This window comes from Leisingera aquaemixtae (genome assembly GCF_001458395.1).
GTDB lineage: Bacteria > Pseudomonadota > Alphaproteobacteria > Rhodobacterales > Rhodobacteraceae > Leisingera > Leisingera aquaemixtae.
In genome coordinates, this window is the sequence record NZ_CYSR01000009.1 from 1 (window position 1) to 55,942 (window position 55,942).

Here is a 55,942-nt window from a genome sequence, read left to right on the forward strand (position 1 = left end):
AGCCCGGTGGGGAAGGCGAGGTAGCCGCTGGCCGCAAAGCCCGACGCAAGCAGCGCCACCGCCGCCGAGCTTTGCAGCACGATCGCGAGGGTCAGCCCCATCATGCCGGCCTGCAGATGGCTCTGCCGCCCGGTCAGCAGCCGCTGGAACGAGGCGCCATAGCTGCGCTCGATCCCGGTGCGCACCATCCGCACCGCGTAAAGCAGCAGCATCGTCGCGCCCGCGAGGCTGATCAGAAAGGTCAGGATCGCCATTACGTTACTCTTTGACCTGCGCCAGCAGTGCGGGCGGCGTTTCCGGCGGCCCGCGGGGCGCGCTCAGTGTGGTGCGGGGACATCGGCATCGTTTTTGGCGCCCTTCTTTTGTTTTTCTGCCCGGTGAACCGCAGGGGGGAGGGCTGGCCTGCCTGCGGCGGCAAGGGTACCGGAGGCGGTGCTTGCACCGGGTTAATCCGCCGCCAGACCGCAGCAGCCCGGCGGGCGCTGGCCTTTCCTGCTTATCGGGCAGATTTCGCGAATCTGTGGGTTTGGTCAACAGGAAAATTGGAAACTGACCGGATGTGTGCTGATGGTTCCGCTAACCCGCACAGATTCCCGTCAAAACGTCAGGTTCCTGACCGGCTTTGAATGAATGTATTGAAGCGTGCAACGCACCGTCTGCGGCCGCCGGCACAGCGCCCCTTCCAAGGGCGCTACCCTGCCGCCAGATGCCGGGTCGCCATCGAAAACAGTTCAGCCTGCGAGGAGATCCCCAGCTTGGAGTAGGCATGATGGCGGTGGACCTTGACCGTCCCCTCGGCGATGCCCAGATAGGCCGCAGCCGAAGGGGTCGAGTGCCCTTGCAGGATCAGCTGCACAACCTCCTGCTCGCGCGGGCTGAGGACGCCGGCGCCAAAGGTCTGCATCCGGTCTTCCCAGCCGTCCTGCGCCCCCCCCTGCACCGCGGTCTCCGCCTGCCCCCACTGCCGCCGGACCGCGGCGGTGATCACCTTGAACACCGCGTTCAGCCGGTCCGTGTCCGCGGCCTCGAACCGCTGCTGGCGGGCAAAACGGGCCAGCGAGACGATGAACCAGCGCTCCGGCCCGTCCTGCACGAGAACGCCGATTTCGTCGCTGATATTTATCTTGCGGTAAAAGGCGCGGTAGTATTCCGAGCGGTAAAAGGCCTCGGGCGCCAGATCCAACAGCCGGTAGGCGCCCGGCGCGCAGCCATTGCGGCAGGCCTGATACAGCGGGTCCAGCAGGTAGGGGCCGCTGGCGTAGAATTCCACCGTGATCGCCGCCTGCAGCTCATCCAGATCCTGATACAGCGACACCGGCGGCCGCGCGCCGTCATACCGCGAGACGATCATCGAGTCGAAATTGCAGCATTGGCCAAGGATCTGCCGCAGCGCGCCGGGAAAACGCTCGGTGCCGGCCGTCCCGGCCAGGGCTGCCATCGCATCCGCCCATGCGGCGGGTAGCGGCGGGTATCTGGTTTCTGTGCTCATCTATACCTAAGGATATACATCTATTGCTGAGTTTACCGGCATAAGCGCACAATTCAAACTGGGCTCACTCAGATTTTCAATGTGACGGAGCCTTAGATGTCCAATACCTCCAGCGTGAACCCCGTGCAGGGCGACCTGGCCTTTACCCGCGAGAGCGACCGCGGGGTGGTTGCCGAGGCCAGCTATGCCGGTGCGCTCAGCTTCATGCGCCGCCGCTATACCCGCGACCTCAGCGGCGCGGATGTTGCGGTGATGGGCGTGCCGTTTGACCTGTCGGTGTCCAGCCGCTCCGGCACCCGGCTGGGACCGCGGGCGTTGCGCTCCGGGTCCAGCCATATCGCCTGGTCGAAACCCTGGCCGTGGGAGGCCGACCCCTATGAGGCGCTGCGGGTGGTCGATTACGGCGATTGCGAGTTCGACTATGGCTATCCGCACAAGGTGCCTGCGCAGATCGCCCAGGCGGCGCGGGATGTGCTGGCCACGGATACCGCGCTGCTGTCGATCGGCGGCGACCACTTCATCACCTATCCGCTGCTCAAGGCGCACGCGGAGAAGCACGGGCCGCTGAGCCTGATCCAGTTCGACGCCCATTCCGACACCTGGGCGGACGAGGCAGGCCGCATCGACCACGGCACCATGCTGTGGCACGCCATCCGCGAGGGGCTGGTGGACCCGGCCCGGTCTGTTCAGGTCGGCATCCGCACCCACAACCCCGATCCGATGGGGATGAACATCATCGACGCCATCGAGGTGCAGAAGACAGGGCCGGAAGCGGTGGCGCAGAAGATCCGCGGCATTGTTGGCGCTCACAAGACCTATGTCACCTTCGACATCGACGCGCTGGAACCGGCCTCTGCCCCCGGCACCGGCACGCCTGTTATCGGCGGCCTCAGCCCCTTTCAGGCGCAGGAGATCCTCCGCGGCCTGGCGGGCATTGATGTGGCGGGCATGGACGTGGTGGAGGTCGCCCCGGCCTATGACATCTCCGAAATCACCGCCATCGCGGCGGCCACCATCGCCAACGACATGCTCTGCCTCTACGCTGCCGGACCTTCCGGCCAGCGCTGAGGCAGCGCACGACAGGGAGGAAACAATGATCAATAACACCATCATGACCGCAACCTTGCTGGCCGCCGCCCTGGCGGCGCCAGCCTCTGCCGGCGATCTGGCGATCTACAACTGGGCGGACTATTTCGGTGAAACCACCATTTCCGGGTATGAGGCCGCCACCGGCGCCAAGGTGACGCTGGATTACTTCGACAGCAATGAGGTGCTGGAGACCAAGATGCTGGCAGGCGGCTCAGGTTATGACGTGGTCTTCCCTGCCGCCTCCAACGCCGAACGGCAGCTGCAGGCGGGGGCGCTGCATCCGATCGACCCCTCGCGGCTGGCAAACTATGGCAACCTGCGCCCGGAAATCCTGGCCTCGCTGGATCAGGTGCCTGGCGGGCGCGAACTGGGCGTGCCGTACACCTGGGGCACCATCGGCATTGGCTACAACCCGGCACAGATCGCTGAACGGCTGGGGGATTTGCCCGCCGCCAGCTGGGATCTGCTGTTCAACCCGGACTATGCCTCCAAGCTCAAGGACTGCGGCATCGCCGTGCTGGATTCGCCGGTTGAGATGCTGGCGGTCACCCTGAACTATCTCGGCGCCGACCCCTATACCGAAGACAAGGCAGAGATTGCCCGGGCGCAGGACCTGCTTGCCGCGGCGGCGCAGAACATCAGCTACTTCAGCAACCAGAAGCCCTCCACCGATCTGCCGGCCGGCAACCTGTGCCTGGCGGTGATGTATTCCGGCGACGCCGGGCTTGCCCAGGCCCGCGCGATGGAGGCCGGAAACGGCGTCGAAATCCGCTACGCGATCCCCAAGGAGGGCACGCTGATGTGGATCGACCTGATGGCGATCCCGAAAGATGCCGCCAATCCGGATGCGGCCTATGCGTTCATCGACTACATGCTGCGGCCCGAGGTGATAGCCGAGGTGTCCAACACCGTTTTCTTTGCCAATGCCAATTCCGCAGCGGACGCGCATGTGCTGCCGGAGATTCTGTCCGATCCGGGGATCTACCCCGACGCGGCCACCCTGGCCCGCCTGTTCCCGGACAAAAGCCTGGGCGGCAAGGCTCTGCGCCAGCGCACCCGCGCCTGGACCAAGGTGAAATCCGGGATCTGAACCAGGCGGGGGCCGCCCGGCGGCCCTCCCTGTCCCGGTCCGGGCGCCGCGTGCAGCGGGACATGCGCCGCGCTTACGGAACCACCGGTTCCTGCGCCAGCTCCAGATGCAGCTTGCTGCCGGTATAGGGGCTGGCGGCGATAGCTGCATCGTCCAGCTCCACCCCCAGGCCCGGTTCGCGGGAGGGGATCACATAGCCGTCCTCCCAGGTGATCGCGGATTTGAGGCAGGACATATAGGGGCCTTCGAAGGTGCCGATGCTTTCGAGGATCAGGAAATTCGGGCTGCAGGTTGCGATCTGGATGTTCGCCGCCGCCACCACCGCACCGCAGTAAAGATGCGGCGCAATCTGGGCCTGCCGCGTCTCGGCCATGGAGGCGATCTTCTTGGCTTCCAGCAGACCGCCGACCCGCCCCAGATCCATCTGCAGGATCGAGGCTGCGCCGGCCTCCAGCACACGGGCAAATTCATGCTTGGTGCAAAGCCGCTCGCCGGTGGAGACCGGAATAGAAGTGAACCGCGCGACCTCCGCCATATCGGCGGGGTTCTCCGGCGGCACCGGTTCCTCGAACCACAACGGCTCATAGGGTTCCAGCCGGCGCGCCAGCCGCTTGGCGCCGGAAACGGTGAACTGCCCGTGGGTGCCGAACAGCAAATCCGCGCGGGTGCCGACCGCCTCGCGGATGCGTTTGACGAACATCTCGCTGCGCTCCAGATCCTCCAGCCGCGGCTGGTGGCCGTCATAGATGGTATAGGGGCCTGCGGGATCGAACTTCACCGCGGTGAAACCTTTCTCCACCTGTATCAGGGCCGCCTCCGCCGCCAGATCCGGGTCGTTGTAGACGTTGGGCGTGTCCGGGTCCGGGTAGACGTCGCCCTCAGCCGGGTACAAATAGGTGTAGCTGCGCAGCCGGTCATGCACCTGGCCGCCCATCAGCTCATAGACCGGTTTGCCCGCGGCCTTGCCGATGATGTCCCAGCAGGCCATTTCCAGACCGCTTAAGACCCCCATCACCGTCACATCGGGCCGCATGGTATAGCCCGCGCCATAGGATTTGCGCCACAGCTTCTCGATATGATGCGGATCGCAGCCTTCGAACTGGCGGGCAAACATCTCCTGCGCCATCGCGCAGCACAAATCTGGGCCGAAGGTCGCGTTATAAATCTCTCCCACGCCGGTGATGCCGCAGGCGGTGGTCAGGCGCACAAAGATGAAATAACGCCCGCCGTGGCGCGGCGGCGGGTTGCCGAACACAAAGGTTTCGATGGTTTCGAGCTTCATCTGTGCATCCCTGTCATTCAGCCGCCAAGGGCCTGTTTTCGTTGTCGTCCAGCACCATCTGCGCCCCGCGCGCGGCCAGCATCATGGTGGGCGCGTTGGTGTTGCCGGAGGTCACATTCGGAAAGGCCGAGGCATCAATCACCCTCAGCCCCGCCATCCCATGCACCCTGAGGCGCGCATCCAGCACCGAGTCTGCCGCAGTATGCCCCATCCGGCAGGTGCAGGAGGCATGAAACACGCTGCCTGCGCGCTCGCGGAAGTTTTCCAGCAGCGCCGCATCATCCATGTGCAGGATATCCGGATCGCGCCGCTCCCGCGTCACCCGTTTGAGGGCGGGGGTCGCGGCCAGCGCCTGCAGCAGGCGGCTGGCGCGCACCGCCGTAACCTTGTCCTCCTCCGCCGACAGCGAATTCGGCTCGATCAGCGGCGCCTGCGCCGGATCGGCGGAGCGGATTGCGATCTGCCCGCGGCTGAGCGGGCGGCTGGGCTGCACACACAGGAGGAAGCCGTTGTCCCGGTCGATCTGCGGCTTGCCGCTGGCCTGCGTCGAATAAGACGCCGGGTTGCAGTAGACCTGCACATCCGGCAGCGCCGCGCCTTGCGTGCGGACAAATCCGCTGCACTGGTTGACCGGCACGCTCAGCGGGCCCTTGCGGGTCAGCACGTATTGCAGCCCGGCCTTCACCTGCCCGGCGACACTGCCCAGCCTGCTGTTCAGCGTCGCGGTATTGGCCCAGTAATAATGCGACACCGCCAGATGGTCCTGCAGCCCCTGCCCCACCTGCGGCAGATCATGCTTCACCAAGATCCCGTGCCGCTGCAGCAGCGCCGCCGGTCCGATCCCCGACAGCTGCAGCAGCTGCGGAGAGTTCACCGCGCCCGCGCTCAGGATCACCTCCCGCGCTGCCGCGGCCAGCTGGGTCTGGCCCTTCACCCGGTAGGCCACGCCAGTGGCGCGCCCGCCCGCGGTCAGCACCTTTTCCACCAGTGCGCCGCTGACCACCGTCAGGTTGCCGCGCCTCATCGCGGGCCGCAGGAACGCATCCGCCGAGGACCAGCGCCGCCCGGCCTTCACCGTGCTGCGGACATAGCCCAGGCCTTCGCCGGGCAGGGTGTTGGTCCCGGCCTCCGCCGCGGCGTTCATGTCCTGCAGAACCGGCCAGCCCATGTCCTGCCCGGCGGCGAGGAAGTTGCGGGCAAAGGGATGCATCCGCTCGCTGAGGTCGGTGACCCGCACCGGCCCCCTCCCGCGCAGCCGGCGACGGCCCTCGTGCCACTCGTCGGTGCTCTCCAGCGCGTCATAGCTGGCGCGCACAGCCTCCCAGCCCCAGCCCGCGGCGCCCGCAGCCTCCCAATCGTCGAAATCATGCGGCAGCCCGCGCACATAGGCCATCGCGTTGATGGAGCTGGAGCCGCCCAGCACCTTGCCCCGCGGCCAATACGCCGCGCGCCCGTTCAGCCCCGGATCCGCCGCTGCCGAATAGCGCCAGTTCACCTTGGGATCCGAGAAGGTAAATCCGTACCCCACAGGGATCCTGATCCAAACCCGCCGGTCGGTGCCGCCCGCCTCGATCAGCAGCACCTTGTGGCGGCCGCTGGCCGTCAGCCTGTCCGCCAGCACACAGCCTGCTGAGCCGGCCCCCACGATGATGAAGTCAAATGTCCGCGCCATGGCCAGCCCGCATTCTGTGTCGTGCAGTGACCTTGCACAGCGCCTTAGGCGCAAATCAAACAATGTGTTTTGCCCCTAAGGGGTAATTCTGCTTAAAGGTATGCATGACCACCCTGCCCCATGTCACCTGGCTCAAAGCCTTTGAGGCCGCCGCGCGGCTCAGCAGTTTTTCCGCCGCGGCGGCGGAGCTGGGGCTGACCCCCGCCGCCGTCAGCCAGCAGATCCGGCTCTTGGAACAGCACCTGAACACCCGGCTGTTCAAACGCCTGCCCCGCGGCGTCGCGCTGACCGACACCGGCCAGGCCTATGCCCAGCCGATCCGCAAGTCCTTTGACGATATGCAGCGCGCCACCACCGGCCTGTTCGGCAGCAAGCGCAAGCGCGTGGTGCGGCTGCGCGCAACGATCTCTTGCGCCGCCCTGGTGATCGCGCCGCAGCTGGCCCGGTTTCAGGCCGAACACCCGGACATTTTCGTGCAGCTGTCCACCACCGTCTGGGCCAGCCGCTTTGACGAGGAGGCGCTGGACATCGACATCCGGTATGGCTCCGGCGACTGGCAGGAGGCGCAGATCCTGCATCTGGGCCACGAAAGCGCCATTCCCGTTTGCAGCCCGGCCTATGCCGCGGCCCTTGGCGGCGCGCCGTCGATCGAGGATCTGGCCCGCGCCGACGTGGTGCAGATCATCGGCTCGGAAACCGACTGGGGCCGTCTGGCGGATCTGCACGGGCTGACCCTGCAGGTCACCACCGACTGGCTCAAGGCCGATTCCTGGCTGCTGGCGCTGCAGACGGTCGCGGCGGGCCATGGGGTGACGATGGTGCTGGAAAGCTTTGCCAAGCAGTATCTGGACCAGGGGCTGGTCATCGCCCCCACCGCCTGCAAGCTGCCGAAACGCCGCTCGCACTACCTGGTGATCAACGACCGCGCGGGCCAGCGGGAGGAGGTGAAGGCGGTCGCCAGCTGGCTGATGTCGCTGTATCAGGCGCTGACCTGATGCCGGTGCCCCGCCTGTCCCCGCAGGGACAGCGGCGGGAAACTCTGGCGGCCCTAGCCCTGCAGCGCGTCCAGCGAAGCTGCCATGGCGCTCCACAGCTCTTCCGCGGGTTCGGTGCCGATCGAAATCCGCACAAACCCCGGCGCCACGGCATCGCCCCAGCGGGCGCGGCGCTCCGCCGAGGTATGCACCCCGCCAAAGGAGGTCGCCGCGCGGATCAGCGGGCAGCTGTTGATGAAGGCATCGGCTTGGTCCGCGCTGTCCAGCGTGATTGAAATCAGGAAGCCGAACCGCGCCATCTGCTGTTTCGCCAGCGCGTGCGAAGGATCGGATTTCAGCCCCGGAAAGCGGCTCTTTTGCACCCGCGGATGCGCGGCCAGCCGTTCGGCCAGCAGCTCGGCGGTGCTGCACATCCGGTCGAACCGCACGTCCAGCGTCTCCAGCCCGCGGTGCGCCAGCCACGCCTCCTGCGGGCCGGGGATGCCGCCGCCGAACAGCCGCCACTCCCGCGCCGCCTGCAGCACATCCTGGTTGCGCGTCGCCAGATGGCCCATCAGCACATCCGAATGGCCGCCCGGCGCCTTGGTGTCGGAGGCCACCACCACATCCGCGCCCAGCTCCAGCGGGCGCTGGCCCAGCGGGGTCATGGTGGTGTTGTCCACAATCAGCAGCCCGCCCGCCGCATGAACCGCCTCCGAAACCGCGCGCAGATCGCAGAGGTCCAGCCCGGGGTTGGACGGGGTTTCCGCAAAAACAACGTCAAAACCCTCAAATCCGCCTTCGGCAAAGCTGGCCGTCGGGCGCTGCTCCACCGCAACCCCCAAAGGCTGCAGGAACCGTTCGCTGAGACGCCGGGTCACGTAATAGCCGTCCGACGGGATCAGGATCCGGGACCCGGCCTTGACCGTGGCAAACAGCGACGCCGAGATCGCCGCCATGCCGGAGGGGAAGGCCAGCGCCGACGCATCCTCCAGATACCCCAGCACGTGCTCCAGATGCTCCCAGGTGGCGTTGTCCGCGCGGCCATAGCTGGGGCCGCCGTTCCAGTCGCCCGGCAGGTGGTACATCGAGCTTTGCGTCAGCGGCAGCGCCACCGGATCGCCCTCGGACAGCGTATTGCCGCGCAGGTGCAGCATGGCACCGGGTTTGGGGGCGGTGGGGTTTTCCATGTGCGGGTGCCTTTCCTGATAGCGGGTTTCAGGATTGATAACCGGCCAGCAGGGAAAAGCAAATCGGGAGCAGCAGAACTGGGGAGTGAAACCTGGGTAAGAGGGCAGCGTCCGTCCGCGGGCGGAAGCGAAGCGCCCGCCCATGGGGGCGGACGGGCGCTGCCCGGCGGTGCCGCCGGGCGGCAGGCAGGGTCTTGCAGAGGATCAGCCCATCCAGCGGCGCACTGGCGCGGCGGCCTCTTCCAGCGCCTGGCAGGCCACGTCAATCAGGGTTGGGCCGTCATGGGCAAAGGCCTCCTGAACGGCTTGCTCCAGATCCTCCGGCGTCTCCACCCGCCAGGCTTTGACCCCGAAGGCCTCGGCCACCGCTGCGTGGCTGGTGCGGTTGAAGTCCACATTATAGTAACGCTTGCCGCAATCATCGCGCTGGCTGGCCTTGATCCAGCCAAAGCTGGCGTTGGAAAACACAACATAGGTGATCGGCGCGTTGCAGCGCACCACGGTTTCCAGCTCGCCGCAGGTGAAGTTGAAGGACCCGTCGCCCATCAGCCCCACGACCTTGCTGTCAGGCCGCCCGAACCAGGCGCCCAGAGACGCGGACAGCGCATACCCCAGCGCCCCATGGGCGCGGTTGGTGATATAGTGCCGGCCCGGGTGCTTTTGCTGCGAGTAGGCATTGTAATAGGGGCAGCTGGTGCCGGGGTCCGAGACCACGATGGCGTCATCGGGCAGGTTGCGGTTCAGCGCGTGGATGATCTGCTCCGGCAGAACCTGGCCGGTGTTGCTGCTGGCCAGCGCCTCGAACCTGGCGAACTTGCGCTGTTTGATGCCGGCGATCTTGGCAGCCGCGCCAAACGCCGGCAGATCACCCGGGCGCCCATCCAGGTAGGCATTCATCGCCGCCAGCGCCAGTTTCAGGTCGGCCGCCACGCCCACCTCGGTGCGGTAGTTGGCGCCGATCACCATCGGGTCGTTGTCGATATGCACAATGCGGCAGCCAGGCTTCGGCGCCTCCCAGCGCGATGTGGTGGTGGAGCCCGCCCGGCAGCCCAGAAACACCACCAGATCGGCAGCCTCCATCATCTCCCAGGTTTCATCGGTGCCGCCGTTGGAGCCGACAACCCCCAGCGATTGCGGGTGGGTGTCGGCCAGCGACCCCTTGCCGGAAATCGAGGTGCCCACTGCGATGTCGAGACGGGACGCGAGCCGGCCCAGTTCCGCCATCGCGCCCGAAATCACCACGCCGCCGCCGCAGACGATCAGCGGCGACTGGGCGGACAGGATCGCCTCGGCGGCGGCCTCAGCCGCGCCCGGTTCCGGCGCGGCACGGTAGGCGGGGTAGCTTTGGTGCCGGGGATCGCCCCAGATATCACCGGCCGGAACGTCGTCGTGCTGAATGTCATACGGCAGACCCAGATGCGCGGCGCCGGAGCGGCCGGTGGTCATCGCCCGGAACGCCTGGCGCACCATGCGCGGAATATGGTCGGCGCGCTTGATCACCGTGTTGAACTTGGTCAGCGGCGCCATCAGAGCCTCCTGGTTCACCTCGGTCAGCGGGTATTTCCCGTAGGAGCCGACGGAAATATCGGTGGTGATTGCCAGCACCGCGTAAGAGCTTTCGTTGGCCTCGATCAGCCCCGGCAGGATGTAGGTGGCGCCGCCGCCGGACGGCCCCTCGCAAACGCCCGCCCGCCCGGTCACGCGGGAAAACCCGTCGGCCATATAGGCCGCGCTGCGCTCATCACGGGTCAGCACGTGGGTGATGCCATGCTCCAGCCGGTTCATCGCATCGTAGAAAGGCAGCGTGGTGTCGCCGCACAGGCCAAAGATATGGGTGACGCCATGCGCCTCAAGCGAGCGCACCATCGCCTCGGCGCCAGTCATAGTGGTTGTCATGGGGGGGCCTCCCAAAGCCTGCATAAAACCTGCCCCGGGCCGCAGCCCAGGATTCGCACTCATAACTGTATACAATTCTGTAGATGGAAGTGAAGGCTAAACTTCTATTAGAAAATAAGCCTCTAAGTTTTGAGCATTAAGCGCCCGCCGTCATGACGCGTGCGGTTGGGACGGGAGCCCGGATGCCCCCAGAACTGGTCTACCTTGCGGAGGCCGCCAGGATTTCCGTCACATATTCGCGCCAGGCCGCGGCAAAGCTGGCGGCCAGCTGCGACAGCGGCCGCTCGCTGGGGGTCAGGATCGAATAGCCAAAGGGGATCTGCGGCTCAAACGGCAGGAAGCGGATCCGCGCTTCGCCCGCGTGGCTTCGGCGGTAGCTTTCGGCGCTGAGCACATCGACCACCGCACAGGCCTGCCCGGCGGCGATGAAGTGGAACAGCGGCAGGAAATACTGCGCATCATAGCGCAGGTTGAATTCGGCGCCCGCGGCCTGAAACGCCTGCGAGGTGGCCTGATAGGTGGTGTGGTCCGGCTGCAGCGCGCCCATCGGCTGGCCGCTGAGCTGGGCCGCGGTGATCACCTCCTGCTGCGCCAGCGGATGGCCGGCCGGCACCGCGCACAGGCAATTGCTGGGCAGTTCCTCCGCCGCATAGAGTTTGCGGTCGCCGCGGAACCGGGTCATGTCGCAGAACCCGATGTCAAAGCTGTTGGCGGCGACCAGGCTGCGCACCTGCGGCGAGGACCGGGTGGCCAGCGTCACCCGCACCTCGGGCTTGCCGGCCACGAACCGGCTGATGAATTCCGGCAGCAGATAGGTCGACGGCCCCGGCATCGCCACGATGCGGATCGACCCCTGCACCCGGTCGCGCATGTTGGCCAGGTTCTGCTGCGCGGTTTCCATCCGCGACAGGATCTCGGTTGCCTCCGCCATCAGATACTGTGCTTCGGGCACCGGCACCAGGCGGCGGCCTTCGCGCAGGAACAAGGGCAGCCCCAGCTCCTCCTCCAGCGTTTTGATGGCGGCGCTGATGGCGGGCTGGGTGCGGTGCAGGTTGCGCGCCGCCTGGCTGACCGAGCCGGTTTTCATGACCTCATGAAAGACCGCAAGCTGGTGTGAGTTCATCAATGGCCCCCTGGCGCAAACCCATCATAAATCTGATCTATACATACAGTATAATTTTAAATTTGTACTTATGCTTCTCCTTACTCATGATGCAAAAATCGGAGGAGTGAGCTGCCGGGCAACGCGGCAGCCAAAACCAAGGGAAGAGACAATGGGATTTATCAAGACACTGACCGGGGCCGCGCTGGCCTGCACCATGCTGACCGGAACTGCTGTGGCGCAGGACATGACCTTTTTCCGCATCGGCACCGGCGGCGCAGGTGGCACTTATTTCCCAATCGGCGGCATTATCGCCAACGCGATTTCCAACCCGCCCGGCTCGCGCGCCTGTGACGAGGGCGGCAACTGCGGCGTGCCGGGCCTAGTGGCGATGGCGCAGTCGACCAACGCCTCTGCCCATAACGTGAACGCCATTCAGGCGGGCCAGATGGAGGCGGGATTGTCCGGCGCCGCAACCCTGCATTTCGCCTACCACGGCAAGGGCAAGTTCGAAGGCAACGCCAAGCCCGACCTGCGGGTGATTGCCAACCTGTTCCCGGAGGACCTGCACCTGGTGCTGCCTGAGGGCCACAAGCTGGAGAGCCTCGCGGAGCTGAAGGGCAAGCGCGTGGGCATCGCGCAGGCGGGCTCCGGCACCCAGATCGCGGTGGAGCTGATCCTGAACGACCACGGCGTCAACCGCGATAACATCGACGAGGCTGAACTGAACAACGCCCAGTCCGCCGAGCGCATCGCCGACGGCCAGCTGGACGCCTATTTCTATGCGGCCGGCACACCCGTCGCGGCGATGATCCAGCTCGACAACACCAAGGGGATGGAGCTGCACAACTGGTCCGAGGAAGAGGTCAAGATGGCCAATACCACGGTGCCCTACTACATCCCCTCGACCATTCCGGCGGGCACCTATCCGGGTGTGGATTATGACGTGAACACAGTGGCGGTCTCCGGCATGCTGGTCACCAATGCCAGTATGGATGAAGAGCTGATCTATCAGATCACCAAGGCGATGTGGTCCGACACCGCCCGCAAGCTCTTGGACAACGGCCACCCCAAGGGCAAGGCGATCACGCTGGAAACCGCGCTGGACGGCGTTGAAGGCATCGGCGTGCCGCTGCATCCGGGGGCTGAGCGCTTCTACCGCGAAATCGGCATGCTGAAGTAACGTTTATCAGCAGCGAAACGGCACAAACAGGAACCGCCCGGCGGCACCGCCGGGCAGCGCCCGACCCTCCCCACGGGAGGGCGCTTCACACCCACCCAGGGTCGGGCGCTGCCCTCAGTGTCACAAAGCAACCTGGCCCTCTGTTTCAAAGAATTACCGGAAAGCTTAAGCACCTGCTGCAAGGAGATCCTCGCTGCTGCTTTACGTTTCCCGGCACCCTGCCGGTGAAGCCCCGGAACTGGAGACCCCCGATGTCCCTGGACACCCATCTCGACACCAAGGCGCTTGAGGAGCTGGAGAAGCAGTATGACTCCGCTCTGAACACGCGCGACAACGGACCCAAGCTGACGGGGTTCATCTATTGGGCCAGCATCGCCTTTGCCCTCTATCACCTGTGGACGGCCGGATTCGGCACGCCGGTGGACCATGTGCATATGGGCATTCACCTGGCGGGCCTGTTCCTGTTCATTTTCGTGGGCTTTCCCATGATCCGGACCGCGCGCAGCCTGGACTGGCGCGGACCCAATCCGCTGCGCCCCGGAAATGTGCCGCTCTATGACTGGGCGCTGACCGGCCTCAGCATGGCGGCGGCGCTGTTTCTCTGGGTCAGCTGGCGCGGCTTTGACATGTTCGGCTTTGACATTGCAGAACAGGCGCTGCGGCAGGGCAACCCGTCCGGCCTGGATGTGTTCTTCGGCTCGGTGCTGATCCTGACGGTGCTGGAGATCGCGCGCCGCACCATCGGCTTTGTGCTGCCGCTGATCATCCTGGTGTTCATGGCCTATGCGCTGTTCGGCCCCTACATGCCCGCGCAGATCCTCAAGCACCCCGGCGTCAACTGGCAGCAGTTCGTCAACAACATGTATTTCCCGTCCGAAGGCATCTTTGGTGTGACGCTGTGGGTGGTGTCCACCGTGGTGTTCCACTTCGTGCTGTTCGGCGTGGTGGCGCAGCGGATGGGGCTGGGGCAGTTCTTTGTCGACAACGCCATGCTGCTTGCGGGCCGCTATACCGGCGGGCCGGCCAAGGTGTCGGTGGTGTCCTCGGCCTTCTTCGGCACCATCTCCGGCTCGTCCATTGCCAACACGGTCTCCACCGGCTCCCTGACCATCCCCAACATGAAGAAAATGGGCTACCCCGGCCATTTCGCAGGCGGGGTTGAGGCCGCGGCCTCGGCAGGCGGGCAGATCACACCACCGATCATGGGGGCGGCCTCCTTCCTGATGGCTGAATATCTTGAGGTGCCCTATACCACCATCGTGATTGCGGCGATCGTGCCGGCTCTGATGCACTATATCGGGGTGATCTCGATCGTGCATTTCACCGCCAAGAAACTGGGCCTCACTGCCTATCCCAAGGAGCAGCTGCCCAAGTTTCTGCAGGTCTGGAAGGACGGCTGGTACACCATTATTCCGCTGATCGCGCTCCTCCTGGTGCTGTTCTCGGGCTATTCGCCGAACATGGCGGCCTTCGTCGGCCTCAGCCTGTGCATCGTCGTCGGCTTCTGCGCCTTTGACAAACCGGCCACGCTGCTGGTGCCGCTGGCGCTGCTCGCCTTCATCTTCTGGAAGGCCTCGCCCTATTCCGGCGAGGGGTATACGCCGGTAATGGCCGGGATGCTGGCGGCGCTGACCGTCATCGGCTGCCTGCACCGCAATGAGCGGCAGACCTTCCGCAACCTGTTCGACAGCTTCCATGTCGGGGTGCAATACGCGCTGGCCGTGGGCGCTGCCTCTGCCGCGGTGGGCATTGTGGTCGGTGTGATCAACACCACCGGCGTCGGCTTCCGCCTCGGCTTCATGGTCACCGGCGGCGCGGCGGATATGGCGGCAGCGATTGCGCCGTTCCTGGACTGGACCTCGATCGAGGCGTTCAGCCAGCCCTCGATCCAGCAGTTCCTGTCGCTGGTGCTGATCGCCATGGCCTGTATCCTGATGGGGGCCGGCCTGCCGACCACCGCGCTTTACATCATGCTTGTGGCGGTTGCGGCGCCCGCCCCCAGCCAGCTGGGCGGGCCGCCGCCCGCCCCACATATGTTCGTGCTCTACTACGGTGTGTTTTCAGAGACCCCCCCGCCGGTCTGCGCCTCGGCCTATGCGGCGGCGGGGATTGCGGGCTCCAACCCATTCCGCACCGGGCTCAACGCCTTTACCCTGGGGCTGGGCAAGCTGATGGTGCCGATGGTGTTTGTCTACGCGCCCACCATGCTGATCGTGCTGCCGGAGCATTTCACGCTGCTGAGCTTCACCCAGGTCACCCTGACCTGCGCGGCGGGTGTCTTTGCCATCGCCACCGCTGTCTCGGCCTACTTCCTGGCGCCGCTCAGCGGTATCTGGCGGCTGCTGATGGCGATCGGAGGCCTGCTCTTGGTGGCGCCGTCCGGCGGCTCTGACATCGCGGCGCTTGCGGTGATGGCGCCGGTGCTGCTGCAGCAGCTGGGCCAGCAGCGCAAGCTTCAGGCGGGGGCGGCGCAATGAGCACCCCCGTCTCCCCCGATGTGACTGTCCTGGGCGCCGGGATCGTCGGCATCTGCTCGGCCTTGAGCCTGGCAGAAAGGGGCCTCCGTGTCCGCCTGATCGACCGGGACGCACCGGGCCAGGCGACGTCCTACGGCAATGCCGGCATCATCTCGCCCTGGTCGGTGGTGCCGCAATCCATGCCGGGCCTGTGGAAGAAGGTGCCGGGCTGGCTGCTGGACCCGCTGGGGCCGGTGACGGTAAAGCCAAGCTACCTGCCCAAGGTCGCGCCTTGGGGCCTGCGGTTCCTGTCGGAAGGGCGCGAAGGGCGGATCCAGCAAATCTCCGATGCGATGGACACGCTGAACCGCAATTGCGTCGAGCTGTACCGCCAGCATCTGGCGGGCACCGGGCATGAGGATCTGGTGCAGGACAGCTATTACGTCCACGCCTTCCGCAACGCGGAGGCCGCCGATCTGGATTCGGTGGATTACCGAATGCGCGGCGACCGCGGGGCCGATATGGAGCGGATCGGCGCGGCAGCACTGCGCGATCTGGAACCGGCGCTGACGCCGGAGTTTCAGGCCGCGATCCTGATCAAGGGCCAGGCGCGGGCGACCTCTCCGGGGCGCATCTGCACCGTCCTGGCCGGGAAACTCCTGTCGATGGGCGGGGAAATCCTGCAGCAAACCGTGCGGGGCATCCTGCCTGCCCAAAGCGGCGGCTGGACCTATACCACCGAGGCAGGGCAGGAATGGACGCCCAAGCTGGTGATGGCGATGGGCGTCTGGTCAGGCGAGCTGCTGAAACCCTTGGGCATCAGGATCCCGATGGAATCCGAGCGCGGCTACCACGTGTCTTTCAAAAACCCGGGCGTCGCGCTCAACAATTCGATCATGGATATGGACATGAAATTCGTGGCCTCCTCGATGGAGGACGGGCTGCGGGTGGCAGGCACCGCGGAATTTGCGGGCCTCGATCAGCCGCTGAACCGGAAACGGCTGGACGGGCTGGTGAAGCTGGCCCGCGCGCTGCTGCCGGACCTGCGGGCGGACGATATGGACACCTGGTCCGGCCAGCGCCCCAGCCTGCCCGACAGCCTGCCCTGCATAGGCGAGGTCGAAGGCTTCCCCGGTCTGATCGCCGCCTTCGGCCACAGCCACTATGGCCTGATGATGGCCCCGAAAACCGGGCGGCTGGTGGCGGATATCGTCAGCGGCACGTCTGTGAACGAAGACCTCTCGCCGTTCCGCGCGCGGCGCTATGAAAGGATCAAGGCATGACCATCCACCCCGGCGGTCAGAACATCTGCGGCGTCTCCATCGGCGTTCTGGCGCTGGAAAGCTATTTCCCCAAACCCCCCGGCCACATCAAGAACCCCTCCAGCCTGCCCTTCACCACGCTTTACGAGATGCTGGAGGGGATCACGGTGCCGAAACTGCTGGCCAACCCCACGGGCGAGATGAAGGACCGGCTGATCGCAGCTGCCAAGCGGCTGGAGGCCAAGGGCGTGCGGGCGATAACCGGCTCTTGCGGGTTTCTGGCGGTTTTCCAGAAGGAGATCGCCGCAGCGGTGAATGTGCCAGTGTTTGTCTCCTCGCTGATCCAGGTGCCGCTGGCGCATCAGATGACCGGACGCACGGTGGGGGTGATCACTGCATCGGCTGGCAGCCTGACTGCAGCGCATTTGCAAGGCGTCGGCGCCGAAAATACGCCGGTCGTGGTGCAGGGGCTGGATGATGCCGAGGAATTCTCCACCGTAATCCTGCGCAATGAGCGCACCGCGATGGATCTGGCCAAGGTCGAGGCAGAGCTGCTGGCCGCCGCCAAGGGCATGATCGCCCGCAACCCGCAGATCGGCCCGATCGTGCTGGAATGCACAGACCTGCCGCCCTATGCCCACGCGCTGCAGGCCGCGCTGAACCGGCCGGTGTTCGACATCATCACACTCTCGGAGATGGTCCACCGGGCCGCCCTGCGCATGCCGTTTCAGGGGTTTATCACCTGAAAACGTGCCAGGCTTGTTTCAGCCCGCTGAGGGCAGCGCCCTCCCGCGGGGAGGGTCGGGCGCTGCCCGGCGGTGCCGCCGGGCGGTTCATTCGTGGAATGCAAGATCAAACGGCAACCGCAGTGAAGACCGGGCCTCAGCCCCGGGTTTTTTCGGATGCCCCCGCCCGGCAACCGCCTTACTGTGCCGGCAAATCAAACGCCTTTCGGTTGGACTTGCCATGCCCCAGATCACTGACCCTCTCCTTGACCAAATCCGCGCCCGTTTCGCCCAGGTGGACGAATGCCCCCAGCAGGGCCCGCGCGTGTTCTTCGAAAACGCCGGCGGCGCGCTGACGCTGAATGCGGTGGTGGAGACCTCCGCCCGCTATGCCGCGATCCCCGACAACCAGGGCCGCGACAACCCCGGCAGCCATGAGCTGGTGCGGGTGATCGCCAAGGCCAAGGACGACATGCGCGTGATGATGAACGCGCCGGGCGGCCAGTTCTTCGCGGGCGAAAGCGGCACCGAGCTGTTGTTCCGCCTGATCATGAACGCTTGCCTCGGCACCGCCGCGGGCGGCACCGTGCTGGGCTCCACGCTGGAGCATCCCGCGACCCGCTCCGCCTGCGCCCGCTGGGCCGGGGTGGCGCGGCAGACACACGTGCTGATCCCGCATGACGGTGCCAGCGGCACGATCACGGCGGAGGCTTATGCCCGTGCGGTCACGCCGGACACGGTTGTGGCAACCATAGTGCACACCTCTCCGGTCACCGGCATGGGCGTCGATCTGGCCGCCTGCGCCGCTGCCATCCGAGAAACCGCGCCGGACTGCTTCATCATCGTTGACGGTATCCAGCACGCGGCCCACGGGCGTATCGACCTGACCGCCTATGGCGTCGATGGCTATGTGATCTCACCCTACAAGATGTTCTCGCGCCACGGCTATGGCCTCGCCTGGATCTCGGACCGGCTGACCGCCCTGCCGCATAACGCGCTGATCGACGGGCCGGAAGACAACTGGGAAATGGGCACCCGCGACACCGGCAGCTATGCGACGCTGTCGGATGTGGCAAATTACCTGGAGTGGCTCGGCGGCGAGGTGAGCGATGCCACGGACCGGCGCGCTAAATTCGTGGCAGCGGGGGAGGCGATCCATGCCCATGAAAAGGCGCTGACCGATGCGATGATCTTTGGCACCGGCAACCTGCCGGGGCTGGCCGAGATGGCGGGCGTCACCATTCTGGGCGGTGCGGACAATCCGGCGCGCGAGGGGCTGGTCTCCTTGACCGTGGACGGCGTGCCCTCGGTGGAAGTGGTGAAGCGGCTGAACGAACAGGGCATCCGCACCCATCTGCGCAAGGCGGATCATTATTCCGGCAACATCCTGACGCCGCTTGGCATGGAGGCTTGCGTGCGGGTCTCCATGTGCCACTACAACAGCGTCGGCGAAGTGGCGAAGTTCCTCGGCGTGATGAAAGAGATCACAGTTTAAGGTCGCTCAATCTGGCAGCAAGTTGGCGCTGAGGGCAGCGCCCGGCCCTGGGTGGGTGCGTAAAAGCCCTCCCGTGGGGAGGGTCGGGCGCTGCCCGGCCTGTCGGCCAGGCGGTACCTTTAGAAGCAGGGTGTTCCGTCCGCCTACCAATGACCCAACAAATCCGGGGCCATTGGGTCTGAATTCTTCACGGGTCATCCCGCGCCGCCGCCGCTAGGTTCGCCCGGAAGGATTTGGCGGCCCGCCCCGGCCTGCAGGGCGCGCTGTTACAGGCACGCAGGCAAGGGAAAACACGCATGAAAACCCATGCACAGGCAGTTGTCATCGGCGGCGGGCTGGTCGGCTGCTCGATCCTCTACCATCTGGCGAAACTCGGCTGGAACGACGTGGTGCTGCTGGAACGCGATGAGCTGACCGCAGGCTCCACCTGGCACGCGGCGGCCAACATCCACGGGCTGCACGACAACAACAACGTGACCCGCATCCAGCACTACACGATGAACCTGTATAAAGAGCTGGAGAAGGAAACCGGCCAGGGCTGCGGCGTGTTCCAGCCCGGCTCCCTGTATCTGGCCAAGACCGAGGAGCGCGAGCACCAGCTGCGCCTGCAGGAGGCCAAGGCGAAATACTACGGCCTGAACTTCCATGAAGTCAGCCGCGAGCAGGCCAAGGAGCTGCACCCGCTGGCGCAGTTCGACGACATCCGCTGCATCATGTTCGAACCCGACGGCGGCAATGTGGATCCTTCGGGCGTGACCATGGCCTATGCCGCCGGCGCCCGCGCCATGGGCGCCCAGATCGAACGCTTCTGCCCGGTCATTGGCACCGAACAGCAGCCCGACGGCTCTTGGATCGTGAGGACCGCAAAGGGCGACATCCATGCGCAATGGGTGGTGAACGCTGGCGGCCTCTGGGGCCGCGAGGTGGCGGCGATGGCGGGCCTCACCCTGCCCCTGCAGCCGACTGAGCACCAGTATTTCGTCACTGAATCCATCGACGAGGTCGCCAAGCTGGGCCGCCGCTTGCCCTCGATTGCCGACCGTGATGGCGAATACTACTTCCGTCAGGAGGGCAACGGCTTCCTGATCGGCGCTTATGAGAAGGACATGCGCTTCTGGGCCGAGGACGGCACCCCGCTGGACTTTGCGCACGAACTGTTCCCCGACGATCTGGACCGGATCATGGAAAACGTGATCCGCGCCACCGAGCGGGTGCCCTGCGCCGAGACCGCTGGCGTCAAACGCGTCATCAACGGCCCGATGATCTGGTCGCCCGACTCCAACGCCATCTGGGGCCCGGTGCCGGAACTGAAGAACTACTTCTGCTGCACCGGCATCATTCCCGGCTTCTCGCAGTCCGGCGGCCTGGGCCTGCTGGCGGCGCAATGGATGATCGAGGGCGAGCCGCAGTACGACATGTTCGCCTGGGATCTGGCGCGCTTTGGCGACTGGGCCGACAAGAAATTCACCAAGGCCCGGGTCGAGGACCAGTACGCGCACCGGTTCGCCATCCACTTCCCGAACGAGGAACGCAGCGCCGGCCGCCCGGCCCGGGTGCGCCCGGCCTATGAGATGCAAAAGGAAATGGGAGGCGTCTTTGGCCTCAATTGCGGCTGGGAGCATCCGCTGTGGTTCTCCGGCACCCCCGGCACCCAGGACACCAACAGCTTCACCCGCCAGAACTGGTGGGAGCCGGTGGGGCGCGAGGTCAACATGCTGCGCGAGAACGTCGGCGTGATCGACATCTCCAACTTCGCCAACTACGTGATCAAGGGTCCGGGCGCGTTTGAGTGGCTGGACATGCTGGTGGCCAACAAAGTACCGACCGAGGTGGGCCGTAGCTGCCTCACCCCGCTGATCTCGGTCCGCGGCGGCGTGGCTGGTGACTTCACCATCACCAAGGTGGCGAACGACGAATACATGATGGTCGGCTCCGGCATGGCGGAACGCTATCACCAGCGGTTCTTCAACATGGTCGAACTGCCGGAAGGCACCACCTTTGAGGTCGCCACCAACCGCATCGCCGGTTTCAACGTGGCCGGTCCGAAATCGCGCGATATGCTGCAGCGGCTGACCAATGCCGACTTGTCGAACGAAGCCTTCCGCTTCATGCGTTCGCGCACCATCGACGTGGCCGGCGTGGAATGCCTGGCGATCCGCGTCTCATTCACCGGCGATCTGGGCTGGGAGCTGCACTGCGCCGAAGGCGATCAGGTCAAGCTGTATTCGGCTCTGCTGGCAGCGGCGGCAGACTTCGGCGGCGGCCCGGTTGGCGGCCGTGCCCTCGGCTCCCTGCGGATCGAGAAGGGTTATGGCTCCTGGGGCCGCGAGTACAGCCAGGAATACTGGCCGCAGGAGGTTGGCCTTGCCGGTCTTATCAAGCTGGACAAGGATTTCCTCAACAAGGACGCCTATCTGAAGGTCAAGGACAACGTCCCGCGCGAAGTGCTCTCGGCCTTTGAAATTGACGCGGTGAACGACGCCGACGCCTCCGGCGGTGAACCCATCTTCACGCCCGAAGGCAAACCGGCCGGGCGGGTGACCTCCGGTGCCTACGGCTACTCCGCGGGCAAGTCGCTGGCGCTGGGGTATGCCAACCCGGCGGTCGCGGGGCCGGGGGATGCGGTTGAGGTGTTCATCCTCGGCAAGCCGCACAAGGCGCGCATTCTGGAAGCGGCAGCCTTTGATCCTTCGGGTTCACGGCTGCGGGCCTGAGGCACTGCGACAAGAAAACGGGCCGCTTGAGGTGGCGGCCCGAATAAATACGCAAAGGGCAGTGCCCGACCGCGGGCGGAAGCGAAGCGCCCGCCCATGGGGGCGGTCGGGCGCTGCCCGGCCTTCAGCCGGGCGGGTCATAACTGTTGGCAAGAGCTATACAGGCACCATCCCTGCCGTCAGCCACTCCGCAAATGCGGCCTCGTCCACATCACCGGTGGCGAGGTCTTCCATCATCCGCACGCCCTCCACCGGGTCCGGGCGGAACTGATAGCCATTGAGGCGCAGAAAGGTCACGGCGGTCACAAACGCCGTGCGCTTGTTGCCATCGACAAAGGCATGGGCCTTGGCGATGCCGAACGCATACGCCGCTGCAACCTCTGCCACCCCGGCATCCGAATAGGCCGCCAGGTTCATCGCCCGTGCGCAGCCCATCTCCAGCAGCGCCCTGTCACGCATCCCCGCCGCACCGCCGTGGCGGGCAATCTGCCGGTCATGAATGACAGTCACCGCCGCCAGCGGCACCCATTTATAGCTGCTCACGCAAGCGCCTGAAGCAGATCGCGGTTCTCATCCATCACGATCTCAGCCGCCGCCAGCGCCTCGGCCACGGACGGGTCATGCGCCATCACCTTGAGGCTGCCGTCATCGCCGCGCACCACAAACAGGGTGTCGCCCTCCTTGGCGTCCAGCATCGTCAGCATCTCCGTGGTCAGGGTGATGACAGCGGAGTTTCCGACTTTTCTGATCTTGGTCTCAATCATTGTCAGGCCCTTTGTATATATACCCGTATATACGCGAAGCGCCGCTGGAATTCAATGTCCGCGGCACACGGCGGTCAGGCGCTACAGCTCCATCTCCGCCGCAGCCTTCAAGAGCCAGGTCTTGAAATGCTTGGCCGAGGGTGTGGCCGCCTTGTCCTTGAAGGTGGCGAAATAGGTCCAGGGGCAGTCGAGGTCAAACGCGAACGGCTCCACCAGCCGCCCGCTGGCCACCTGCTGGCGCACCAGTGATTTGGGCAGCACGACGCATCCCAGCGCATTGGCCGCAAACTCCAGCCCCATGTTGGAGGAGTTGGTCTGCAACCCGCCCTTATGCTCAATCCCGGTCAGGCCGAAGTGCTTGGCGATCCTCTCCCAATAGACCGGGCGGCCCAGGATGTGGATCAGCTTGGCCTCCGCCAGCTGTTCGGGCCGGGTCAGAACCTCGCCGCCGGCCCGGTAATCCGGCGCGCACACCAGCGCCAGCTTCTCGTCCCACAGCTTCACCGCCGGGCCCATCACATCATCCACGTGGTTGATGGTGATCGAGATGTCGGAGACGTTGGTCTCCACATCCACCCAGATCGTGCTGTGAATGGTCAGGTCGATGTCCGGGTGCGCCTTGGTGAACCCGTCGACCACGCCGATCAGCCATTTCTCCGCCAGGCTGACCGGGCAGGAGATCACCACCTCCCGCTTGTGGCTTTGCGAAATCAGCAGCTGAGTGGCTGAATCAATCTCCTGCAGCGCATGGCGGACCGAGGGCAGATAGGCCTCGCCCACATCGGTCAGCGACAGCGAGCGCGGATGGCGCACGAACAGCGGCCGGCCGATGAATTCCTCCAGGCTGCGCACGTGGTTGGAGACAGCGGACTGGGTGCAGTTCAGCTCATCCGCCGCCGAGGTGAAGCTGAGGTAGCGCGCCGCAGCCTCGAAAGAGCGCAGGAAGGTCAGATGGGGGAGATTCTTCATCACGCAGTCCGCTGGCGGTTTCGGGGCCATGTTCACATGCTTTGGAATGCGCCGCAATTCCCAAGGGTTAGCGGCCCGCGATGGCCGGAAAGCGTCGTTTGGTGCGCATTTCACGAAATATCCCGGCCCTAAGACCCCGGTTTCTTTGCGGGTCAGCGGACCCCGGACAGCCTAGCCTGACGCGGGAAACGCCCTGCGAAAGATCCGCCATGACCGCCGCCTTCGACCGTGCCGCCGATTTCATCTTCGGGCTCACCCCCGCCGCCCTGCCGGATACCACCCGCCAGGCGGCGGCGCTGATGTTCTTGGACACCATTGGCATCACCATCGGCGCCACCCCGATGGAGGCCGGCCGCATCGCCCGCGACACCGCCGTGGCGCTTTACGGCTGCGGCGAGGAGGGGCTGGGCGCCCGCCTGATGTTCGACGGCCGCCGGGTCAGCGCCGCAGGCGCCGCCTATGCCGCCGCCACCGCCACCGACAATCTGGACGGCCATGACGGCTATGCTCCGACCAAGGGCCACATCGGCGTGGCGGTGATCCCGGCCATCGCGGCGCTGGCGGAAACCGTGCCGGACTTCTCCGGTCCTGAGGCACTGGCGATCACCACCGTCGGCTATGAGCTGTCAGGCCGCGCCGCGCTGTCGCTGCATGCCACCGTCAGCGATTACCACACCTCTGGCGCCTGGAACGCGCTGGGGGTGGCGACGGTGGCGGCGCGGATGCGCGGGCTGTCCCGCGCCCAGCTGCGCGAGGCGCTGGGAATTGCCGAATTCCACGGCCCCCGCAGCCAGATGATGCGCGAGATCGCCAGTCCCACGATGCTGCATGACGGCTCCGGCTGGGGCGCGCTGGCCGGGATGTCGGCGGCGGTTCTGGCCGGGAAAGGCTTTACCGGCGCCCCCGCGATCACCATCGAGGAAGACCGGGTGGCTGAGCACTGGCAGGACCTCGGCAGCTTCTGGCAGATGGAGCATCAGTATGTGAAGCCCTACCCGGTCTGCCGCTGGGCCCATGCCCCGATCGACGCGCTGCGGCAGGTGATGCTGGAGCACGGTCTGTCTCATGACCAGCTGGCCAGAATCCGCATCAGCACCTTCCACGAAAGCGCCTGCCTCTACCCCGGCATCCCCGTCACCACCAGCCAGGCGCAGTACTCGCTGGGCTTTGCCGTGGCGGTGCAGGCGGCATATGGCCGGATCGGGGTCGAGCATATCTCCGGCGCGGGCCTTTCCGACCCGCTGGTTGCTTCGATCCACGAGCGGATTTCGGTCGCGGAGGCCGCGCGCCATTCGGTCCGCTTCCCGGCCTGCCGGGTTGCGGATGTGGTGGTGACGCTGACTGACGGGCGGGTGATCGAGTCCGGCGATGTCCACGCCCGCGGCGGCCCCGAAGCACCGTTTTCCCGACAGGACGTTGAGCGCAAGTTCATGGAGTTCGCCGCCCCCGTGCTGGGCGCGGCCCGCGCCAGCGCAATCCGCGATGCGGTTCTGGGGTTCACCCGAGACGGCAGCAAGTTCTCGGATCTGAGCCGCCTGATCTATGGCGCGCCCGCCGTCTGAGCAAAAGGATAACGGCCTGGCAGGCGCAGGTGTGCGATGAGAGAGAGGGGGCGAGGGGCCGGCCCCTCGCGCTCCCCGGAGTATTTCGGGAAAGATGAAAGCCCTGAGGCGCGGCCTCAGCCGAAATGCAGGGTTTTCACTTCCTGATAATCTTCCAGCCCCATCATCCCGCCTTCGCGGCCATTGCCGGACTGCTTGTAGCCGCCGAAGGGCGAGCCGTAATTGAAGCCGCCGCCGTTGATATGCACAGCCCCCGCGCGCAGCCGGGCGGCCACCCGTTCGGCGCGGTCCGGATCGCCGGTCTGCAGATAGGCGGCCAGGCCGTAAGGCGTATCATTGGCGATGCGGATCGCGTCCTCCTCGTCCTCGAAGGGGATGATCACCAGCACCGGGCCGAAGATCTCCTGCCGGGCGATGGCCATGTCATTGGTCACATCGGCAAAGATGGTGGGGCGCACGTACCAGCCCGCGTCCAGCCCGCCGGGCCGGCCCAGGCCGCCGGCCAGCACGGTGGCGCCCTCGTCGATGCCGGTCTGGATCATGCTCTGCACCCGGTCGAACTGGATCTGATCGAACATCGGGCCGATGTGATCGCCCTCCTCCTCCGGATCGCCGACGGCCTGGCCCTGTGCTGCGGCCCTGGCGATGTCCAGCACTTCATCGTAGCAGCTTTGCTCCACCAGCATCCGGGTCGGCGCGTCGCAGCTTTGCCCCGTGTTGTAAAAGCACTCCAGCACCGAGGCGGTGACCCGTTCCTCCAGGTCGGCATCGGCAAACACCAGGTTCGGGGATTTGCCGCCCAGTTCCAGCGTCACCCGCTTGACGGTATCGGCGGCGTCCTTGGAAACCGCGATGCCCGCCTTGGTCGAGCCGGTGAAGGACATCATGTCGATACCGGGATGCCGCGACAGGCCTGCGCCAACGGTCGGGCCGTCGCCGTGGATCAGGTTGAACACCCCCGCCGGAAAGCCCGCGTCATGGATCATCTGGGCGTAAACGGCGGCTGACATCGGCGTATGCTCCGACGGTTTCAGCACGCAGGTGCAGCCCGTGGCCAGCGCCGGCAGCACCTTCAATGCGATCTGGTTCACCGGCCAGTTCCACGGCGTGATCAGGCCGCAGACCCCGATCGGCTCGCGCACCAGGATGTCGCCGTTGGGCAGCGTCTCGCGCAGCTCCTGGGCTTTCAGCGCGTCCAGGATGGCTTCCAGATGCCCGGTCCCCGAATCGGCCTGGGCCTCGCGCGCCATCGTGATCGGCGCGCCCATTTCGGCCCGCATCGCCTGCGCCAGCACTTCGCGCCGCTCCTTGCTGAGTTCCAGCAGCTTCTCCAGCAGCGCGATCCGCTCCTCCCGCGAGGTCCGGGAGTAGCTGGCGAACGCCTCCCTGGCGGCCGCGACAGCCGCGTCCACATCCATGTCATCTCCGAGGATGATCGTGCCGATCCGCTCCTCCGTTGCCGGGTTCATCACCGGGAATTCCCGGGTCGAATGCGGCGTCACCCAGGCGCCGCCGATATAGAATTTTTGCAGGTCCATCAGGTTGTTCTCACTTTCACGTCGCAATTGCGGTTCAGCTGTCCCAAGGGGCTGCCGACGGCGGCGCCGCGGCTGGGGTTCAGCCCGCGCGCCGGCAAACAGTGGACCCGCCCTGTGTATGCGTCAAGCGCAGGCGCGGGCGGGCGGGCCGTCTCCTGTCTGGCGCGGCGCGCTGCTGACTGGGCTGGCAGGATGACCCGTCCCGGCCGGGCCGGAGGGGGCAAAAACGCCAGACTGGCCCGAATTTGCGCACTCTCCAGCCTGTGGGCCGCACGCATCAGTTCCGGACAAAGCCGCGGCGGGCGGCAGGAAGAGCTTCGCGGCGCCGTCCGCTGCTGCCTATGATTCCGGGAACGCCCGCATCAGACAGGGCGCCCAGAGGCAAGCCATGAGCAGATCCAATTGGACAGCCCGTTCCGTGCTGCTGGCCGGAACTCTCCTGTGCAGCTGCACCGCCGCGGGCCGGGATTACCAGCGTCCCGCCTTCGCGGTGCCGGCCAGCTATTACCAGACCCGCTCCTTTGCCACCGTGCAGGGCGCGGCTGAAACCTGGTGGCAGGGGCTGAACGATGCCGCCCTGGACCGGCTGGTGGCGGCAGGGCTGGCGCAGAACCTGGATATCAAATCCGCCCGCCAGCGCCTTAAGGCGGCTGAGGCGGTGCGCCGTGCCAGCGGCCGCCCGGAACAGGTGCGCGGCGATCTGGAGGGCAGCTCGGTCTTTTCGCGCCGGAACTCGCAGGACGGCTCAACCAGCCTGGACTCCGCCGAAATCGGCGCCACCTATGTGTTCGACCTGTTCGGCGGCTTCCAGCGCCACTCCGAACGGGCCGTTGCCGACCGCGACGCGCAGTTCTACCAGATGGCCACCACCCGGCTGGCGATCATCGACGCGATCACCCGCACCTATATCGAGGCGCGGTTTTTCCAGCGCGGCGCCGCCGTTACCCGCAAGACGATCGGGCTGCGCCGGCAGATCCTGGCCACGGTGGAGGAGCTGGAGGCCGCCCGCGCCGTCCTCGCCCTGGATCTGGAGCGCACCAAGCTGCAGGTCGCCAGCGCCAAGGCGGATCTGCCGGGCTTCATCTCCGGTTATGAGGCGTCCGTTTTTGCCCTGGCCACGCTGCTGGACCGCGACGCATCCGAGGTGTTTGCGATGATGCAGAACAGTTCCGGCCAGCCCCATCCCTCAACCCAGCCCGAACTGGGCGTGCCTGCCAGCCTGTTGCGCAACCGTCCCGATGTGCTGCTGGCCGAAGCCCATCTGCGCAGCGCCACCGCCGGTATCGGCGTCACCGAGGCCGAGCTTTACCCGTCGCTCGAAGTCACCGGCTCCATCGAGGCGTTCCGCGGCCTGCCCGATCTCTACCAGATCGGGCCGTCGCTGCGGCTGCCGCTGTTCAACCGCCCGGTTCTGCGCGCCTTCCACGAGCGCGCCATCGCCGAGGCCAAAGCCACCGAATACGATTACCGCGCAGCGGTGCGCGGCGCGGTGGAAGAGGTGCAGGCGCAGCAAAGCGCGCTGAAGGCCGCCCGGGAGCGCACCGCAGCGCAGGCGCGGGCGGTCAGTCTGGGCGGCAAGGTTGCCGATCTTGCGCGCGAAACCTTCCGGGCCAATGAAATCACCCTGTTCGACCTTCTGAACACCGAGGAAGCCCTGCGCGACAACGAGCTGAGCCTGATCGCCGCCCGCCGCGACCTGGCGCTGTCCTGGGCCCGGCTGCAGATCGCCCTGGGCAAGGGCTGGGCACCCGATCGCCCCCCGGCCAGCGCGGTCGCGGCCTTGGAGGCGGCAGAGTCAGACCCTGAGACTGAGTAAGGTGAAACCGTGTTCCGCACGCCGCGGACCGGCCCGCCCCTTGGCGGCGCGGACGCTGCCCGCGCCGTGCCGCAGCCCTGGCCTTAGGCCTGTTCTTCCTGCATCTGCTCCACCATCCGGCGGGCGCGCTTGCACTGCAGCTTGTCGCGCAGCGGGCTGTCGGGGTCGATGTCCTTGGAGCAGACGACGCATTTGTCGGCACCGGAAATCGCGTTCAGCCCGCCGCAGCTGCCCTTGATCTTCTTGCCCATCAGCATCACCCCCAGCGACATGCCCAGGGTCACGATCAGAAGCAGGATAAAGGCCAAAAGAAAGGTGCTCATTGGGGTCCCTCGCGATGTCGCTCAGTACGCGGCTCAGTTTCCGGTCAGCGCCTCGAAAGCGCTGCTTGCAGAGGTCATATAGGCATCTTCGCCGGCTTGCACGTCCCGATCGATGAAAAACACGGCAAGTTTATGCTGCTCCGCCAGCTTCAGCCCGTCCGCGCTGCCCAGAACCAGCATCGCGGTCGCCCAGGCATCCGCCAGCATCGCGTTGTCCGCAATCACCGTGACCGAGGCGGTGCGGTGCGTCACCGGCCGCCCGGCAACCGGGTCCAGGATGTGGGAATAGCGCTGGCCCTCATGCTCGAAATAATTGCGGTAATCGCCGGAGGTCGCCAGGCCCAGGTTGCTGACCGGCACGATCAGCTGCACCGTCTGCGCCGCCGCATCCGGTTTCTCGATGCCGATGCGCCAGGCCTCGCCCTTGGCGTTTTGCCCCTTGGTCACCAGATCGCCGCCGATCTCCACCATGTAGTTCTCAACGCCAAAGCCCTGCAGCGTCTGCGCCACCGCGTCGACCCCGTATCCCTTGGCAATCGCCGACAGGTTGATGCCGGTCTGCGGCGCGGATTTCTTCAGGGTGCCGGCCCCTGCATCCAGCGTCAGCAGCCGGCCCTGCCCGACGCCCTCCAGCGCTTTGGCGATGGCCGCATCGGACGGCACCGGGTCCTCCGGCTTGCGCGGGCCGAAGCCCCACAGCTCGATCAGCGGGCCAAGCGTCACGTCGAACTTGCCGCCGGTCTTTTCATGCACGTCATTGGCTGCCGCCAGCACATGGGCAAATTCCGGCGACACCCGCACCGGCGCAGTGCTGCGCGCGGCGGAAAAGGTGGACACTTCCGAGGCCGGATCCCAGTTCGACATCTTGGCGTTGACCGCCGCCAGGGTGGCGTCCACCTCCGCGGCCAGCCGCTCCTGGTCCAGATCCGCACCGATGGCGGTCACGCTGTAGGTGGTGCCCATGGTCTGGCCCGACAGGCGGACCTCCTCCGGCTCGCTGCCAAACCAGCAGCCGGACGCCAGCAGCACCGCGGGCAGGATCAGGGCAAGCAGGAACCTTCTGGGCATCGGTCAACCTCCGGGGATAAAACTGGCGCTGCTATGCCCCTGCCCCGCGCCAGAGTCAAATGCCGCCTCAGAACTTCAGCGGCACAAAGGCCAGGGCCAGAAGGCCAACCGCGGCGGGCACCCCGAACAGCCAGGCCCTCAGCCGCGCATCGGGCGGCTGGGTCTTCCAGTTCTGCCGGTACAGATGGCCGCAGACCACCACCACGAACACGGTCAGCGCGCCGGTGACGGGGGTCAGATAGAGGGATTCGAACATGTTGTTTTCCGGCCTTTGTTAGCGCTCGCGTCATTTCGCCCCTTCCCGGATGGCAATCCGCCGTTAAGATGGGGGCATGACCTGATGCAGGATAGGAGGAGACCCGCGCATGGCACCGTTCTCATACCAGCCTCCGACCCGGGGCGACAAGGCCGGGCAGCAAAGCCACAGCCAGTCGCCCGAGTCGAATTTGTCGCACGGCCAGTCCACCGTTGCGAAGCTTCTGGAGGCCAAGGGCGACGCGATTTTCGCAATCCGCCCGAACGACACCGTCGGCCATGCGGTGGAGGCGCTGCGCGACAAGCGCATCGGCGCACTGGTGGTGACCGACCAGAACGGCGCGCTGCAGGGCATCCTGTCGGAGCGCGACATCGTGCGGCGGCTGGCAGAGACGCCGGGCCACACCCTGCCGCAGCTGGTCGAGGACATCATGACCCGCGAGGTCAAGACCTGCAAACCGGACGACCTGCTGATCGACGTCGCCAAGGTGATGAACGAGGGCCGCTTCCGCCACCTGCCGGTGGTCAAGGACGACCGTCTTTGCGGGATGATCACGGTGGGCGACGTGGTGAACTTCCGCCTGCAGGAGCTGGAGTATGAGGCCCTGCGCATGAAACAGATGATCGTCGGCTAGGGCGCTTGGCCTTTCCGGCACAGGCTCCGGCCCGGACACCCTGCGGTGCTCCGGGCTGGTTCCGCTGGCGGACAGCGGCAAAGCCGATGCCCGCAGAGGAAAGCCAAGGCGGCTTTTGTGCGGGACGGCTCCGTTGCACAAATCGGCTGAAAGCCGAGCTTCCCCTGTCCGCGGACAGACTTATCCCAGGATCTCTGTGACGGGTATGCCGAGCGCGGTGTAGCCATTCATGACGGCGATGCGGACATGGCGCTCCGCGACTTGGCGATCGAAGTCCCGTGCCATGAGGCGCTGATGCGCCGGGGCACACGAGCAAATTCGTTCTGGATCATGCCTGCTGAGACCCGGCAGAAATGAAACCTGCGGGAGCGTCTCCGCCCCCGCCCGTTCCGGTGCATGAGTATCCGCCGCCCCGGCCGCCCCGCTCCCTGCCGGACATGGGGCGCAAGCGGTCAGGTCAAGGCGCTTGCCCGCCCGGCGGCGGACGCGGCCCTGGCAAGGCACTGCCGCGCGTCCGTCATGAGGTTCGCCAGAATATCCCCCGCAGGCGGCGCCGAGCGGATCATGCCGATGCCTTCGCCCGTAATGGCGGTTGCGATGTCCGGATCCCCCGCCTCCTGAGCCGCCGCCCATTTGGCCGCTTCAGCGCCCGCTTGCAGCTGCAAGGCGTCCTCTGCCCCGTGCCACTTCTGGATAAAGGGATTGCGCAGAACGCGGACGTTGTAACGGCCGGGCCAGTCCAGACCGCGGACCACGTCCACCACCCGGGTGCGGATGGTGTCATCCCCCGTTGCCGCCAGCGCGCGGTTCAGAATGCGCGGATGCACCAGCGCCTCGCGCGAGGCCCAGAACCGGGTGCCGATCACCGCCCCGTCCGCGCCGAGCATCAGGGCCGCTGCAAGGCCGCGCCCGTCCGTGATGCCGCCTGCGGCGCACAGCAGCGCCTGGCTGTTCTGGCGCGCGATCTCGTCCGCGATCTCGGGCACCAGGGCAAAGGTGCCGCGGGCCTCTCCATGGCCGCCGGCATCCGCCCCTTGGGCGACGATGATGTCCGCTCCGCAGTCCAGCGCCTGCTGCGCATCGCGCAGGGTCTGGACCTGGCAGATCAGCGGCACGCCGGCCTGCCGGATCGCGGGCGCAAACGGCGCCGGGTCGCCGAAGGACAGGAAAACCGCCGCCGGGTCCTGCGCCAGCACCCGCTCCAGCAGGTGCGGCTGTTCCGCCAGCTTCCAGGTGATCAGCCCGCAGCCCGCGCGGGCGCCCGCGGCGATGGCGAACTGCTGTTCGATCCACCCGGCATCTCCGTAACCGCCCCCGATCATGCCCAGCCCGCCGGCATTGGAGACAGCGCTGGCCAGCGCGCCGCCCGCCGCAAAGGCCATCGGCGCCTGGATCACCGGACAGGTGATCCCCAGCGCCTCTGTCAGCCGCGTCTTCATTGCGCCTGCTTCCGGTACTCCTGCACCGGCAGGCCGCCAACGCCCCAATCTTCCAGCGGGACCTCATCGATCACCACAAATGTGGTCGCCGGGTTCTTGCCCAAAACATCCTGCAGCAGACCGGTCACCCCGGCGATCAGCTGCGCCTTCTGGTCTGCGCTGGGGCCGGTGCCATCGGGGCCGCCTTCGCGGGTCACTTTGATATTCACATAGGGCATCGTTCAGTCCTTTCGCGGAACATATGAGAACACTTTTGCAACGATGCGCCATTCGGCGTCGTGGCGGACAAGGGTCAGCAGGTCGTGGAAATCCCTGCCCATCATGGTCATCCGGGCGCTGACGCGGGCCAGCCGGCCGCTGGCAAAGGCGATCTCCAGGATCTCCTCCTCGCGCGCCTCACCACGTTTGGCCGGCGGCTCGCGGCAATCGACGCGGGCCATGTAGGTTTCAAGATCCAGATACAGCTCATCGCCTTCGGTGGCGCAGACATAGGCCAGCTGCGGGTGAAAAACCTTGCGCAGCAGGGCGCTGTCGGCTTGATGGAGGCCCTCGAAATAGGCCTCCATCAGTGCCCCGACCTCATTGTGGGCGGCAGGCGTCATTGGATCAGCCCCTCAGCGCGCATCGCCGCCTGGGCCGACGGGCGGGATGCGCTGCGGCTGACGAAGGCCGCCAGATTGGGCCAGCGGGCCAGGCCGATGCCGGTGAAGTTCGCCCAGTTCGAGACCACGAACAGATAGGCATCGGCCACCGAGAACCGGTTTTCGACCAGCCACTCGCGGCCATCCTCCAGCTGCGCCTCGATCAGGTCGAATTTGCCCGCAACCGCGCTGCGCGCGTCGTTTTTGCCGGCTTCGGACGTGCCCTCGCGGAACAGCGGGCCAAAGGCCTTGTGCAGTTCGGTCCCGATCCAGTTGAGCTGTTCCTGCATCCGGGCCCGGGCCAGGGTGCCCGCCGCCGGCGCCAGACCTGCCTCCGGATGGCTGTCCGCGATGTACTGGAGAACCGCCGCCCCTTCAGTCAGGATGCTGCCGTCGTCCAGGCCCAGGGCCGGAACATAGCCTTTGGGATTGATCGCACGGTAATCCGCGCCGCTTTCGGTCCGCCCGGCCGCTGTGTCGACCGCTTCGATGTCAAACGGGCGGCCGGTTTCATAGAGGGCGATGTGGCTGGCCAGCGGGCAGGCACCGGGTTTGTAGTAGAGTTTCATGACAGTCTCCTGTGGTGGCGATGCCCTCTGACTACCTCCCGATATGATTGATTGATAATATCGAGTTTTCAAGATAACGATTACAGAAATATATCATGTTGAATGCTGATGAAACACGGCCAGCTCCTTGCCCTTGAAGCGATCGTCTCGACCGGTACCTTCCGCGGCGCGGCGGAGCGCCTGAACAAGTCGCAGTCCGCCATCAGCCACACAATCCGCCAGCTGGAGGAGGAGCTGGAGCTGGAGCTGTTCAGCCGCGAGGCCTACCGCCCCGCGCTCACCCCGGCAGGCGAGATATTTTACCGCGAGGCGTCGCGGGTGCTGCGGCAGATGCAGGGGCTTCGATCCACCGCCGCCCGGCTGCGCGCCCGCGAAGAGCCGGAGCTGACACTTGCCGTCAGTGCCACCATGGACCTGGACCCTTTGCTGCCGGCGCTTGCGGACACCGGACGGCGCCACCCGGCGACCCACCTTCGGCTGCGCATGGAAATGATGGGCGGCCCGATTGCCCGGCTGATGGAGGGCAAGGCGGATATCGCGGTCGCCTCCCTCGACGGGGTGCCGCTGGACGATGTGGAGGCAGAGCCGGTTGCCGAGGTCACGATCCGGCCGGTGGCCAGTCCCGCCTTGAACCTGCCCGCCGGACCCCGCGCCTTGTCGGCATCCGAAATGCAAAGCCATGTGCAGGTGGTCGCCGCCGGCACTGGCGGCGCGGCGCATGAACAGAGCCGCGATCTGTTGCCCGGCGGCCTGAAATGGACGGTTTCCGATCTCGCGGCCAAGAAAAAGGTGATCCTCGCCGGTCTCGGCTGGGGCGGTCTGCCGGATCACATGACAGAGGAGGAACGGCGGACCGGGGCTTTGCTTCCCCTGAACCTGGAAGGGTTTCCGCTGCGCCGGACGATGATTTTCAAGATGCGGCGCAGGGATCAGGCAATAGGTGTCGTTGCCGATGAGCTCTGGAACAGGATCGGGACTGCCATGCCGGCCTAGAGCAGGACCTGCCCCAGGGCAGCCGGTCCGCCCCTGCTCCGCCCGCTCCAAACGGCAAAGCCCCGGATGTCTCCATCCGGGGCTTTTGATCTTCCGCTTCGGGGTCCGGCTCAGCCGCCGAAATCGTCGAGCATGATGTCCTCGCGGTCCACGCCCAGGTCCAGCAGCATGTTGATCACCGACTGGTTCATGATCGGCGGGCCGCACATGTAGAATTCGCAGTCTTCCGGCGCCGGGTGGTTCTTGAGGTATTCCTCATACAGAACGTTGTGGATAAAGCCGGTGTAGCCGTCCCAGTCATCGTCCGGCTGCGGGTCCGACAGGGCCACGTGCCATTCAAAGTTCGGGTTTTCCGCCGCCAACTGGTCGAAGTCCTCGACAAAGAACATCTCTTTCTTCGACCGCGCGCCGTACCAGAAGCTGATCTTGCGGTTGGTCTTCAGGCGTTTCATCTGGTCGAAGATGTGGCTGCGCATCGGCGCCATGCCGGCGCCGCCGCCGATGAACACCATCTCCTTTTCGGTGTCGCGGGCGAAAAACTCTCCGAACGGGCCGGAAATGGTGACCTCATCCCCCGGTTTCAGGTTGAAGATGTAGGACGACATCTTACCCGCCGGAATGTCGCTGCTGCCCGGCGGCGGCGAGGCGACGCGGACGTTCAGCATGATCATGCCCTTCTCGTCCGGGTAGTTCGCCATCGAATAGGCGCGCTCGACCGGCTCATCCACCACGGATTTGTACTGCCACAGATTGAAGCGGTCCCAATCCTCGCGGTACTCGTCCTGGATGTCGAAGTCGGTATAGGCCAGCTGGTGCTCCGGCGCTTCGATCTGGATGTAGCCGCCGGCGCGGAAATTCACGTCCTCGCCTTCGGGCAGCTCCAGCACCAGCGCCTTGATGAAGGTTGCCACATTCTCGTTGGAGCGCACCTTGCAGCGCCATTTCTTGACGCCGAAGACCTCTTCGGGGACTTCGATATCCATGTCCTGCTTGACCGCTACCTGGCAGGACAGGCGGTCGCCGCAGGCGGCTTCGCGCTTGGTGATGTGGCTTTCCTCGGTCGGCAGGATCGAGCCGCCGCCGGAATGCACCCGCACCCGGCACTGCGCACAGGTGCCACCGCCGCCGCAGGCGGAGGGGACGAACAGTTTCTCGGCCGCCAGCGTTTGCAGCAGCTTGCCGCCCGCGGGCACCGAGATGGTTTTTTCACCGTTGATGGTGATGTTGACGTTGCCGGTGGAGACCAGGCGGGAGCGGGCGGCCAGAATGACGGCCACCAGCGCCAGCACGATCACCGTGAACAGGACAACGCCGAGCGTGAAAGTTTCCATGTTTCCGCGCTCTCCTTACAGTTTGACGCCGCTGAAGGACATGAAGGCCATCGCCATCAGACCTGCGGTGATAAAGGTGATGCCCAGGCCCTGCAGGCCGTCCGGCACGTCGGAATACTTCAGCTTCTCGCGCACGCCCGCCATCGCGGTGATCGCCAGCGCCCAGCCGAAGCCGGAGGAGAGGCCGTAAGTGGTTGCCTCAGCAAAGTTGTAGTCGCGTTCCACCATGAACAGCGAGCCGCCCAGGATCGCGCAGTTCACCGTGATCAGCGGCAGGAAGATCCCCAGCGCGTTGTAGAGCGGCGGGAAATACTTATCGAGAATCATCTCCAGGATCTGCACCATCGCCGCGATCACCCCGATATAGGAGATCAGGCCGAGGAAGGTCAGGTCCACATCCGGGAACCCCGCCCAGGCCAGCGCACCGGGTTTCAGCAGGTAGGTCAGCAGCAGGTTGTTGGCAGGCACGGTGATGGCCTGCACCACCATCACCGAAATCCCCAGACCCAGCGCGGTGGAGATCTTCTTGGACACCGCGATGAAGGTGCACATGCCCAGGAAGAAAGACAGCGCGAGGTTTTCGACAAAGATGGCCTTGACGGCGAGTGAAATCAGCCCTTCCATCAGTGCGCCTCCACGGTTTGGATTTTGTATTCACGCTCTTCCACCTGGTTCGGCTTCCAGGTGCGGAAGGCCCAGATGATCAGGCCGATGATAAAGAACGCCGAGGGCGGCAGCAGCAGCATGCCGTTGGGCACATACCAGCCGCCGTTGTTCACGGTTTCCAGCAGGGTGATGCCGAACAGCGAGCCGGAGCCGAACAGCTCACGGATGAAACCGACCAGCATCAGGATCAGCCCGTATCCCAGGCCGTTGCCCACGCCGTCGATGAAGGACGCGACCGGCGGGTTCTTCATCGCAAACGCCTCGGCGCGGCCCATCACGATGCAGTTGGTGATGATCAGGCCGACGAAGACCGACAGGGTTTTCGAAATCTCAAAGGCATAGGCCTTCAGCACCTGGTCCACCAGGATCACCAGCGAGGCGATGATCACCATCTGCACGATGATCCGGATCGAGCCCGGGATCTGGTTCCTGAGGATCGAGATGAACATCGACGAGAACGCGGTCACGAAGGTCACCGCCAAGGTCATCACAAAGGCCACCTGCAAAGAGGAGGTCACCGCCAGCGCCGAGCAGATGCCCAGCACCTGCAGGGTGATCGGGTTGTTGTCGACCAGCGGGTCGATCAGCATGTCTTTCTTGCTCTGGGACATCAGAACTCTCCCGCTTGCAGTGACTTGAGGAACGGCCCGTAGCCTTCTTCGCCCATCCAGAACCGCACCAGGTTGTCGACCCCGGCAGAGGTCAGCGTCGCACCGGCGAGGGCGTCGATGTAATGCTCGCGGCCGGCGGCCGGCACGGTTTTGGACACGGTGATCTCCAGATCGCCGTCTTCATCGCGCAGCTTCTTGCCATGCCACAGCGCTTTCCAGCGCGGGTTGTCCACCTCGGCGCCAAGGCCCGGGGTTTCGCCGTGCTGATAGAACTGCAGGCCAAAGATGTCGTTGCCGTTCTCCTCCACCGCGATGAAGCCATAGAGGGTGGACCACAGGCCATAGCCGTGGATCGGCAGGATCACCTTGTCCAGATCGCCGTTTTCTTCGCGCAGCAGGTACACGGTCTTGTAGCGCGACTGGCGGCCGATGCCGGCCGGGTCGTTCTCCAGCTCGCGGCTCAGCTCCGGATCCTGCGCGGCAGCCAGCCCGTCAAAGGTGGCCGCGTCGAACTGGTCGGTGAAGCTGCTGGTTTCCAGATCCAGCACCTGCGGCTCGAACGCGGCAAAGGCTTCGGCCACATTCTGGCCCGGCTCATAAAGGCCGGCCACCTGCAGAACGTTCAGCTGCTTGTCGCGCTTCTTGTTGGTTTCCTGCACCGGGCGCAGGGACACGGCGGCGGTGGACACGATCATCGAGGCCACCAGGCAGACGGCGACGGCGATGAACACGGTCTTGCCAACCGAATCCGGCGATGCGGCGAGGAAGCGGCCAATCAGGCCCTTGCTTTGGGTATCAGCCATGGCGGCGCGCCCTCCGTTTGATGTTTGCCTGCACCACGAAGTAGTCGATCAGCGGCGCAAAGACGTTGCCGAACAGGATCGCCAGCATCATGCCTTCCGGGAAGGCCGGGTTCAGCACCCGGATCAGCACCACCATCACCCCGATAAGGGCACCGTAGATGTAGCGGCCAGCGTTGGTGTGCGACGCCGAAACCGGCTCTGTCACCATGAACACCAGGCCAAAGGCATAGCCGCCCAGCACCAGGTGCCAGTACCATGGCATCGCAAACATCGGGTTGGTGTCGGACCCGATCAGGTTCAGCAGCACCGAGAAGGCGATCATGCCGCCCAAACAGCCCGCGATCAGGCGCCAGTTGGCGATCTTGGTGGCCAGCAGGAAGGCCAGGCCGATGGCACAGGCCAGCGTCGAGGTCTCGCCGAAGCTGCCCTGAATGGTGCCGAAGAACGCATCCGACCATTCGATGCCCTTGGCGGCCAGCGCCTGCACGCCGTCGGCGGCCGTGACACCCAGCGCGGTGGCGCCGGAGAAGCCGTCAACCGGGGTCCAGACACTGTCGCCCGACATATTGGCGGGATAGGCGAAATACAGGAACGCACGGCCCGTCAGCGCCGGGTTCAGGAAGTTCTTGCCGGTGCCGCCAAAGACCTCCTTGCCGATCACCACGCCGAAGATGATGCCAAGCGCCACCTGCCACAGCGGCGTCGAGGCCGGCAGGATCAGCGTGTACAGCATCGAGGTCACCAGGAAGCCCTCGTTCACCTCATGGCCGCGCACGGTGGCAAAGATCACCTCGAAGATGCCGCCCGCAACCAGCGTCACGATATATAGCGGCAGGAAATACAGGAACCCATGCGCGATATTGGCCAGCGGGTTCGACGCATCCAGCGAAATCCCCAGCGCCTGCAGCACCGCAACGCGCCAGCCGGTGGCCGCATCCGCGCCCAGCATCGCAATCGCGGAGTTGGTCTGGAAGCCGGTGTTGTACATGCCCCACAGGATGCAGGGGATGGTGGCGATCACCACATAGGTCATGATCCGCTTCATATCGATATAGGAGCGGGCATGCGGCGCCACGGCGGTGACGGTTTTCGGGGTATAAAGGAAGGACTCCACCATCTCGTAGACGGGGAAGAGCTTTTCGTACTTGCCCCCCTTCTCGAAATGCGGCTCGATCCTGTCAAAGAAGCTGCGCAATCCCATCCGGCTCAGCCCTCCTTTTCAATCTTGGTCAGGCAGTCGCGCAGCGCCAGCCCGTATTCGTACTTGGCCGGGCAGGCAAAGCCGACGAGGCCCAGGTCCTCTTCGTCGAGCTCCAGCGCACCCAGCTCCTGAGCGGAGTCGGTGTCCATCACCAGCAGCGCGCGCAGCAGCTGCGTCGGAAGGTAGTCCTGCGGCATCAGCCGCTCGAAGGTGCCGGTGGGCACCATCGCCCGGCGGCCGCCATTCAGGTTGCTGGTCAGGTTGAACAGCTTGCGGCTGAGGGCAGAGCCCAGCACCGGCTGCACGGCGTATTTGCCGGGCATCGGGCGGATCCAGCCCATCGGGATCTGCGCGCGGTCTTCCTCGATGATGGCGACCTGGCGGGCAAAGCGGCCCAGATAGGCCAGCGGGCCTGCCGCGTGGCGGCCCGACAGGATCGAGCCGGAAATCACCCGCACCGGGCCGTCCGATGCGATCTCGCCGCGGGTCAGCTCCTCGGTGGAGGCGCCCGCCACGGTGCGGACCAGACGCGGCGCGCGCGCAGCGGGACCGGCCAGCGCAACCACGACAGAGGGGTCCAGATGACCGGTCATCAGCAGGCGGCCGATGGCGATCACGTCCTGATAGGACACGGTCCAGACCTGATCGTCCGCGCGCACCGGATGCAGGAAGTGGATGTGGGTGCCGGCCAGACCGGACGGGTGCGGCCCGTCGAAGGCCGCGGCTTCCACACCGGCGAGACCGGCGCCGGGAATGCTGTCGCCTGCCTTCTGGCACAGGAAGGTCGTGCCCTCGGTCAGCAGGGTCACGGCTTTCAGGCCCGCCTCGAACGCCTCGGCAGCGTCATTGATGATCACGGCGGCATCGGCGGCCAGCGGCTCGCTGTCCATCGCGGTCACGAAGATCGCCTCGGGCTTGGACCCCGGCACCGGCATCTTGGAGTAGGGACGGGTGCGGAACGCGGACCACAGGCCGGCCGCGCACAGCTTGGCGGTCAGCCCCTCGGCGGTGTCCGCATCGCCAACGGCGGAGAAATCGATGCCCTTGTCCGCGGCATCGGAAATCTCGATCACCACGCTTTGCAGCACCCGCCGCGCACCGCGGTTGACCGCAACGACCTTGCCGGACATCGGCGCCACCATCACGGCTTCCTCCGCGTCCTTGTGGCAGAACAGCGGCGTGCCGCGCTGGACGGCATCGCCTTCCTGCACCAGCATGCGGGGTTTCAGACCCAGATAGTCGGGGCCCAGCACGGCCACCGAGGTGATGGCGGGGCCTTGATGGATTGTCTGTTCCGGCGCGCCTGTCACCGGCAGATCCAGCCCCTTTCTCAAGTTAAATGTCTTCATATTTGCGCTACGTCCCTCCAAGGCCGAATCCCGAGGCGGTTCTTACCCCGTTCCGGCAGCGGCGGCAAAGAAAAGGCACAAAATGCCGTTTTCCGCACACCTGCACAGCCTGTCCTGATTTCCGCGCACTCGAATCAAATTCGGCACCGAATGGCAAGTCTGTCCCCCGGCCTGTTCCCCAATTTCCTGTGCATACCGCGCTTTTATCAGCCTGTTGGCGCTCACGGGCTTCGGGAAACCGTCAAAGCGGACAGGCGGAAACGGCAACACTGTCCCCGCAGGCATCGTCCGGACGGTCCTGCGGGCCTGCCAGTCTCAACAGGCTGTAGAAACTGATTCTACCAAATACTGCGTAGTCAGGCGTCCCAAACCGCCTGCGGTTGCCCCATCAGGTCCCGGTTGACGGTGATCCCCAGCCCCGGCGCATCCGGCACCAGCACGCCGCCGTCCTGAACAGGCGCATCGAACTCCGCCGTTTTCAGCGTTACCATATCGCGGCAGTCCAGAATACAGCGAAGCGCCCGCTCCGGCACCGTGGCGCCCAGATGGGCGATGGCAGAAAACGCCACCACAGACCCCACGGTGTCCTGCACGCTGACCGTAGCACCCGCAGCCAGGCACATGTCCCGGTGCCGCCGCCCATGGGTCAGCCCCCCGGCCTTGGAGATCTTGAGGCCGATCCCGTCCGCCGCATCCTCCGCCAGCATAAGGGCAACGTCCTCATCCTGCTGCACCAGCTCATCCAGGATGATCGGCACGGTGCAGCGCTTGCGCAGCGACAGGGTCTCGCGCCAGGTCTTGCAGGGGGCTTCCAGCACAAAGTCCAGCCCTTCCGGCAGCATCCGCAGCATCCTCAGCGCGGTTTCCGGTGTCAGCCCGCCGTTGGCATCAACCAGAAAGAACTCCCCCGGCTGCCGGTCGGCCAGCGACGCGCGGATGCGCTCGGCATCCAGCGCCGGTCCGCCCTCGCTGTCCAGCGCGCCGATCTTCACCGAGTGGCCCAGATAGCCCATCTCGCGGTGTTGCGCCACGCGGGCGCGCATGTCTTCGGGGCTGCCTGCATAGATCGAGGAGATCACCGGCAGGCGCTTGCCTGTCGAGCCGCCCAGCAGTTCGCAGACCGGCATATTCACCGATTTGCCGAACAGGTCCCAGCACGCAAGGTCAATCGCGGATTTGGCGTGGTTGTGGCCCAGCAGCGCCTCGTCCATTGCCTCATTGATACGGTCCATCTGCCGCGGGTCGCGGTCCAGAAGATAGGGCGCAATCTCGGCGATACCGGCGCGAGTACCCAAAGCGTGCGCCGCGATATAGGTGGAGCCGAACGGCGTGCTTTCGCCCCAGCCCTCCAGCCCGGTGTCGGTGGTGATCCGCACAAAGGACGCATCAAAGCTGCGGTACTCCCGCCCGCCCGACAGCCTGTAGACGCCGCCGGAATACGGCAGGTCCAGTTGATACAGCTCGATCTTCCTGATCTTCACGCTTTGACCTCCGGGATCATCAGCACCAGTTTGCCGGTATGCGTTTTGCTCAGGAAGTCCTCCTGTGCGGCGGCAATCTCGCTGAGGGGGTAGGTCTTGGCGACCAGCGGGCGGATGTCGCCTGCCTCGATGTACGAGATCAGATTGGCGAACACCTCATCCTCCTGGAAGGTGCATCCCATTAGGGTCAGGTCCTTGAGGTAGAGCGTGCGCACGTCGATCTCGCTGATCGGCCCGGCGATTGCGCCTGCGGTGGTGTAGCGCCCGCCCCGGCGCAGCACGTCCAGGAACGCGGGCCACTGCGGGCCGGCAACCAGATCAACCACCACGTCGATAGAACCCTCGCCCAGTTCGGCGCGCAAGTCGGCGTTGCGGTCCACCACCCGGTCCGCTCCCAGCGCCAGCACTTCATCCGCCTTGGCGGCAGAGGACAGCGCGATCACGGTAGCGCCCCGGCGTTTCGCCAGTTGCACGGCAGCAGAGCCGACACCGCCCGAGGCGCCGGAGATCAGCACGGTTTCTGCGCCCAGGCCCACCCGGTGCAGCATGTTTTCCGCCGTCGAATAGGCGCAGGGGATCGAGGCGAGTTCCGCATCGGACCAACCGCAATTCACCGCATGGGTCTCGCGCGCAGGCGCCACTGCAAACTGGGCAAATCCGCCGTCGCATTCGCTGCCAAAGGTCCAGCATTCATAGGGGCGGTAATCCACGTAAGACCGCAGCATGTTGCGCACCAGCACCCGCTCGCCGATGCGGGAGGTGTCAACCCCCTCCCCCACCGCTGCGATGCGGCCGCAGGCGTCGGCGCCCTGGATACGCGGAAACTCCAGCGGCGCGCCGGACCAGCTGGCGTCAACGTCGTTGACACTGTCGAACCCCGTGGCGCCGCCCGCATTTGTGCCGGCCTCCACCGCCTTGGAGTACCAGCCGATGCGGGTGTTGATGTCGGTGTTGTTGATGCCAGCCGCCGCCACCCGGATCAGCACCTCGCCGGGTCCGGGCTGCGGCACCGGCACGTCGATGCGGTACTGCAGCTTCTCAATGCCGCCGTGGCCGGTCAGAAGGACCGCCGCCATTTTGCTGGGGATCATGCCTTCACCTCCCTTGACCTGAGATTCTTTGGCCGGCCCTCCCCTGCCGGCCAAACAGACCGCTGCCCCCGCAGGCACAGCGGCCTGAAACCTGTCTTACAGCTCCAGCGGATGCGCCCGGTCCCGCGCCGCCAGGCGGCGGTTCAGCGCCTTCGCCTCCGGCATCCCGGCCTCCAGCGCAAAGACAAAGGCGTGCGTCAGGTAAAAGCAGGCGGCGTCGATATTACCCGCATCCTCCGCCTGATCACCGGCCAGCGTATAGAGCCGGACCAGCGCGGCGCTGTCCTTGTCCGCATGCGCCTGCAGCAGCGCGTGGTCGAGCTCTGCGCGCTCCATCCCTCAGCCCTTCAGCGAGATCGCGATGTTCTTGGTGCGCACATAGTTATAGAGTGCCTCCAAGCCCTTCTCGCGGCCGAAACCGGATTTGCCGACCCCGCCGAACGGGGTGGAGATGCCGCCCGCGAACCATTCGTTCACGAACACCTGCCCCGCCCGCAGACGGTTCGCCACCCGGTGCGCCCGCGCCAGATCGCGGGTGAAGACGCCCGCGACCAGCCCGAACTCGGTGCCGTTCGCCATGGCGATTGCCTCGGCTTCGGTGTCAAACGGGGTGAAGCAGGTGACGGGGCCAAAGATTTCCTCCTGCGCCACGCGGGCTGCCGGGTCCACATCCGCCAGGATGGTCGGCGCCATGAAATACCCCTCCCGCTCCAGCCGGGCACCGCCCGAGGCCGCGCGGGCGCCGCTTTGGCGGGCGGTGGCGGTCAGGGTTTCGATCCCGTCCAGCTGCCGCGCCGAGATCACCGGGGTGAGGCCCGGGTTTTCCAAGCCATGCCCGACGCTCAGGCCGTTTGCCAGCGCGGCGGCGCGCTCCACCGCCTCGCCGTAGATCGACCGGTGCACCAGCACCCGCGACATGGCAGAGCAGACCTGACCCGCGTTATAGAAGATGCCGCTTTGCAGGGAGGACATCAGCGTGTCCAGATTGGCATCCTCAAAGGCCACCGCGGCGGATTTGCCGCCCAGCTCCATCAGCGCGGGCGTTACCGGGTTGGCGGCGGCGCGCAGGATCGCTTGCCCAGTCGGGACCGAGCCGGTGAAGACAATCTGATCCACCGCCGGGCTTTCCACCAGCCGCGCGCCCAGCTCCGCACCGATGCCGTTCAGGATCGACACCGCCCCCGCCGGAACCTCGGCGCGCTCCAGCGCCACGCCCAGCATGGCCAGCGCCATCGGGTCCAGTTCCGGCGATTTGATGATCACCGAGTTGCCCGCCGCCATCGCAGGCGCCAGCGACCGCGCCGCAATCGACACCGGGAAGTTCCACGGCACGATCTGGGCAGAAACACCGTAAGGCTCATAAACCGTGTAGTCAGCGTAATCGGGGCCAAGCGGGATCGACTTGCCCTCGATCTTGTCGGCCATGCCGCCGTAATATTCGAAATACTGCGCGGCCTCTTCGAATTCATCATGCGCCGCGCTCTGGCTCTTGCCGCTTTCCCGGCACAAGAGCTCCGCGCCCTCATCCGCAATGCCCCGGATCTCCGCCGCAATGCGCTGCATCAGCTGGCCGCGTTTGGCGGGTTTCATCGCACTCAGGTCGCCGCGCTCGAAACTCGCCCGCGCCGCCTCCAGCGCTTTCGCCAGGGTTTCCTCCCCCGCCAGCGCGCAGTCGCCCACGTGCTGGCCGTTGCCGGGATCCTCAACGGCGATGCGCGCACCGCCGTCACCCTCGACCCAGGCACCGGCCAGGTAATTCCTGGCCAGCCCGTCTTTCAGAAAGGCACTCATGCCTCGCGGCCTTTGGTCACCTGATCCGCCACCCAGGCGTGGAAATTGTGGGTCGGCCCGTCCATCGCAGGCGAGAACCGGCCGCCGTCAAACAGCTCGCCGTGGCGGCCCTTCTGCATGCCCTCGACGACAAAGACGTCTTCCTCAAACACGGTCTTCCACAGCTTCGCATTCTCGGTGCGCAGGTCTTCCAGCTCTGGCGTGTCCTCGTTGGACTTCGCGTAATACAGCTCGATGTGCTCAACGGTGTTTTCGGTGTCGACCGGCTCCAGGATGATCGCAAAGGCATGATCGCGCTGCACACCCAGCAGGACGTTGGGATAAACCGCGGTATATTCGCCGCCCTCGTCCCATTTGCTGCTGAGACCCTCGAAATCCGGGAACACCTCGCCGTTCTCACCCTTCATCTGGCGGTAGACCAGGGTGCCCTGACCGGAATACTTGCCCGGCACCTCGATGTTGTAGTGGTCTTCCAAGCGGGAATAGCTGTTGAGACCCGGATGCACCCACGGCAGGTGATAGCTCTCGCAGTAGTTCTCCACCGCCAGCTTCCAATTGGTCTTCACCTCCAGCTTGAAGCCTGAGTCCGCGCCGCCGTGATGCACCGGGGTCTCGAATTCCTTCCAGCGCTCCAGCAGGTCGGCGTGGGCCTCCTCGAACTCCGGCGCGGATCCGTCGACGTTCACAAACACCACGTCGCGCCAGACATAAGAGCGGATGCGCACCAGGCCCAGCTCGTCCAGCTTGATGTCTTCATGCTTGTTGTTGCCGGGGCCGCCCACATGCGGGGTGGAGACCAGACGGCCATCGAGGCCATAGCACCAGCTGTGATAGGCGCAGCGGATGGCACCGCGGATCTTGCCGGGTTTCTCGACCAGGATCATGCCCCGGTGGCGGCAGGTGTTCTGGAACACGCCGACCTCGCCATCCTTGTCGCGCACGATCAGCAGCGGCATCCCAAGGAAATCCACCGGCTTGGCATAGCCCGGTTCCGGCACATCCTTGCCAAAGCCGATGCCCGACCAGTTCTTGAACAGCACCGAACGCTTCTCTTCGGCAAAGACGGCGGGGTCGATGTAATGAGCGTTCGGCAGGCCGTTTGCGACGTTGACCGGAGCCATCACCGGGGCAAGCGAGTCATGCTTGTTCATCTGGGTCTCTCCAAGGCAGGAAAAAGATGTGCGCGTTTTGCGCCATTGAAGGGAGAGAGCGGATTCACTCAATAGCAGGAATTTTCGCGCTGGGATTAGCTCAGCTCACCTGACCCCTGATGTATCTCGTCAATGACCCAATTGCGCAGCAAACGGGCGGATTCCGACAATTCCGCGTCGGGGCGGCCCACCAAATGGAACCCGTGCGGCGCCGCCAGCACATGCGGGCCGATCGGCACCAGCTGGCCAGTGGCCAGCAACGGGTTCAGCAGCCGCTGCCAGCCCAGCACCAGCCCCACCCCGTCCTGCGCCGCCTGCAGCGCCACAGCGTAGTTGTTCACCCGCACGCCGGGCGCAATGGGGCCGCTATAGCCCAGCTGCTGAAACCAGTCGGCCCAGGTGGTCCAGCTCTTGTCATCGGACTCCAGATGCAAGAGCCTCTGCTGCGCCAGCTCCTCCAGCGGGCAGCCGGTGAGTTTCTCCGCCAGCTCCGCATTGCCGACCGGCACCAGATGGTCGCGGTACAGCTCGGTCTGCTCCAGCCGCGTGTCCCGTTCGCGCCCGTAACGAATGTAGAAATCCACGTCCGGCATACCGCGCAGGGGCCGGTCGTTGACGATCTGGTTGACGTTCACATCCGGATGCACCCGCCAGAACCGCACCACCGAGGGCGACAGCCACAGCGACGCCACGGCGGAGGTAGAGCCGATGGTCACGGTATCCCCGTTCTGGCGGTCGCGGATGGTCTTGAGGCTCAGCGAGATCTTGGAAAACGACGAGGCCAAGGTTTCAAACAGCGCCTCCCCCTCCTCCGTCAGCTCCACGCCCCGGTGCTTGCGCTGAAACAGCGGTGCTTGCAGCTCCGCTTCCAGCGCCTTCACCTGATGGCTGACCGCGCCGGGGGTCACCGACAACTCCTGCGCCGCGTTCTTGAAGCTCAGATGCCGGGCGGCGGCCTCGAACGCGGCCAGCGTGGTGAGCGGCGGCAGGTTGTAATGGCGGCGCGACATCTGCGGCTCCTGGCAAGTGGCTCGGATGAGCGGTCCTCATTTCAATATGAGGAAAACACCTTTGAATGCCAGACCGGATCTCGCTCGCGCGCGCCAGCTTGGCCGCACACCCAAAACTCCCGCACCGCACCGGCGCCATGATGGACAAGGCATTTCTGGACCCTATCGGCCACAGCCCCGGTTTCTGCGCCATCAAGGAATATCCGGCGGCGCGCCCCAGGCGCGCCACCGCTGGGTCAGCTCGCCAGCACGTTCCGGAACAGCCAGGGATCGCTTTCGTCAATATCCTCCGGGAACTGCGCCCAGCGGTCCTGCAACGGTGTCCAGCTGGTGTAATGCGCCTCCACCGGGCCCAGATACGGGCGCTGCACCTCAAGACAGCGGGCGTGGTCCATCTCATCTGTCTCGACGATCCCCGCTTCGGGGTTTTCCAGCGCCCAGACCATGCCTGCCAGCACCGCCGAGGTGACCTGCAGCCCGGTCGCGTTCTGATAGGGCGCCAGGTCGCGGGCTTCCTCGTTCGACAGCCGGGAGCCGAACCAGAGCGCGTTCTTTTCATGGCCGTAGAGCAGCACGCCCAGCTCGTCGATGCCCTCGATGATCTCATCCTCCGTCAGGATGTGGTGCCGCTCCTGCTGCTGGCCGGAGCCGAACAGCTCATGCAGGCTCAGCACCGCATCGTCGCAGGGGTGATAGGCATAGTGGCAGGTCGGGCGGTACTCCGGATCGGCGCCTGCGCCGACGGTATAATAGTCCGAAATCGAGATCGCCTCGTTATGGGTGACCAGAAAGCCGAACTGCGGCCCCGGCGTCGGGCACCAGGTATGCACCCGGGTGATCGCGCCCGGACGCTCCAGCCAGATGGCGGCCTGGCAGCCGCTGTTCTGGCGGTGGCCGTTCTCCGGGAACCAGGTTTCATGGGTGCCCCAGCCCAGCTCGGCAGGCTGGAAGCCCTCGGCGATGAAGCCCTCGACCGACCAGGTGTTGACGAAGGTGCCGCGGGCGCGCGGCACCCGGCGGGCCTGGGTATCCCGTTCGGCGATGTGAACGCCCTTGACGCCCAGCGACTGCATCAGCCGCGCCCAGCCCTCGCGGCTGGCGGGGGTCTCAACCTCGCGGCCGGTGTCGCGGGCCAGCGTCAGCAGCGCCTCCTTGACGAACCAGCTGACCATGCCGGGATTGGCGCCGCAGCAGCTGACCGCGGTGGTGCCGCCGGGGTTGCGCGCCTTTTCATCCCGGACCGCCTGGCGCAGCGCGTAATTGGTGCGGGCAGCATTGTCGGTTGTGCCGAAATAATAGCCCGCCCAGGGCTCCACCACCGTGTCGATATACAGCACGCCCAGCTCCCGCATGAAGGTCATAAGCTCAAGCGAGGAGGTGTCCACCGACAGGTTCACGCAAAACCCCCTGCCCTCGGCAAACAGGCCGCCCAGCACTTCCCTGTAGTTGTCCGGCGTCAGCGCGACCTGCAGGTGGTTGATGCTGTGCTGGCGCAGGAAATTCGCCTTGGCGGCATCGGGCTCGATCACCGTCAGCTTGGCGGCATCGAATTCGAAGTGGCGTTCGATCAGCGGCAGCGTGCCCTTGCCGATCGAGCCGAAACCGATGATCACGATGGGGCCGTCGATCCGGCCGTAAATGGGATGCTCCTGAGCCATAGGCTTCTCCATGCAGATTCGTTCGCCCCGGCCAGTATGAGCCAGCGAAAGAACTTTGGTGCGCAAATGTTGAGCCCGGTCAAGGGGTATGGCGGGAAACGGCCGGATCTTAGTGCAGTGCAGCCCCCCGGGGGGGCGCCGGCCCGGCCCCGGCGCGGCCTAGTTCAGACGCCCCTTGCGCAGGTCGATAAGCCCGCGCAGCGCCCGCAGAAACACCCCGCGGTCGCGGTGGCCGACCTGGGACAGCATGGCAAGCACCTCGCGCTGGTCCTGCGCCAGCGTGTCCGGCACGGCAGAGCCGTCCGGCGAAACCATATGGGCCCGCGACACCAGCAGGGCAATCGACCTCTGGTCCAGCCCTTCGGTCAGATCGGACCAGAAGCCAAGGCTTCTCCCCGACGCCTCGCTTGCCTTTCTCAGCAGCTCAAGCTCGCGCCGGGACACGTCCCGTCCGCGTCCCCCGGCCTGATGCGCTTTTTCGTTCGTCCACTCCACAGGTAACTCGCCCGATGATAACCCCTATACACGCATTGATTGTTGATGCTTTGGCTGATAGGTGTCAACTATTGGTTTAATAATTCACATATGTAAACTTTTGAGGTGCATATGATTGCCGACCGCATTGATGCCGCCTGCAAGATCGCAGGCGTAAGACTGAAGACAGCCTGCACAATCTCCGGGGTCAACTACGGCACTCTGCGAAGCCAGATGCGGAACAACCGCGAAATTCCGGCGTCCTCGCTGGCGCTTCTGTCGGCCGGCCTGTGCATCCCCATTCAGTTCTTCTTCGACCTGCCCGGCGGCAGCCAGGCCTCCGCAGCCCGGCTCAACCGCTGGCGCGCGGCCGAGGCCGCCAATACGGAACTTGCAGCGTGCTCCAGGGCGGGATTCAACGTGACCACGGACCACATTCTGGACTGGTTCCACCAGGAGGCAGGGCAGCTGCGGAATTGGGAATGGTTCGAGGATCAGGTCGATCTTTACGAGCCTCTTGAAGCCACCGACCGGATCATGCACCCGATCCAGATCGGCAAGCGCAGCGCCGCCGCCGAGCGGCTGATGCTGGCCGGCAACCGGGATTTTTACCGCATCGTCGGATCCTTCGAGGAAACCATCATCGCGCGCGCGATGCAGTCGCACAGGATGCTGAGCGAAGTTCCGTATATCGTCACCGACGAGGAGCTGGACGTGATCATCAAGGGGCTGCGGGTGCGCGGCGGCTACCGCAAGGTGACAATGCGGGTGACCGGCCCCCAGGGGGAGCCGGTCACGGCCGTTTTCTCAAAGATTACCTGGCTCGACACTGCTGACAATATGCGAGAAGTGGACTGCGTTGAGGCCTAGGATCATCTGATCGTTCGCCAGGCCTTCGGGCACCGGATCCGCCCAGGAAATCGCGTTGCGGTATTTGCCGTTAAAGCCGTAATCATCGGCCAGGCGGCGGTGCTTGTAGGCAATGATCGTGTACATCCAATCGAAATCCCACCGCGTGGCGGCCAGCAGTTTCACATACTGGGCGAAATCGCCAAGCCGCCGGATGCCGCCCCGTTCGTCCGGCGCAACCTCGATCCCGCCGAAATAGATCAGCCGGCCCCGCAGCTCATCGACCAGCGGCTGCGAAACGCGCTCCACCACCCCGTCGCGGCCGCTGTAGCGGGAGGCCGCAAGTCCGCGGAAGTAATTCCCGAAGTCCTTGCTGCCAAGATCCACGCTTTTGGCCGAGATGCAGGTGATGCACCGGTCCTGCCGCTTCAGGAACAGCCAGAACGCCCGGCCCGACCGCAGGTCCTCATCGCTGACTTCGGACATCGGGTGAACCCGCTCCTTTCCCACATCCGCCAAAAGGGCCGGCAGCTCTTCGGGGTTTGTGCACACGTAAAGCGTCAGGCCCTCGGCATTGAACCTGCCTTCAATGGCCTGCATATGTGTGAAGATGCTGTCACGTTCCATTTTCTTCTCCTTCAACTCATGGAATTCTGCACGCGCATGGCGAGTGCAGATCAAGAATTCCCTTATTTTTAGTTGTGGAAAACGCCTTTCACGCGAAACCGGCTGCGGTTTTCAGCCAGACAGCGGATTTCAGGCCAGCAGCAGAACGGTCAGGCGCGGCGGCGCGCCGAAATGGAGCGCCATCCGCGGAAAACAGACCCTAATCACAGCCGTTTGCCGCAGACTCAGCCGGGCGCCTTGTCCGGGGCGACTCGGCCCGGGCAGGCGTTTCGGATTCTGCACAGTGCCGCAGGGACCGCCCGCCCTCCCCTGCCCCGGCGCGGCGGCAGGCGGTCTTTTTATTTATTTTCAGGGCATTAAGCCGAAACTTGCCGCGGGTTTCGCACTCCGGCAGAAATCCGGAAAACACGTCTGCAACCTGTAAATGAAGGAATCTATTGCAAAACGCTGTTCGCATTGCGTATAGAAACGATAAATAAGGCGCTGACGCAAAACAGCGTTACTACCGAGAGGGCAGCAGTTGGCAGTAGCACTCCACATCAATCAGCGAATCCGCGAAAACGCGGAGAACCTCAGTGCGGCCCTCAACAGCCACATGCTGGCGAGTTTTGCACCGGATGCAAGGAAGGAACTGCGGCTGTTCAGCGCCGGGGAAGCGGCGGAGATGCTGGGCATTTCCTCCAGTTTCCTGCGCAAGCTGCATTTTGACGGAAAACTTCCCGAGGTTCACACCACACCGGGCGGGCGGCGCCATTATTCCGCCGCCGATCTGCTGGAGATGCGTAAGATCCTGGATGCCTCGGCCAAGACGCCGGGCACCTACCTGCGCGGCCGCCGCGCGGGCGACAAGGTGCAGGTTCTGTCCTTCCTGAACTTCAAGGGCGGCTCGGGCAAGACCACCTCGTCCATTCACACCGCGCAGCGGCTGGCGCTCAAGGGCTACCGGGTGCTGGCGGTGGATATCGACCCGCAGGCGTCGCTGACGACGCTTTTCGGCTACCGGCCAGAGGTCGATTTCCTTGAAACAGGGACGATTTACGACGCAATCCGCTATGATGACCCCCTGCCCCTGCGCCAGATCATCCAGCAAACCTATTTCACCGGCCTGGACCTGGCGCCGGGCGGGCTGATCCTGCAGGAATTCGAGCATGAGACGCCGCAGGCGCTGATCCACAACGTGCAGCCTGCGTTCTTTTCGCGCATGGCCGCAGCGCTGGAGGAGGTCGAGGCCGATTACGACGTGATCATCTTCGACTGCCCGCCGCAGCTCGGCTATCTCACCATGTCGGCGCTCTGCGCCTCGACCGGCGTGATCATCACCGTGGTGCCGAACATGCTCGACATCGCGTCTATGTCTCAGTTCCTGCAGATGTCCGCCGAACTGCTGGACGTGGTGTCCAACGCCGGCGCGGCGCTGGAATTCGATTTCCTGCGCTTCCTGATCAACCGATACGAGCCGAACGACGGACCGCAGCAACAGGTGGTTGCATTCCTGCGGCAATTGTTCGGCGAGGAGGTCATGGTGGCCCCGATGCTGAAATCCACCGCGATTTCCGATGCGGGCCTGACCCAGCAGACGGTCTATGAGGTCGAAAGATCCCAGTTTCACAGGTCAACCTATGACCGTGCGGTCGATTCACTGAATCAAGTTAACGATGAAATAGAATCGCTCCTTCAACAAGCATGGAGGCGTTGATGGCACGCAAAGGCATTCTCAGCACGGCACTCAGCAGCCCGGCAGCATCCGCTGGCGGGCCGAAACCCAAGATGATGCCGCGCGGCGCGGTCGGGGCGCTGCAATCCTCGCTCAGCAAGCTGCAGGAAAGCGCGGTGCAGGAAATCGACACCGCGCTGATCGACGACGCCGGTTACGAGGACCGCCTGGGCATGGACGGGGCCGCCTTCAACCAGCTGAAGGACAGCCTGCAGACCTACGGCCAGCAGGTGCCGGTGCTGCTGCGGCCGCCCCCCGCCACGCCGGGGCGGTTCGAAATCGTCTACGGCCGCCGCCGCCTCAAGGCGCTGCGCGAGCTGGGCCTGCCGGTCAAGGCGATGGTGCGGCAGCTGGACGACCACGCGCTGGTGATGGCCCAGGGCCAGGAAAACACCTCGCGCCAGGACCTCAGCTTCATCGAAAAGGCCGCCTTTGCGGCGCAGCTGCAGGCGGATGGCTATGGACGGCAGACAATTGCCGCCGCGCTGTCCATCGACCTGCCGATGGTGTCGCGGATGCTCAAGGTCGGCACCGCCTTTGATTTGCCCTTCCTGCGCACGATCGGCTCCGCCCCCGGCATTGGCCGCGACCGCTGGATGATGCTGGTCAAGCTGTTCGCCGATCCGGCAGCCCGGTCCCGGGCGATCACCAGGACAAACCGGCCCGACTTCACCACCTATGACTCCGACGGGCGGTTCGAGGCCGTTCTGAAACATGCCCAGAACGCACCGCAGGAGGTGAAGCCAGCCCCTGCCCCGCCGAAAACCCGCGCTCTGCCCGGCAGCACCGGCGCTGAGGTCGCGGGCATCAAGACCACCGCCAAGGGCATCACCCTGACGATCTCAGCCAAGGACGCGCCGGGTTTTGACGCCTGGTTCGACGCCAACGCGGAAGAGATCATGGCAGAGCTTCACGGCCGCTGGCAGCAAGACCAGCCCGAGCAGCCGGAAGACTGAGCAAGAGCAGAGAAAACAGGACAGGAGGCACGTAGCAGGCAAAAGAAAAGCCCCCCAGGACATTACATCCCAGAAGGCCGTTCTCAGATTTAGCACCTTTGGAATAGCCCTTCAGACTCGTCAGTGTCAACTCTGTGCGCCGCACAGGGGCGGGTATTTTTTGTCTTTCGTGAAAAAATCATGGAAAAGGCGTCCCAAATCGCATTTGGGCGGCAGGATCCGTGCGGCCGGCTGGCAGGTGACCACGACAAGTGGGACCTTCTGGCTGCGCTGACGCACGCCGCCGCGGAATTCGAACTCAGCCACCGCACCCTTGGGGTGCTGAAGGCCCTGCTCACTTTCTTCCCGGAGCGGGCGCTGCCCGCGGAGCCGGACAGCGCCATCGTGTTCCCGTCGAACCGCAAGCTGATGGAGCGCTTGAACGGGATGCCCGAAAGCACCCTGCGCCGCCATCTGGCCGCCCTCACCCGCATTGGCATTGTCAGCCGGAAGAACAGCCCCAACCGCAAGCGCTATGCCCGCCGCAGCGGCGAGGACACGGCTCTGGCCTTCGGCTTCGACCTGTCCCCCCTCGCCCGCCACGCCAGCCAGATCTTTGACGCCGCGCTGGTGGCCAAGGCCCGTGCCGGGCATCTGGCGGTGCTGCGCGACCAGGTGGCTGTGCTGCGCCAGCAGCTGTCGGAGCTGTCTGACGGCGCTGCGGAGCTGCTGGAGGCCGCCCGCAAACTGCTGCGCCGCAAACCCTGTAAGACGGAGCTGGCCCGGATGGCCGAAACCCTGCGCGAAGAAATTGCCAGCCGGACAGCGGATCAGGCCCCGCAGCCCTCCCGCCTGCCGTCACGCGAAATGAGCGGCAGCACCAGCCAGAATGAGCGGCACATACAGCATTCACTAAAAAAAGATTCTGACTCTGAAGCGGCGCAGCCCGCAGCGCCCTGTTCCCCGCCTGATCGTGCAGACGCAGCGGGGGAAGAGGCTGAGAATGGCAATGGCCTGTCCACCGTCCTGCGCGCCTGCCCCGAAGTGCAAAGCTATTACCCCGGCGGGCTGCGCAGCTGGCAGGATGCCGACCTGATTGCCGAGAAGCTGTCACCGATGATGGGGATCGCGATGCCCGTGCTGAGCGATGCACGCGCCGCCATGGGCCGCAGGGACGCGGCAACCGCGGTGATGTGCATACTGGAAAAGCTGGGCACCATCCGCAGCCCGGGCGCCTATCTGCGGCGGCTGGCGCAGAAGGCGCGGGCGGGTCAGTTTTCGACCAAGCCGATGCTGGATGCGCTGCTGCAAAGGGGTGCCGGGGCGGAAATTGTCAGCTGACAATTTTCTGCAATGTGCGGGATTGCGAAGGGTCTGCAAACCCGGATGGCGCTGCTGCGGGATGATGCACGCCCTGCCCGCGGTCCTGCTGAACTCGGCTCGCATCCTCCGCCAATGAAAAATTGTCAGCTGACAATCCCGGCTGTTTCTGGCGGCGCCTGCCGCTCACACAGGCCATTCCGAACCGGTTTCGCAGCCAGCCTCTGCTCGCGCTCAGCACCTGCGCGCGCTTGGACTGCGAAAATTGTCAGCTGACAATTTTCCTCTGCCGCCGCGTTCCGGTGATCCGGGCCGTTGCTTTTGCCGCCAGCCTGCGGCCACAGTGGCGGCAACGCTCCCAGCCCGAGGACTCCGCCGCCCATGCTGTCCATTCTGAAGAACCGCACCTACCGGCATTTGTTCCTGGCCCAGATCGTCGCTCTGACCGGCACCGGGCTGGCGACCGTGGCGCTTGGCTTGCTGGCCTTTGACCTGGCGGGCGAGCGTGCCGGGCTGGTGCTGGGCACCGCGCTGACGATCAAGATGGCGGCCTATGTCACTGTGGCCCCGGTGGCGGCCGCCTGGGCGGAACAGGCGGACCGGCGCAAAATGCTGATCACCCTGGATCTGGTGCGGATGCTGGTGGCGGTTTGCCTGCCGTTCGTCAGCGAGGTCTGGCAGGTCTATGTGCTGATCTTCGTGCTGCAATCCGCCTCTGCCGGGTTCACGCCCGCGTTCCAGGCCTCGATCCCCGATGTGCTGACGGAGGAGAAGGAGTACACCCAGGCGCTGTCGCTGTCGCGGCTGGCGTTTGAGCTGGAGAGCCTGGCCAGCCCGATGCTGGCCGCGGCGCTGCTGCTGGCGGTCAGTTCCGGCACCCTGTTCTGGGGCACCGCGGCGGGGTTCGCCGGATCGGCCCTGCTGCTGCTGACAATCGCGCTGCCGTCCCCCGCGCCCAGGGCGCGGCGTCCGGTCTGGGAGCGCACCACCCGCGGCATCCGCAACTATCTGAAGACACCGCGGCTGCGCGGGCTTCTGGCGCTGAACTGGGCGGTATCGGCCATCGGTGCGATGGTGATCGTCAACACGGTTGTGCTGGTGCGCGCCGGCATGGCGCTGCCCGAAAGCTCCGTTGCGCTGGCGCTGGCGGCGTTCGGCGGCGGCTCGATGCTGTCGGCGCTGCTGCTACCGCGGCTGCTGCAGCGGCTGCCCGACCGGACCGTGATGCTGGCCGGGGCAGGGCTGAGCATTGCCGCCATGGCGTGCCTGGCGCTGGCCGCCTTTGCCGCACCGCTGACCTTTGCACGGCTGGCAACAGGCTGGGCGGTGATCGGCGTGGGCTGGTCGGCGGTGCTGACGCCCTCGGGACGGCTCTTGGCGCGGTCGGCCCATCCGGCGGACCGGCCCGCGGTCTTTGCCGCGCAGTTCACCCTGTCGCACGCCTGCTGGCTGCTGTTCTACCCGCTGTCGGCCTGGCTGATGGCCGCCTGGGGCGGCGTCGCGGCGATGCTGGCGCTGGCGCTTCTGGCCGCGGCAGGGCTGTTCGCCGCGCAGCGCCTGTGGCCCCGCGACAGCGCCGCCCCGGTTGCGCACAGCCATCCGGACCTGCCGGCCGACCATCCGCACCTGCAAGGCGCCGCGCCGCACGCGCATCCGATCATCATCGACGATCTGCACCCGCGGTATCCC

The 55,942-nt window shown here is 65.4% G+C and carries 50 protein-coding genes and 2 pseudogenes (1 of these 52 cut by a window edge); 18 read left to right on the plus strand and 34 right to left on the minus strand.

Features of this window, described 5'->3' with window-relative positions:
* A pseudogene (locus PHA8399_RS03150) lies at positions 1–254 on the minus strand (Na/Pi cotransporter family protein); the annotation flags it as partial.
* 437 nt (positions 255–691) lie between these two features.
* On the minus strand, positions 692–1,489 hold the full coding sequence (locus PHA8399_RS03155; protein ID WP_058284744.1) for a helix-turn-helix transcriptional regulator: 798 nt from the start codon (positions 1,487–1,489) through the stop codon (positions 692–694).
* 96 nt (positions 1,490–1,585) lie between these two features.
* Between PHA8399_RS03155 and speB the strand changes: the two genes are divergently transcribed.
* Both speB and PHA8399_RS03165 read left to right on the plus strand, forming a co-directional pair.
* Complete coding sequence (gene speB / locus PHA8399_RS03160) at positions 1,586–2,557, plus strand: agmatinase (RefSeq protein ID WP_058284745.1); 972 nt, start codon at positions 1,586–1,588, stop codon at positions 2,555–2,557.
* Positions 2,558–2,582: 25 nt separating this feature from the next.
* Positions 2,583–3,668 (plus strand): extracellular solute-binding protein, encoded by a 1,086-nt coding sequence (locus PHA8399_RS03165; RefSeq protein WP_058284746.1) that lies wholly within the window; start codon positions 2,583–2,585, stop codon positions 3,666–3,668.
* Between the two features lie 73 nt (positions 3,669–3,741).
* On the opposite strand, the gene PHA8399_RS03170 is transcribed toward PHA8399_RS03165, so the two are convergent.
* Positions 3,742–4,950 (minus strand): mandelate racemase/muconate lactonizing enzyme family protein, encoded by a 1,209-nt coding sequence (locus tag PHA8399_RS03170; RefSeq protein ID WP_058284747.1) that lies wholly within the window; start codon positions 4,948–4,950, stop codon positions 3,742–3,744.
* A 13-nt stretch (positions 4,951–4,963) separates the two neighbouring features.
* A complete protein-coding gene (locus PHA8399_RS03175) occupies positions 4,964–6,622 on the minus strand; it encodes a GMC family oxidoreductase (protein ID WP_058284748.1) in 1,659 nt (552 codons plus the stop codon).
* A 104-nt stretch (positions 6,623–6,726) separates the two neighbouring features.
* Here PHA8399_RS03175 and PHA8399_RS03180 point away from each other — a divergent pair, with 104 nt between their 5' ends.
* Positions 6,727–7,617: a LysR substrate-binding domain-containing protein gene (locus PHA8399_RS03180; protein WP_058284749.1), complete on the plus strand. Its 891-nt coding sequence runs from the start codon at positions 6,727–6,729 to the stop codon at positions 7,615–7,617.
* 53 nt (positions 7,618–7,670) lie between these two features.
* On the opposite strand, the gene PHA8399_RS03185 is transcribed toward PHA8399_RS03180, so the two are convergent.
* From PHA8399_RS03185 to PHA8399_RS03195, 3 genes are all read right to left on the minus strand, one after another.
* Positions 7,671–8,786, minus strand: a complete 1,116-nt coding sequence (locus PHA8399_RS03185) for a cystathionine gamma-lyase (protein ID WP_058284750.1) — start codon at positions 8,784–8,786, stop codon at positions 7,671–7,673.
* Positions 8,787–8,990: 204 nt separating this feature from the next.
* Positions 8,991–10,682 (minus strand): thiamine pyrophosphate-binding protein, encoded by a 1,692-nt coding sequence (locus PHA8399_RS03190; protein WP_058284751.1) that lies wholly within the window; start codon positions 10,680–10,682, stop codon positions 8,991–8,993.
* A 199-nt stretch (positions 10,683–10,881) separates the two neighbouring features.
* Complete coding sequence (locus PHA8399_RS03195) at positions 10,882–11,805, minus strand: LysR family transcriptional regulator (protein WP_058284752.1); 924 nt, start codon at positions 11,803–11,805, stop codon at positions 10,882–10,884.
* 151 nt (positions 11,806–11,956) lie between these two features.
* On the opposite strand from PHA8399_RS03195, the gene PHA8399_RS03200 reads away from it, so the two are divergent.
* From PHA8399_RS03200 to PHA8399_RS03225, 6 genes are all read left to right on the plus strand, one after another.
* Positions 11,957–12,967: a TAXI family TRAP transporter solute-binding subunit gene (locus tag PHA8399_RS03200; RefSeq protein ID WP_058284753.1), complete on the plus strand. Its 1,011-nt coding sequence runs from the start codon at positions 11,957–11,959 to the stop codon at positions 12,965–12,967.
* Between the two features lie 251 nt (positions 12,968–13,218).
* Positions 13,219–15,444, plus strand: a complete 2,226-nt coding sequence (locus tag PHA8399_RS03205) for a TRAP transporter permease (RefSeq protein ID WP_058284754.1) — start codon at positions 13,219–13,221, stop codon at positions 15,442–15,444.
* Positions 15,441–16,706, plus strand: coding sequence for an NAD(P)/FAD-dependent oxidoreductase (locus PHA8399_RS03210; protein ID WP_058284755.1), 1,266 nt, complete (start codon positions 15,441–15,443; stop codon positions 16,704–16,706). The genes PHA8399_RS03205 and PHA8399_RS03210 overlap by 4 nt, the downstream gene beginning before the upstream one ends.
* A complete protein-coding gene (locus tag PHA8399_RS03215; RefSeq protein ID WP_058284756.1) occupies positions 16,703–17,431 on the plus strand; it encodes an aspartate/glutamate racemase family protein in 729 nt (242 codons plus the stop codon). Before PHA8399_RS03210 ends, PHA8399_RS03215 begins: the two co-directional genes overlap by 4 nt.
* Before the next feature lie 220 nt (positions 17,432–17,651).
* Positions 17,652–18,905 (plus strand): aminotransferase class V-fold PLP-dependent enzyme, encoded by a 1,254-nt coding sequence (locus tag PHA8399_RS03220; RefSeq protein ID WP_058284757.1) that lies wholly within the window; start codon positions 17,652–17,654, stop codon positions 18,903–18,905.
* Positions 18,906–19,201: 296 nt separating this feature from the next.
* Positions 19,202–21,619 carry a GcvT family protein gene (locus PHA8399_RS03225; RefSeq protein WP_058284758.1) on the plus strand — a complete coding sequence of 806 codons (2,418 nt, stop codon included), beginning with the start codon at positions 19,202–19,204 and terminating at the stop codon, positions 21,617–21,619.
* A 156-nt stretch (positions 21,620–21,775) separates the two neighbouring features.
* Here the strand turns inward: PHA8399_RS03225 and PHA8399_RS03230 are convergent, their stop codons facing one another.
* From PHA8399_RS03230 to PHA8399_RS03240, 3 genes are all read right to left on the minus strand, one after another.
* Positions 21,776–22,162 (minus strand): type II toxin-antitoxin system death-on-curing family toxin, encoded by a 387-nt coding sequence (locus PHA8399_RS03230; protein WP_058284759.1) that lies wholly within the window; start codon positions 22,160–22,162, stop codon positions 21,776–21,778.
* Positions 22,159–22,383 (minus strand): AbrB/MazE/SpoVT family DNA-binding domain-containing protein, encoded by a 225-nt coding sequence (locus PHA8399_RS03235; RefSeq protein WP_008558191.1) that lies wholly within the window; start codon positions 22,381–22,383, stop codon positions 22,159–22,161. The genes PHA8399_RS03230 and PHA8399_RS03235 overlap by 4 nt, the downstream gene beginning before the upstream one ends.
* 81 nt (positions 22,384–22,464) lie before the next feature.
* The gene (locus tag PHA8399_RS03240; protein WP_058284760.1) at positions 22,465–23,352 is read right to left on the minus strand and encodes a LysR substrate-binding domain-containing protein; all 888 of its coding nucleotides are present in this window, start codon (positions 23,350–23,352) and stop codon (positions 22,465–22,467) included.
* Positions 23,353–23,561: 209 nt separating this feature from the next.
* On the opposite strand from PHA8399_RS03240, the gene PHA8399_RS03245 reads away from it, so the two are divergent.
* Complete coding sequence (locus tag PHA8399_RS03245) at positions 23,562–24,914, plus strand: MmgE/PrpD family protein (RefSeq protein WP_058284761.1); 1,353 nt, start codon at positions 23,562–23,564, stop codon at positions 24,912–24,914.
* A 116-nt stretch (positions 24,915–25,030) separates the two neighbouring features.
* On the opposite strand, the gene PHA8399_RS03250 is transcribed toward PHA8399_RS03245, so the two are convergent.
* The gene (locus PHA8399_RS03250; protein ID WP_058284762.1) at positions 25,031–26,452 is read right to left on the minus strand and encodes an aldehyde dehydrogenase family protein; all 1,422 of its coding nucleotides are present in this window, start codon (positions 26,450–26,452) and stop codon (positions 25,031–25,033) included.
* 388 nt (positions 26,453–26,840) lie between these two features.
* Here PHA8399_RS03250 and PHA8399_RS03255 point away from each other — a divergent pair, with 388 nt between their 5' ends.
* Complete coding sequence (locus PHA8399_RS03255; RefSeq protein WP_058284763.1) at positions 26,841–28,268, plus strand: efflux transporter outer membrane subunit; 1,428 nt, start codon at positions 26,841–26,843, stop codon at positions 28,266–28,268.
* An 83-nt stretch (positions 28,269–28,351) separates the two neighbouring features.
* Here PHA8399_RS03255 and nqrM read toward each other — a convergent pair whose 3' ends face one another.
* The 3 genes from nqrM to PHA8399_RS03270 all read right to left on the minus strand — a co-directional run bounded on the left by nqrM (position 28,352) and on the right by PHA8399_RS03270 (position 29,915).
* Positions 28,352–28,591: a (Na+)-NQR maturation NqrM gene (nqrM, locus tag PHA8399_RS03260; protein WP_008558301.1), complete on the minus strand. Its 240-nt coding sequence runs from the start codon at positions 28,589–28,591 to the stop codon at positions 28,352–28,354.
* Between the two features lie 33 nt (positions 28,592–28,624).
* A complete protein-coding gene (locus tag PHA8399_RS03265) occupies positions 28,625–29,659 on the minus strand; it encodes an FAD:protein FMN transferase (RefSeq protein WP_058284764.1) in 1,035 nt (344 codons plus the stop codon).
* Positions 29,660–29,726: 67 nt separating this feature from the next.
* The gene (locus PHA8399_RS03270) at positions 29,727–29,915 is read right to left on the minus strand and encodes a hypothetical protein (protein WP_058284765.1); all 189 of its coding nucleotides are present in this window, start codon (positions 29,913–29,915) and stop codon (positions 29,727–29,729) included.
* A gap of 109 nt (positions 29,916–30,024) precedes the next feature.
* Here PHA8399_RS03270 and PHA8399_RS03275 point away from each other — a divergent pair, with 109 nt between their 5' ends.
* Positions 30,025–30,549, plus strand: a complete 525-nt coding sequence (locus PHA8399_RS03275; protein WP_058284766.1) for a CBS domain-containing protein — start codon at positions 30,025–30,027, stop codon at positions 30,547–30,549.
* A 180-nt stretch (positions 30,550–30,729) separates the two neighbouring features.
* Here the strand turns inward: PHA8399_RS03275 and PHA8399_RS22185 are convergent.
* The 5 genes and pseudogenes from PHA8399_RS22185 to gstA form a co-directional block, all read right to left on the minus strand.
* A pseudogene (locus PHA8399_RS22185) lies at positions 30,730–30,843 on the minus strand (IS5/IS1182 family transposase); the annotation flags it as partial.
* Between the two features lie 158 nt (positions 30,844–31,001).
* On the minus strand, positions 31,002–31,988 hold the full coding sequence (locus PHA8399_RS03285) for an NAD(P)H-dependent flavin oxidoreductase (protein WP_058284768.1): 987 nt from the start codon (positions 31,986–31,988) through the stop codon (positions 31,002–31,004).
* On the minus strand, positions 31,985–32,206 hold the full coding sequence (locus PHA8399_RS03290) for a tautomerase family protein (protein ID WP_058284769.1): 222 nt from the start codon (positions 32,204–32,206) through the stop codon (positions 31,985–31,987). Before PHA8399_RS03290 ends, PHA8399_RS03285 begins: the two co-directional genes overlap by 4 nt.
* A 3-nt stretch (positions 32,207–32,209) precedes the next feature.
* A complete protein-coding gene (locus tag PHA8399_RS03295) occupies positions 32,210–32,590 on the minus strand; it encodes a nuclear transport factor 2 family protein (RefSeq protein ID WP_058284770.1) in 381 nt (126 codons plus the stop codon).
* Positions 32,587–33,198, minus strand: a complete 612-nt coding sequence (gene gstA / locus PHA8399_RS03300; RefSeq protein ID WP_058284771.1) for a glutathione transferase GstA — start codon at positions 33,196–33,198, stop codon at positions 32,587–32,589. The genes PHA8399_RS03295 and gstA overlap by 4 nt, the downstream gene beginning before the upstream one ends.
* Positions 33,199–33,306: 108 nt before the next feature.
* Between gstA and PHA8399_RS03305 the strand changes: the two genes are divergently transcribed.
* Positions 33,307–34,191: a LysR family transcriptional regulator gene (locus PHA8399_RS03305; RefSeq protein WP_058284845.1), complete on the plus strand. Its 885-nt coding sequence runs from the start codon at positions 33,307–33,309 to the stop codon at positions 34,189–34,191.
* Between the two features lie 110 nt (positions 34,192–34,301).
* Here PHA8399_RS03305 and nqrF read toward each other — a convergent pair whose 3' ends face one another.
* The 14 genes from nqrF to PHA8399_RS03375 all read right to left on the minus strand — a co-directional run bounded on the left by nqrF (position 34,302) and on the right by PHA8399_RS03375 (position 48,778).
* On the minus strand, positions 34,302–35,522 hold the full coding sequence (gene nqrF, locus PHA8399_RS03310; RefSeq protein WP_058284772.1) for an NADH:ubiquinone reductase (Na(+)-transporting) subunit F: 1,221 nt from the start codon (positions 35,520–35,522) through the stop codon (positions 34,302–34,304).
* 15 nt (positions 35,523–35,537) lie between these two features.
* Positions 35,538–36,146, minus strand: coding sequence for an NADH:ubiquinone reductase (Na(+)-transporting) subunit E (gene nqrE, locus PHA8399_RS03315; protein WP_058284773.1), 609 nt, complete (start codon positions 36,144–36,146; stop codon positions 35,538–35,540).
* Entirely contained in the window at positions 36,146–36,799 is a 654-nt protein-coding gene (locus PHA8399_RS03320; RefSeq protein ID WP_058284774.1) for an NADH:ubiquinone reductase (Na(+)-transporting) subunit D, read from the minus strand. The genes nqrE and PHA8399_RS03320 overlap by 1 nt, the downstream gene beginning before the upstream one ends.
* On the minus strand, positions 36,799–37,602 hold the full coding sequence (locus tag PHA8399_RS03325; protein ID WP_058284775.1) for a Na(+)-translocating NADH-quinone reductase subunit C: 804 nt from the start codon (positions 37,600–37,602) through the stop codon (positions 36,799–36,801). Before PHA8399_RS03325 ends, PHA8399_RS03320 begins: the two co-directional genes overlap by 1 nt.
* Positions 37,595–38,803 (minus strand): NADH:ubiquinone reductase (Na(+)-transporting) subunit B, encoded by a 1,209-nt coding sequence (locus PHA8399_RS03330; RefSeq protein ID WP_058284776.1) that lies wholly within the window; start codon positions 38,801–38,803, stop codon positions 37,595–37,597. Before PHA8399_RS03330 ends, PHA8399_RS03325 begins: the two co-directional genes overlap by 8 nt.
* A 5-nt stretch (positions 38,804–38,808) precedes the next feature.
* Positions 38,809–40,152: a Na(+)-translocating NADH-quinone reductase subunit A gene (locus tag PHA8399_RS03335; RefSeq protein ID WP_058284777.1), complete on the minus strand. Its 1,344-nt coding sequence runs from the start codon at positions 40,150–40,152 to the stop codon at positions 38,809–38,811.
* Positions 40,153–40,508: 356 nt separating this feature from the next.
* On the minus strand, positions 40,509–41,633 hold the full coding sequence (locus PHA8399_RS03340) for a mandelate racemase/muconate lactonizing enzyme family protein (protein WP_058284778.1): 1,125 nt from the start codon (positions 41,631–41,633) through the stop codon (positions 40,509–40,511).
* The gene (locus tag PHA8399_RS03345; protein WP_058284779.1) at positions 41,630–42,724 is read right to left on the minus strand and encodes an alcohol dehydrogenase family protein; all 1,095 of its coding nucleotides are present in this window, start codon (positions 42,722–42,724) and stop codon (positions 41,630–41,632) included. Before PHA8399_RS03345 ends, PHA8399_RS03340 begins: the two co-directional genes overlap by 4 nt.
* Before the next feature lie 96 nt (positions 42,725–42,820).
* Positions 42,821–43,060, minus strand: coding sequence for a hypothetical protein (locus tag PHA8399_RS03350; RefSeq protein ID WP_058284780.1), 240 nt, complete (start codon positions 43,058–43,060; stop codon positions 42,821–42,823).
* A gap of 3 nt (positions 43,061–43,063) precedes the next feature.
* The gene (locus PHA8399_RS03355; RefSeq protein WP_058284781.1) at positions 43,064–44,515 is read right to left on the minus strand and encodes an aldehyde dehydrogenase family protein; all 1,452 of its coding nucleotides are present in this window, start codon (positions 44,513–44,515) and stop codon (positions 43,064–43,066) included.
* Positions 44,512–45,666 (minus strand): aromatic ring-hydroxylating oxygenase subunit alpha, encoded by a 1,155-nt coding sequence (locus tag PHA8399_RS03360; RefSeq protein ID WP_058284782.1) that lies wholly within the window; start codon positions 45,664–45,666, stop codon positions 44,512–44,514. The genes PHA8399_RS03355 and PHA8399_RS03360 overlap by 4 nt, the downstream gene beginning before the upstream one ends.
* A 95-nt stretch (positions 45,667–45,761) precedes the next feature.
* Positions 45,762–46,676, minus strand: a complete 915-nt coding sequence (locus PHA8399_RS03365) for a LysR substrate-binding domain-containing protein (RefSeq protein WP_058284783.1) — start codon at positions 46,674–46,676, stop codon at positions 45,762–45,764.
* A gap of 236 nt (positions 46,677–46,912) precedes the next feature.
* Complete coding sequence (locus PHA8399_RS03370) at positions 46,913–48,334, minus strand: homospermidine synthase (protein ID WP_058284784.1); 1,422 nt, start codon at positions 48,332–48,334, stop codon at positions 46,913–46,915.
* Positions 48,335–48,493: 159 nt separating this feature from the next.
* Positions 48,494–48,778, minus strand: coding sequence for a hypothetical protein (locus PHA8399_RS03375; protein ID WP_058284785.1), 285 nt, complete (start codon positions 48,776–48,778; stop codon positions 48,494–48,496).
* 162 nt (positions 48,779–48,940) lie between these two features.
* On the opposite strand from PHA8399_RS03375, the gene PHA8399_RS03380 reads away from it, so the two are divergent.
* A complete protein-coding gene (locus PHA8399_RS03380) occupies positions 48,941–49,678 on the plus strand; it encodes a hypothetical protein (RefSeq protein ID WP_058284786.1) in 738 nt (245 codons plus the stop codon).
* Here PHA8399_RS03380 and PHA8399_RS03385 read toward each other — a convergent pair.
* A complete protein-coding gene (locus PHA8399_RS03385; protein ID WP_058284787.1) occupies positions 49,616–50,284 on the minus strand; it encodes a hypothetical protein in 669 nt (222 codons plus the stop codon). The genes PHA8399_RS03380 and PHA8399_RS03385 overlap by 63 nt on opposite strands.
* 520 nt (positions 50,285–50,804) lie before the next feature.
* On the opposite strand from PHA8399_RS03385, the gene repA reads away from it, so the two are divergent.
* The 4 genes from repA to PHA8399_RS03405 form a co-directional block, all read left to right on the plus strand.
* The gene (gene repA / locus PHA8399_RS03390; RefSeq protein ID WP_058284788.1) at positions 50,805–51,980 is read left to right on the plus strand and encodes a plasmid partitioning protein RepA; all 1,176 of its coding nucleotides are present in this window, start codon (positions 50,805–50,807) and stop codon (positions 51,978–51,980) included.
* Positions 51,980–52,954: a plasmid partitioning protein RepB gene (gene repB, locus PHA8399_RS03395; RefSeq protein WP_058284789.1), complete on the plus strand. Its 975-nt coding sequence runs from the start codon at positions 51,980–51,982 to the stop codon at positions 52,952–52,954. Before repA ends, repB begins: the two co-directional genes overlap by 1 nt.
* A 180-nt stretch (positions 52,955–53,134) precedes the next feature.
* On the plus strand, positions 53,135–54,274 hold the full coding sequence (gene repC / locus PHA8399_RS03400; RefSeq protein WP_058284790.1) for a plasmid replication protein RepC: 1,140 nt from the start codon (positions 53,135–53,137) through the stop codon (positions 54,272–54,274).
* A gap of 360 nt (positions 54,275–54,634) precedes the next feature.
* Positions 54,635–55,942, plus strand: the 5' portion of a protein-coding gene (locus PHA8399_RS03405) for an MFS transporter (protein WP_058284791.1). 6 nt of this gene lie beyond the right edge of the window; only the first 1,308 of its 1,314 coding nucleotides appear in the window; the start codon lies at positions 54,635–54,637; the stop codon falls past the right edge of the window.

What these genes read in the sequence shown, in the direction of transcription:
- PHA8399_RS03155 (WP_058284744.1), bottom strand. Translation starts at nt 1,489, where the DNA reads ATGAGCACAGAAACCAGATACCCGCCGCTACCCGCCGCATGGGCGGAT.
- speB (WP_058284745.1), top strand. Translation starts at nt 1,586, where the DNA reads ATGTCCAATACCTCCAGCGTGAACCCCGTGCAGGGCGACCTGGCCTTT.
- PHA8399_RS03165 (WP_058284746.1), top strand. Translation starts at nt 2,583, where the DNA reads ATGATCAATAACACCATCATGACCGCAACCTTGCTGGCCGCCGCCCTG.
- PHA8399_RS03170 (WP_058284747.1), bottom strand. Translation starts at nt 4,950, where the DNA reads ATGAAGCTCGAAACCATCGAAACCTTTGTGTTCGGCAACCCGCCGCCG.
- PHA8399_RS03175 (WP_058284748.1), bottom strand. Translation starts at nt 6,622, where the DNA reads ATGGCGCGGACATTTGACTTCATCATCGTGGGGGCCGGCTCAGCAGGC.
- PHA8399_RS03180 (WP_058284749.1), top strand. Translation starts at nt 6,727, where the DNA reads ATGACCACCCTGCCCCATGTCACCTGGCTCAAAGCCTTTGAGGCCGCC.
- PHA8399_RS03185 (WP_058284750.1), bottom strand. Translation starts at nt 8,786, where the DNA reads ATGGAAAACCCCACCGCCCCCAAACCCGGTGCCATGCTGCACCTGCGC.
- PHA8399_RS03190 (WP_058284751.1), bottom strand. Translation starts at nt 10,682, where the DNA reads ATGACAACCACTATGACTGGCGCCGAGGCGATGGTGCGCTCGCTTGAG.
- PHA8399_RS03195 (WP_058284752.1), bottom strand. Translation starts at nt 11,805, where the DNA reads ATGAACTCACACCAGCTTGCGGTCTTTCATGAGGTCATGAAAACCGGC.
- PHA8399_RS03200 (WP_058284753.1), top strand. Translation starts at nt 11,957, where the DNA reads ATGGGATTTATCAAGACACTGACCGGGGCCGCGCTGGCCTGCACCATG.
- PHA8399_RS03205 (WP_058284754.1), top strand. Translation starts at nt 13,219, where the DNA reads ATGTCCCTGGACACCCATCTCGACACCAAGGCGCTTGAGGAGCTGGAG.
- PHA8399_RS03210 (WP_058284755.1), top strand. Translation starts at nt 15,441, where the DNA reads ATGAGCACCCCCGTCTCCCCCGATGTGACTGTCCTGGGCGCCGGGATC.
- PHA8399_RS03215 (WP_058284756.1), top strand. Translation starts at nt 16,703, where the DNA reads ATGACCATCCACCCCGGCGGTCAGAACATCTGCGGCGTCTCCATCGGC.
- PHA8399_RS03220 (WP_058284757.1), top strand. Translation starts at nt 17,652, where the DNA reads ATGCCCCAGATCACTGACCCTCTCCTTGACCAAATCCGCGCCCGTTTC.
- PHA8399_RS03225 (WP_058284758.1), top strand. Translation starts at nt 19,202, where the DNA reads ATGAAAACCCATGCACAGGCAGTTGTCATCGGCGGCGGGCTGGTCGGC.
- PHA8399_RS03235 (WP_008558191.1), bottom strand. Translation starts at nt 22,383, where the DNA reads ATGATTGAGACCAAGATCAGAAAAGTCGGAAACTCCGCTGTCATCACC.
- PHA8399_RS03240 (WP_058284760.1), bottom strand. Translation starts at nt 23,352, where the DNA reads ATGAAGAATCTCCCCCATCTGACCTTCCTGCGCTCTTTCGAGGCTGCG.
- PHA8399_RS03245 (WP_058284761.1), top strand. Translation starts at nt 23,562, where the DNA reads ATGACCGCCGCCTTCGACCGTGCCGCCGATTTCATCTTCGGGCTCACC.
- PHA8399_RS03250 (WP_058284762.1), bottom strand. Translation starts at nt 26,452, where the DNA reads ATGGACCTGCAAAAATTCTATATCGGCGGCGCCTGGGTGACGCCGCAT.
- PHA8399_RS03255 (WP_058284763.1), top strand. Translation starts at nt 26,841, where the DNA reads ATGAGCAGATCCAATTGGACAGCCCGTTCCGTGCTGCTGGCCGGAACT.
- nqrM (WP_008558301.1), bottom strand. Translation starts at nt 28,591, where the DNA reads ATGAGCACCTTTCTTTTGGCCTTTATCCTGCTTCTGATCGTGACCCTG.
- PHA8399_RS03265 (WP_058284764.1), bottom strand. Translation starts at nt 29,659, where the DNA reads ATGCCCAGAAGGTTCCTGCTTGCCCTGATCCTGCCCGCGGTGCTGCTG.
- PHA8399_RS03270 (WP_058284765.1), bottom strand. Translation starts at nt 29,915, where the DNA reads ATGTTCGAATCCCTCTATCTGACCCCCGTCACCGGCGCGCTGACCGTG.
- PHA8399_RS03275 (WP_058284766.1), top strand. Translation starts at nt 30,025, where the DNA reads ATGGCACCGTTCTCATACCAGCCTCCGACCCGGGGCGACAAGGCCGGG.
- PHA8399_RS03285 (WP_058284768.1), bottom strand. Translation starts at nt 31,988, where the DNA reads ATGAAGACGCGGCTGACAGAGGCGCTGGGGATCACCTGTCCGGTGATC.
- PHA8399_RS03290 (WP_058284769.1), bottom strand. Translation starts at nt 32,206, where the DNA reads ATGCCCTATGTGAATATCAAAGTGACCCGCGAAGGCGGCCCCGATGGC.
- PHA8399_RS03295 (WP_058284770.1), bottom strand. Translation starts at nt 32,590, where the DNA reads ATGACGCCTGCCGCCCACAATGAGGTCGGGGCACTGATGGAGGCCTAT.
- gstA (WP_058284771.1), bottom strand. Translation starts at nt 33,198, where the DNA reads ATGAAACTCTACTACAAACCCGGTGCCTGCCCGCTGGCCAGCCACATC.
- PHA8399_RS03305 (WP_058284845.1), top strand. Translation starts at nt 33,307, where the DNA reads ATGAAACACGGCCAGCTCCTTGCCCTTGAAGCGATCGTCTCGACCGGT.
- nqrF (WP_058284772.1), bottom strand. Translation starts at nt 35,522, where the DNA reads ATGGAAACTTTCACGCTCGGCGTTGTCCTGTTCACGGTGATCGTGCTG.
- nqrE (WP_058284773.1), bottom strand. Translation starts at nt 36,146, where the DNA reads ATGGAAGGGCTGATTTCACTCGCCGTCAAGGCCATCTTTGTCGAAAAC.
- PHA8399_RS03320 (WP_058284774.1), bottom strand. Translation starts at nt 36,799, where the DNA reads ATGTCCCAGAGCAAGAAAGACATGCTGATCGACCCGCTGGTCGACAAC.
- PHA8399_RS03325 (WP_058284775.1), bottom strand. Translation starts at nt 37,602, where the DNA reads ATGGCTGATACCCAAAGCAAGGGCCTGATTGGCCGCTTCCTCGCCGCA.
- PHA8399_RS03330 (WP_058284776.1), bottom strand. Translation starts at nt 38,803, where the DNA reads ATGGGATTGCGCAGCTTCTTTGACAGGATCGAGCCGCATTTCGAGAAG.
- PHA8399_RS03335 (WP_058284777.1), bottom strand. Translation starts at nt 40,152, where the DNA reads ATGAAGACATTTAACTTGAGAAAGGGGCTGGATCTGCCGGTGACAGGC.
- PHA8399_RS03345 (WP_058284779.1), bottom strand. Translation starts at nt 42,724, where the DNA reads ATGATCCCCAGCAAAATGGCGGCGGTCCTTCTGACCGGCCACGGCGGC.
- PHA8399_RS03350 (WP_058284780.1), bottom strand. Translation starts at nt 43,060, where the DNA reads ATGGAGCGCGCAGAGCTCGACCACGCGCTGCTGCAGGCGCATGCGGAC.
- PHA8399_RS03355 (WP_058284781.1), bottom strand. Translation starts at nt 44,515, where the DNA reads ATGAGTGCCTTTCTGAAAGACGGGCTGGCCAGGAATTACCTGGCCGGT.
- PHA8399_RS03360 (WP_058284782.1), bottom strand. Translation starts at nt 45,666, where the DNA reads ATGAACAAGCATGACTCGCTTGCCCCGGTGATGGCTCCGGTCAACGTC.
- PHA8399_RS03365 (WP_058284783.1), bottom strand. Translation starts at nt 46,676, where the DNA reads ATGTCGCGCCGCCATTACAACCTGCCGCCGCTCACCACGCTGGCCGCG.
- PHA8399_RS03370 (WP_058284784.1), bottom strand. Translation starts at nt 48,334, where the DNA reads ATGGCTCAGGAGCATCCCATTTACGGCCGGATCGACGGCCCCATCGTG.
- PHA8399_RS03380 (WP_058284786.1), top strand. Translation starts at nt 48,941, where the DNA reads ATGATTGCCGACCGCATTGATGCCGCCTGCAAGATCGCAGGCGTAAGA.
- PHA8399_RS03385 (WP_058284787.1), bottom strand. Translation starts at nt 50,284, where the DNA reads ATGGAACGTGACAGCATCTTCACACATATGCAGGCCATTGAAGGCAGG.
- repB (WP_058284789.1), top strand. Translation starts at nt 51,980, where the DNA reads ATGGCACGCAAAGGCATTCTCAGCACGGCACTCAGCAGCCCGGCAGCA.
- repC (WP_058284790.1), top strand. Translation starts at nt 53,135, where the DNA reads ATGGAAAAGGCGTCCCAAATCGCATTTGGGCGGCAGGATCCGTGCGGC.